Below are 57671 nucleotides of genomic sequence, written 5' to 3'. Positions count from 1 at the left end.
GGTGTGTTGGAAAAAACGAGGTTCGTACGGCTAGGGTGTTGATTGCATGGTTTCCAGATACAGACGGCGAAGCCCGCCAAGCAGAAGGTCGGGCTGCACATCATCGATTCGTTCACAATATGGGGCCAACTTTGCGGCAAAGCCGCCTGTTGCCGTTACAGTGACAGGGCTATCGAGCAATGCAGTAAGCCGCGTTGCTATCCCATCAACCATTGCGGCAAATCCGAACACAAGCCCCTGATTCAACGATTCGGACGTGCTCTTGCCGATCGTCAACTCGTCTGTCGAGGGCTCCAGGGTTATTTGAGGCAACTTGGCCGTCCTGGAAGACAGTGCCTGGGCCGAACTGAGCACTCCCGGACAAATGAGGCCGCCAAGATAATCATTTCCACGGACACATTCAAAAGTTGTGGCCGTACCGAAATCGATGACAATCAATCCCCCTTCCGGATGGATACGACGCGCGGCATAAGCCGTCACCAATCGGTCGGCACCAACTTCATAGGGCCGTTCGTAGCAATTATTGAGGGGAACGGGCAAGCTTTTGGGAACAAACAATGGAGCGCGCTGAAGAAATCGCCGGCAGGCGTTATCAATCAACGGGTCCATGGGGGGAACCACGCTGGAAACAAGCACGGCTTCAACATCTTCGGGACGCACATCAGCATGGCGCAAAATATTAAGAAGACGAAGCCCCCAATTATCAGCCGTGTCCAACGGATCAGTCGGGATGACATAGGCATCGATTTCACCACCAGCAGTGGTGATTCCCAGCTTAACATTGGTATTGCCGACATCGGCAAGGACAATTCTATTCATGAATACAACATACGCTTTGGCGGGTTGGCTGATTGAGGCTCACGTTTTGTAAGCCTTGTATGTTTTGAGCGCGGGAAGAATGCGGCCAAATGCGATAAATGGCAAGAGTAAGCATAGCATTTTCCCAATTTTTTCTTGAATTACGGAGTTTGATGTGTCGCGACACCTTGCTTCTCCAGAAACGTTTCCACCGTTGGGAGAATACGCTGAACGATACGCTGTACCCCTTCAGCATTCGGATGGAGCCCATCCGACAAGACAAGATCGGGATCCAGAGCAACACCTTCCAGGAAAAACGGGTAGAACGCCGCATTAAATTCTTCGGCAAGGCTAGAGAACGCCGCTTTGTACTGTTTGCCATACACTGGTCCCATATTTCGTGGAGCATACATGCCGACCAGTAACGTCGGAATATCATGTTTTTGCAGGGTTGAAAGAATTGTATGCAAATTATCCTTCATAAACGCGACATCAAAAGCACGTAATCCATCGTTGGCACCGAGTTCGAGAATGACACCATCCGGTTTTTGGGACAACACAGCTGAAAGACGTGAGACCCCACCAGCGGTCGTATCTCCAGAAATTCCGGCGTTGACGATTGTTACATCATACCCTTTATTACGTAACGTGTTTTCAAGCACCGCGGGAAATGCTTCATCCTGCGACAAGCCAAAACCAGCGGTCAGACTATCACCAAAAGCGACAATAGTAGCCGCCTGCACCGTATGTGGAAGCAAACACAGACACAATATGGCCAACCAAGCCCCAAGAGGGCTCATTGGAATCGAGAACCGATCATGGTAGACTCGCATACTCTCCTCATAGACCTCAAACAAGGTTGATCGAAAGTGACACCAATGATGAGCCTAAAAAACGTCCATCTTACATTATCCAGTCCAGCTGGAAGGGTCAATATTCTGCGCGGAGTGGACTTTCAGGTGGAACATGGTGACATTGTCGCTATTGCCGGCCCTTCCGGAGCCGGGAAAACGACATTGCTCATGCTGATGGCCGGCCTTGAAAAAGCAACATCCGGTGAAGTTGTTGCCGCTGGCATGCACCTGGACACCCTCAATGAAGATGCCTTGGCCACCTTCCGCCGTGATAATGTCGGCATCGTGTTTCAGTCGTTCCATTTGGCACCATCTATGACAGCGTTAGAAAACGTCGCATTGCCGTTGGAACTCGCCTATACAACCGATGCCTTTGAACAAGCCCAAAAGGCACTTGATGCGGTTGGACTCGGGTCACGCCTCACGCACTATCCAAGCCAGCTCTCGGGTGGTGAGCAACAACGTGTCGCCCTTGCTCGAGCCTTTGCCGGACAGCCGAAACTCATTCTCGCCGATGAACCCACTGGAAACCTCGATGCGGCAACGGGCGAGACCGTCATGAATCTGCTTTTCGACCTGGCACAACGTATAGCTGCAACACTTATTCTCATTACCCATGACAACACGTTGGCAAAACGCTGTCATCGTATCGTTCATATGCGTGATGGCCGACTTGAAGAACATTCTTCCAACCACCCCAGTGAATACATGGAGGCCTCCCTGACGTGAGAGTTTTTTTCAAAGTGGAAGGGAAATCCAACATTGAGCGAGTTCTGCGCGGATTCGGAGTCCTGTTTGTCATCATCGGTGTCGTGATGCTTTTCAGTTGGAACTTCAATAGAAAGTTCGACCAAATCAAATCGAAACTCGACATTGTTGACCTCGGCAATGTTCTGAGTAAAGATGAACGAGCACAACTTCGCGAGTATGCCAGCCGCTTCCAAACCACTTATGGCATTACCCTCAAGATCAAAGTCACAAACAAGCATCTGCAAATTCCTTCACTTGATCCGAAAACGCTTTTTATCGGTCTCAACACGACGGAAGGCTTTGCTGTTGTTGAATTTCCACCCTTGGTGGCTCGGGCTCTGGGCCCGGATTTTGTTTTGTATTTAAAAGAGAACCATTTCAACGATTACATCAAAACCGCACGATACGGCTTGGGCATAGAAGTAGCTTTGCAACTCCTCTGGGAAGAGCTCAATACCGGACTGCACGAACAAGGATCTTCATGACACAGGATACAGTAACCATTTACACAGATGGCGCCTGTCTGGGTAATCCCGGTCGAGGCGGATGGGCTGCCATTCTCGAATTCGGCGATACGCAAAAAGAACTCTGTGGCGGCTTTCGAAAAACAACCAACAATCGTATGGAACTTCTTGCCGTCATCGAAGCTCTGTCAGTTTTGACCAGACCATGTTCGGTGCAGATTGTGACGGATTCACGCTATGTCCATGACGCTATCGAGAAAAAATGGCTTGCCGGTTGGGTTCGCAAAGGTTGGGTGACCGCGTCGAAAACGCCCGTCAAAAACGTGGACCTCTGGAAACGCCTTATGCCCTTGTTGGAACAACATGATGTCCGCTTTTCATGGGTTCGAGGCCATACAGGGCATCCCCAAAATGAGCGCTGCGATGTGTTGGCTAAAGGTATGGCGGAAAAACCCGGTCAACCGGAAGACACGGCATATACCGGCTAAAACAACAATGTTACCTCTCACGCAAAAGCCAGTCACATGCTGGCTTTTGTGATGTCATACCTCACTTAGACGTCTTCTCCACAACAACCCGATTTCGACCGGAATGCTTGGCTGAATACAGCAAGTCATCGGCCTGTTTAATCATGGTCTCAAGCGACGCTTGCGGTGTGAAGCTCACACCAATGCTGATGGTAAAACGCAATAACATTTCCCCGACCGGTATATGATGGCAACCGACATGTTCACGTAATGCATCCAAGAGCTGGAATGCTTCTTCTCGGGAAACGTTGCGTAAAAAGATGGAGAATTCTTCGCCACCGAATCGCGCGACAAGATGATCTTGACCAAATCGATCAGCGAGAAGCTGGGCAAACCAATGAAGTGCCTTGTCTCCAACATCATGTCCAAATGAATCGTTGATCCCTTTGAAATCGTCGATGTCGATAATAACCATAGCGCACGGAAGCTGCGCGTCTTTATGGAGATCAAAGGCGTGTTGCGCTTGTTCAAAAAAATGGCGACGATTCGATATTCCCGTCAGATAGTCTTTATTCGCGTATTCTCGAATATTGTTAATGAGTTCAATCATCTCGACATTTTGTGAAACGCGACAATAAAATTCTTCATTAACAAATGGTTTATTCAAATAATCATTGGCCCCACTTTTAATAAAACGTGCTGAAATCGAGAGTCCGCCATGCGCTGAAATGCCTATTATTGACAAAACATCTTTGGAATAGCGCTTACGAATTTCACGAGTCAGCATAAACCCGTCCATGTGTGCCATGTTATAATCTGTGATGACGAGTTTGATGTCCGGATGCTTTGTCAATAAATCTAAACAGGCTTCACCATTCTCGACATCGTAGACGATATAACGATGAGCGCGGAGCAAGCTCGTCATCTGTCGTCTCGACAAACTGGAATCGTCAACTACTGCCACACCAATGCCAGCATTGGCGCGAATCCGAGCGACAAGTCTCACCACGTAATCCACAACCTCGATAGAGTCTTTGGTTACGTAGTCTATAATTTGTTTGGACCAATACAAATCACGCAAATCGTCACTGATTTCTCCTGTAAATACTGCGGCAGGGATCCCTTTGGACAACACCTCATCAACAACTTGACCATCCGGCGCATCAGGCAAATTAATATCCAACAATGCCATAAAAAATGTGTGGCCTTCACGAAGTATCAATTCCCGAGTTTCAGCCAACGACATGGTCCATGCGACATCGGTACCGAGATCAGCTTGAATACGTTGTGAGACAAAAGCACCAAACGTTCGACTGTCTTCGACAAGAAGCACCTTGGTTTGAACGCCATATGACGAATGCATTCGCTATCACCTTTCATGAGGTTATACGCATCATGTATACGACACACTATAACCCATACCCCTCAAAGAAAAAAACATTTTTTTCACAGGAAAACCTGACGCTATATCTATAAAAATATAAATCAGTCTCCTGTAAAGACGTCGATGGAATCACAGAAAAAATACAACATCACCCAACAACGTCTTCACAATGCCCTTTGGAAAAGCATAAATGAAGCAGCGATTGCGGCAACACCGATCAAAATAAAGACGGGAAACTCGAAAGGTAGCGATGATGACGTCAAAGAAAAATGAAAACGTTTCACGCTTTCGATGTCAGTCGACTACAGAACGAAAAACGCGCCCGGAAACAGAGCTTACGGGCGCGTTTAACACCAAGCATGCATGTTATTTCAGACCAAGATATTCTTTAATATAGGCAAAATCGATATTCGAACTCACAAGTTGAGCCCCTTGTCTGATTTTGATGACATCACGCAATTTATGACGTTCAAGAATGGCTTCCATCTTCTTGGCCACGGTAAATGTATCATCGCGAACAACAATAATGGGTATTTCAAGCACTTCTGAACGTGTTAAAATAATATCGTTCGGATAGAGGTTCCCTGTTAAAACGAGACACGGGCTATCACCTTCCAACGCGACAAGCTGAACATCCGAACGGTCTCCACCCACGATAACGGCCGAATTTTTATGCTTCCGGAAGTGGGTCATAAAGTTTTCCACTTGCATTGTTCCAATAAGGAAGCTTTCCACAATACGGTCGGATTTATGGTGTGCGGAAATCACCTTTCCGCCAAGTCGATCGGCCAAGTCCGCGACTTTGATCGCTCCCATAAGTGGATCGCGAGGAATCACGCCAAGCACCTTCACCCCATTTCGCTCAAGAAACGGTGCGATGAGTGTTTCCACTTCGTCGATAAGGTTCGGAGCGATATCATTTAAAATAACGCCGAGCAGATTCTCGCCAAGCGTATCTTTCAATACAACAAGATAGTCATAGTTCAGTTCTTTCTGGAACCGATCGATCACAATGGTTTTGACACCGAGTGTTTGCACAACTTGAATTCCGTCGACATTACAATATCGACCAGAATACATTGAGCCGGAACCAGCAACAATGGTAACATCTTTATCTTTGCTGATGGCATCGTAGCTCCGCAAAATATTGCCCATGAGATCACTGCACTTTCCGCTGAACGCTTTTACCTTGAAATCTTGGGTAACAACGACAGGAGTGACGAGTTCAGGATCTTCGTCCAATCCCAGGATATCCTGGACAAAAAAGGCATCTTCGTCTCCGAGCTTGCCATTGACTTCCTTGGGCAGAGCGCCAACAGGCTTCATGTAGGCAACGTCATATCCCTCTTTCTGCAATCGCAGCCCAAGTCCCATAACCACCATGTTTTTTCCGGAATATCCGGACGTTGATCCAACATATATTCCTGCCATATCGTCCCTCCGCGAACTCCCCATTACCTTCACACGAGCCAGTCGAGCCCAACCAGGCGGACATTCGCCTTCACAGCCCTCTGACGTTTCCGGAAATGAGGGTTGAAATCGGCTTCGTAAATTTCTGAACCTTCCATGACCATTCAAAACGGTCAACAGGACATCCTCTATCTCCTTGAAATGAACGGCCGGCTCCCCACACACCCCCCGTGCAGGAGCGGGTTACTCTGTACTTCCCGGATCATCTCGGAAGCGACGCTTGCGGTCAAGAGGCAGGTGAAAAAGAAATGCCTCTCAAGATATTATTCATAATATCACAAAGTTCAAAAGATCACACTGATAAAAAAAGACAATTCCATACAAAACAGCTACAGGTATTATTCTTCACGAACAAGCCAAGTCGAGCCATGAGAAATCCCCATGTTTTCCCCCTTTCCAGATTGTAACAAAGGAGATTTAGAACAACACTGAATGTCATACCATTGTTATTATGCCACGAAACACGGGTCTATAATTGGTTATATAAAATATTTATTGTAAAATCCTACAGATAAGCACCATATTCGTTGAATCCAGTACTCCTTTCAACGATCGTCATGATGACTACATACAGTTCAGCGCTTGTTCACTTAAAGACCATGCCATACCCGTTGAGAGGTATTTTTTTTGATGCTGTTCAGAGGGTTGTTAAGCGAGGCAAAGAAAGGCAAAACTATCTTGTTTGAGGACGACATGCTTTGCCTGTGGAAAATCCGCATGAGGTTAGACGAACTCGTCGGCTTTAGATATGGAAGCAATATAAGGCGAACACAGTACGGAAGCAACCTGTTCGACCTGAGGGGACGATATGACAAAGTTCATGTTGTAGGAACACGAACCCGTGCCCTCCGTAGTATCAGGATCACTGACATATAGACGGAATACAACTTCCTTCCCGTGCGGCACGGGCTCCGTCAATATCCAACATGAAAATGGCGTCGTTCGCCGGGCTTGGTTAAGAATTTTCGAACGTTTTTCTAATAGAATGACTTGCCCACGTTCAAAGACGCTCTGTTTTTATGCGGCTTGGTGTCATACAAAACTTGCATTGCGTCCGTTTTGGGTGTTGATATGTCCAAGCATGTTTAATTTGAACATGGTGAGATGGGGATTGCGAATATACTCTATACATTTCTTTGCACTATAATCGCTGCTTTTGCCATCATCTCAAAAACCTGTTGTAATAAGTTCAGTTGAATACTGTGCGAATCCGATGACTCTCACTAAGGTTGTGATGCCATCCCCCTCAGGAACATGAATCAATCCTTGTCTAATCGAACGAACACGGTATATCTTCATAGATATTAGAAGGAACAGAGGGAACCATTGTTCACGGTTAAAGATTATCGGAAGAATATTTCCGACTCCCTCTTCGTGATGAAGTTGGAGATGGCATGTTGCCAACTTTTCCCGGCTTTCCGGATGCGCCGACAACGGTGACTACGGAAGGGTTGAATAACGTATAAAGTCGGTTGCTATGTTTCATTGCACCGCAAATGGAGCTTAGGGTGAACGAGGATACATTGGAAACACTTCAACAATCAATTCATCATGCATTTTCACACATCAATCATTTACAAACGGCGCTTACTCACAGTTCTTATGCCAATGAAAATCATGGTGTTGCTGAACACAATGAACGCCTTGAATTTTTAGGGGATGCAGTCCTTGAGCTATGTGTCTCTCAAGAACTCTATGCTCGATTTCCCGATGCTCCCGAAGGAGCTCTAACCCGTATGCGCTCTAAACTCGTCAACGAGCGAAGCTTAGCCGAGCTTGCCAGACGACTTGACCTCAGCGAGTATGTCTATCTCGGCAAAGGAGAAGAGGTCCAAGGAGGACGAGAGCGACCGTCACTATTGAGTGATGTTGTAGAAGCAATATTTGGAGCCATATTTCTCGACGCCGGTTTCGACGCCGCTCGACACACCATCCTCATGCTGTTCAAGGACAAATGGCCTGTGACACTGGCTCCTCCCAAAGCAAAAGACTATAAAAGCCGCTTACAGGAATATACCCAAAGTCATTTCAAAGAACGTCCTCTATATGCCTTGGCACGAAGTTTTGGTCCCGAACATGCTAAAATGTTTGAAGTTGAACTTCGCCTTCCCGACGGAAACACCATGACAGCGACAGGGACAAGTGTCAAAAAAGCACAACAACTCGTAGCAAAACAAGCCCTTGCGAGATACGATCCAGAAAGAGCTTCATGAACCGCCAGGGAGGGACCCCACTGGTCCCATCTCCCTGGCCATTTCATGAAATCCATTCTGCGAATTAACCACCGATAAGCTGCATTGCCATCTTAGGCAGCGAGTTGGCCTGCGCCAACATGGCGACAGCAGACTGTGTCAAAATCTGGTTACGCACAAATTCCGTCATTTCGGTCGCGACATCCACATCCGAAATACGCGATTCTGCGGACTGCAAGTTCTCAGACTGAATCTGCAGATTGGAGATGGTGTTTTCCAGGCGGTTCTGAAGTGCACCAAGAGCAGCTCGGATCTTATCCTTGGAGATAATAGCCTGCTGGATAGCGTCCAAAGCATTCTGCGCAAGTTCCTGGGTCGAGATGCTGTTGCCGGCCGTATTGCCGCCCGCTGCGAGTCCCAGACCAAACGCCGATGCCGTGGCGTTCCCGATATTGACGTAGTAGTAGTCTTCGTTGCTATCGTTGCCGGTACCGAAGTGAACTTTCAACTGCCCAGTCGGATTCAACCCGGAACCGTCATGGTTTGTACTCGACAGGTTCCCGTTAAGCAAATGAATACCGTTGAAGTCAGTTGCCATCGCGATTCGGGTAATTTCCGAAGCCATGGCTTGATATTCCGAATCAATAATCAAACGTTGAGACGAGGTATACGTACCCGTTGCGGCTTGTTCAGCCAACTCTTTCATACGGATGAGCTTTTCATCGATGATCGAAAGCGCACCGTCGGCGGTTTGTATCATAGAAATCGCATCGTTAGCGTTGCGGATACCTTGGTTCAAGGTTGCAATGTCGGCCCGCATGAGCTCACGAATAGCCAGTCCGGCCGCGTCATCGGCCGCAGTGCCAATTCGAAGCCCGGACGACAGACGTCGGGTAGATACAGCCAGATCCCCGTAAGCACTCGACAAGTTTCTTGCGGCATTCATAGCCATCAAGTTGTGATTAATGACCAGGGACATCAGAACCTCCTTGTTTATCCTGACGGACAATCCTTGTTTTGCATTGAGTCAAGCACAAGCTATGCCAATTGAAATTTACTTTAAAAATACAGCCAATTAGAGACACAAATATCGACTGGGAAAACTTTGCATCCCTCTAAAGAGGTCATTTCTTCCCTATTATGCCGCATATTTGGCGCTCATGAGCGGCATCATTTGGCCGCGATCTCAGTTCCCGGCCAAATTTGCAGCATGACGGAGCAGAGAAAGCTGTCATAGCTTTGTCATTCTTCTTATCGATTCTCCCCAAACAGTAAGTTCCCCCATTGAGGGACCGGGTAGTGTACAACAATGTTCCAGCCTCTTTTTCAACGAAGAGACGGCATCTATTTCTGTGGGAGCACCGTGTTATGACGGAAAAAACATTGCTGAAAAGCATTGTGACGTATTCATCCCGGCGGGAGGTGATTTTTCATCAAACAGACAAAAAAATCGGCCCCAATCTCTGGTAAGATCAGGGCCGAGAGAACAAGACAAGAAGGAGGAATTAACGCTTCAGCTGGATAACTTCGCCAAGCATCGTATCGGTCGTCGTAATGACTTTACTGTTGGCCTGGAAGCCACGTTGAGTCAAAATCATGTCCGTCATTTCTGTGGCCATATCCACGTTGGACGCTTCGAGCGTATAAGACGCCATTGCTCCGAATTGGCCGCTGTTAGCCCGTCCTTCAAGCGCCTGGCCGGATTCAATCGTTTCGGAGTACAAGTTGCCGCCTTCACGACGCAATCCCCACGGACTGTTGAAGTCGACCAAGGTCAGTGCATACAGTTCTTGGACCTGCCCATTGGAATACCGCCCCGTCAACACACCATCCGTATCCACGGCCACGCCCTGAAGGATTCCCGGAGGATAACCGTCTTGTGACGTATAGAGCGTAGACGAAGAGATCCCATAGTTCGTCGTCGAATTTGCATTTCGAGTGAGGGTATCTTGATTAAAGCCAGGAATATTGGCCGCATCTGTCCCGACGTCGGCTGCACTCGTTACGCCAGCTGGAACCACAAAGCCGTTGACATCTTCCAAGCCGAGATTCAGTGAAATAGAGACACTGTTATCCCCATCCGTGGAACTGCCGTTGGTCACATCTCGGAAGTTCATGGTGAACTCGGGATATCCCGATGTCCCCACAGTAGCCGGAGTCCATTGATCCAATCCAAAGCTTGGCGGAGTACCGGCTGTTGAAGCTGCATCGCTCGCTAAAGTGAAGGCGCTCATATTCATGAGTTTGCCCGTATCGTCAAAAGCCAGCGTTCCCATCATCACCAGACCAGCTTGAGCCGTGGTAGACAATTCGACACCAGACCCATCATCAGGCAATACACGGCCGTCTTCTTCCGGGTCTCCGGCAACAGCAAATTGCCAGTATTCAGTGCCATCTTCTTCACTGACTTTGTCATAATAGACACTGACGTCGTGGGCTTCCCCTTTTTGGTCATACACCTTGATAGTCGTCTGATAAGAGAACGCCGTATCAGGCAACGGATCTTCATTCGGTTTTGTCGGGTCGTAATTATACTTCTCATAAAGAGAAAAATAAGGATTACCCGTTGTGCTCTCCGTCTGCCTCTCGGATGACGTATCAAGATTGGTAATGATACTTAAATTCCGCGTTGCTTCGGCTGGAATTTGATACAGATCAAGCTGGACATCTGTGCTCGTTCCGACGATGGGCACTTGATCGTACGTAATGCCAGCGACACGATCAGCACGTACCTTGTCCTGGTCTACAGCCCATCCCTGGACCTTGTAACCGTGCGTGTCAACAAGATAGCCATCGGCATCGAATGTGAAGTCGCCAGCGCGGGTGTAGTAATTCTGTCCTTCATCAGTCTGGACTTTGAAGAAACCGTCGCCGTTGATGGCAAGATCGGTGGCTTCGTTGGTCGACTCCAGCCCTCCAAGGCTGAAGTCCGTCAGCACATCGGCAATTCCGACGCCCATGCCTACTTGCGAGATGCCCGCGGAAGTACTGATATCATGACTCAACAAGTCTTCAAACTCCATCCGGGACGACTTATATCCGACAGTCGATACGTTGGCCAGGTTGTTGCCAATCACGCCCATCTTCTCTCCGTGCGCGACCATGCCGGTAACACCCGTCCACATTGCCGTGTTCAGTCCCATGATTTCCTCCTCTTCAATTCACAAGCGGCGCGTGGTCAACTAGCCGAAAATCGAGGCCACCGCGCTGGAAACACCGCTGACAAAATTGCTGACTGCATCAACCGCCGTTTCAGCGCCGTCAACGACACTCTTGGCCACGGATTCGGCCACGGTTTCACTTTCGGCTGCGGTTGTGTCGTCGTCGGAATCAGAACTGTCGTCATTAGAACTGTCGTCACCCGATTCCGTCTTTGTTGTGGTAGTATCGGCTTTCACCACTTCAACTATATTTGAAAATTCAATCAGACGACCATCATCCAATCTAAACTTATACCCAGAACCATCGTTTTCAAGCGCATCAATAGTACCAGTCACTTCCATGCCGACTAAGACAGCCTCACCAGCGCCATCTTCTGCCGCAATAGAAATTTCATAGGTTCCATCATCAGCTTTTTTACCATTCCAATCCAAGCCATCCCATTGATATTCAAATGTTCCGGCTCCAACGTTAGTCAATTCTTCAGTCCGAATAATATTTCCATTTTCATCAAAAACATTAATAACCATATTTGCAGCGGACTCATCAAGCGTATAAAAGACAGTGCTGATGTCATCGCCCGACTTTGTAACCGCATCACCTTCAGCGCGAACTTCTTTCCCGAGAAGGTTCAGAGAATTAACCACGCTTTGCTGCACTGTGGACGTTGTCAGCGTGTCAATGGAATTCGTCATATTCGTGAGCTGTTCAAGACTGGAGAATTGGGCCAACTGGCTCACGAATTCCGTATCATCCATAGGATTCAAGGGATCCTGGTACTGCAACTGAGTCACAAGCAACTCAAGAAAATCATTTTTGTCGAGCGAAGAAGTCGCTGTCGACTGCGAAGCGGTATATTCACTCAAGAGACTTGACGCTTCAGTGCTGCTAATACTCATGGCCGCAATTCTCCTTAGAGGTTAGGCAAAAAGATCAAGTCCGCTCTGGGAAACTTTTGCCATTTCACTCTCTCCTTGCATATTCTGGACCACACCTACATTCCCAGAAGCACCGAGCAATAATTTCCTTGATGTACGCAATCTGTCCATCAGCTCTCTTTGCTCTCGCGCTTGGTTATGCTGTTGGCTTCCCTGCCATGACGACGAGGTATCTTGCGGAAGCCCCGTCTGCACTTCAAGCTTGGCCACCTTCAGTCCCTGTTGTTCCAAAGTCTGCTTCAGGTGATGCAAATTCTCCGAAATGACCTTCGCAGCTTCAGGTGAATCAGCTCTGATGGTCGCTTGGACTTCTTTATTCTTCGCCTGCAGAACAATATTCAGGTTGCCATATTCTTCAGGCGATAAATTCACAGAAAGCTGCTTAACTCCCTGACTCAAGCTCTTGAGCATGCCGGTTTCAACCTGGCGCAACACACGAGCTTGCAACAAGGCATCTGATCGTCCAGCCTGCACACCATTCTTCAGAGAAGATGAAAAGTTAGACAGCGTTGTTCCATTCCCCAAGCCAGATATGTCCTGCGTTCGCACAGAACCATCAAGACGAATCTTGCTCATAAACTGGGAAAGAACCTCCCCGTCCGCGTTTTCGCTGCCTTCTTTTCCCTGCGCTGCGGCAAGTTGTGCATCCTGATTTTGTTTGAACAAGGAGTCACCATTCTTGTCTTTGCCATTGGGATGTTGGCCTTGTTCACCGTTTTTCTGTGTCTGTGCGACCTTGGAGGCATCAGTATTTTCTGTTGTCATGGCGCCAACCTTGTGATTGACCCCATCTTCACGATTATTGGAGTTGGCTTGGTTGGACTTGCGGGCCTTGGCGGCCTCCATGGCTTCGGCAATACGTTCTCCGAATTGACCGAGCGACTTGTCCAGCTCGATATTCTTGTCCTGCAATTCACCTTTGATGACGAGCAAAGCTTTTTGCATGCCTTCAGGGGTAACGTCCAAACCTGAAATTTCACGGAACAGGCTCGTTAAGCGTTTCATGGAATCACCGGACAACTCCAACGCTCGACCGAATGCTTCAGCTTCATCCGCACTGAACGTCATCGACAGGTCCGAAGGTAACGAACCGATCTTATCCGCTACAGCCATGAAGACGGCTTTATGTTCACCATTCTCCAACTTGGTTAAGAGCTTTTGTGCTTCGTCAGGAGTAAAGCCGAGCTTGTCGAACAAAGAAAGAATTTGGCGCTTATCTTCGTCGCTCAAGTTCGCCTTGTCCTTTCCTCCGCCAGCAGCTTCACGGACATCTTCAATCAATTCCTGCCATGTCATGCCCTCTTCGCTATTCACCTTTTCATCGAGGGCAACCAAAGCTTCTTCACTTAAACCGGCATCACGCAAGTCAGAGCGCAACCCGGCAAAATCTTCCTGCGTGACTCGTTCAGTCAATATGGAGGAGGTGGACACGTCTAATGCCGAAGGCGAACCCGAATCCGTACTCACCGTCGACCCCATCAACGAAAGAGCCATATCGTACGTTGCAGCCTGGAGTTCGTTCTCCAAAACACCGTCAAACAGCGCACTGCCTTGACGTGTATTGGTTGATACGGATTGTCCGATCATGGTGTCTCGGCGACCAGCATCAAACAAAGCGGGAAATAATTGCATGACCTTCCTCCTTGCCCCATACCAATACAAGAGCCGTTCCAGAATTAACCATCACTGTTTTGCCGGACTCCAAACATAAACGCGCCCGAAGAGAATCTCTTCGGGCGCGTTTATGATGTTTTTCTTTAAAAAGAGTCGAGTGATCTAACTCAGATTCTTCATCTGAGCATACCAACTGCTCGAATTTTCAAGCAAACTATTAATACGGCTGACCATCTTATGCGGATCGGACAAGTACCCTTCCATGAGGAGCGCCGATTCGTAGAGCTGTTCAACGGCTGTAGAGATAAACGGATCGGAGGGACTATTTTGGTGAATCCGAATCAGATTGCGGATCAGCGGATGATCTTTGTTGATCTCCAGCACCTTTTTCGGAACGGAAGTATCTTTCGTCACAAGGCGCATAATTTTCTGCATGTGCGACGTCACGTCTCCATCAGGGCTCACGAGACAAGAAGGACTCTTGGACAAACGCTCGGACAGTCGAACATCGGTGACCTTGTCGCCCAAAATCTGCCGGATTTCTCCGATCAGCGCATCAAGATCAGTCTTCCCTTTTTCATCCAATTCCTCAACCGGCTTCTCGTCTTCGGCAGCGTCGGCGAAGTCTTTGAGTGCGGCCGTGTCCACATGTTCTGCCGATTTGAGATCGAAATCCTTATACTTGCGGAGTGCATCCATAATGAATTCGTCAATGGGCTCAAACAGGTACAGCACCTCAATGCCTTTCTTTCGGAAGATCTCCATATGCGGAGTCAATTCCAAAGCGTCGCGGCTCGGACCGGAAAGGTAGTAGATTTCTGTCTGCCCTTCCTTCATACGTCCAACATAATCTTCAAACGAGACAAGCTCATCGCTCTTTTCCATGGACGAAGAATTAAAGCGAACAAGTTCCGCAAAATCGTCACGGTTGGCGTAATCGCTATATCCGAGCTTAAAGGTCTTTTCATGCGCTTTAAAAAACGTAGCGTATTTTTCCGCGTCGTCTTTCGCCAACTTTTTCAGACGATTCAATGCCTGTTTCGTAACGGTCGATGCAATTTTTCGCAGAACAACATTTTCCTGCAGGGTTTCACGCGAAATATTGAGTGGTAAATCTTCGGTATCGACCACCCCTTTGATGAAACCAAGGTATTCAGGCAACAGTTCTTCAGCCTGTCGCTGGATGAGAACACGACGGACATAAAGATCTAATCCGTAGTCCTTGTTGTACGCGCCAAACATGTCCATGCTATGTTCCGGAACAAACAGCAAAGACGTGAACTGCACGGGAGCATCGACCTGGATATGGATGGTCTCCATGGGCGCGTTGGAATCATACGTAAGAAATTTGTAGAATTCTTCGTATTGTTCTTTCGTAACCGATGTTTTGGGTTCACGCCATAACGCGGCAATGGTGTTGACTTTCTCGTCAGCCACGAGAATGGGGAAGGAAATGAAGCTCGAATGGGTCTTGATAATGCTCTTGATACGATCGACATCCGCAAATTCTTCGGTCGAAGACTTCAGATGAATCTCAATGGTTGTGCCACGCGCAATATCGCCCTGCGCTGGTTCCATGGAGAACGATCCCAACCCATCGGAAATCCATGCCATCGGTTGTGCATCGGGCTGAGCCGAACGTGTGGTCAAAACAACTTTGTCCGCGACCATGAACACAGAATAAAAGCCAACACCGAATTTCCCGATAATTCCACTGGCGTCGCCCTGCTGCTCTGTCACAGACTTCAAAAAGTCCGCCGATCCCGACTTGGCAATCGTTCCGATATGGTCGACAAGCTCACTTTCGGTCATCCCGATCCCCGTATCTTTGATCGTGATGACTTTTTTCTCAGTGTCGACAGATATGGCAATATTGAGTTCTGTGTCGGGCTCAATGACGTCCTGGCCGCTCTGCTGAAGAAACCGAACCTTGTCCAGGGCGTCCGAAGCGTTGGAAATGAGTTCGCGGAGAAAAATTTCGCGGTTGGTGTAGATGGAGTGCGTAATGATCTCGAGCAGTTGTTTAATTTCGGCTTTGAACTCGTACGTTTTGCTCGCTTGACTCTCGGACATGATTCTCCTCGTCTATGCTGTGTTTTGTAACTGATTGCCTCTTTGCAATCAGCCCGTTAACAAAATAACCGTCCTCAGACGATCACACGGAAATGAGGTCGGAAGTCCCCGTACTCACATGCGACGTCTTTTTTCGTTTCCTCACGAAACATACGAAGACGACACGCCCGGCAACGCCGGGCAAGCCTCAAGGCCGCACGATATGCGACCAAACATGAAAAATATGAAACCGAAACACTCTCCTCACGGCGTTCTCACATTGAGAAAAAGCGTCTTCGACGGTCTCATGCCGCTCAAAAGGAAATTTGACCGGCATTGAAATAAGTAATGGATCGATTTTGTCAAGGGCAGAGTCCAAAGAGTTGTATATATTACGACCTCGTACATGAGATTGTTTTCAATCTATGTTGCAAATCTACGAAAAAAACAGGTATGAATACTCATTCCAATGTCATTGCGAAGAGTAACGACTCTCATACCGATACAAGAAAGAAACCGTCTGATCAGGAAGTATTTTATGACCCCATTTATTACTGCATTTCGTCAAATCATGATGTCTTCTCTCATCTGTATTGCTGCCGTACTCAGTTATCCAACATTTGGGCTAGCACAAAGCTGTGGCCTTGCATCCGACGCATTGAAACTCTGGCCGATGTCCGACGGAGGCAATGGTCACTCGTACCAAGTTGCGATTGCGGTATTACCGCTCACATGGCCGGAAGCAGAACGAGCCGCTCGTCTGGCAGGAGGCTATTTGGCCACCATCGAATCAAGCCAAGAGAACGATTTCGTTTTTTCGCTTATTGATAACGCGCTCTCATGGACACTCGATGTCGGGCCGTTTTTGGGTGGTATCGGAACTCCAGATGGCACTCTTGCCTGGATCACAGGAGAACCGTTTACATACAGCAATTGGGGAAAAGGAGAGCCCGTAACCGTTTCGCCAGATGATATCATCGCGTATGCCCGCTCTGCGGAAAGTCGCTCAAACAGTTGGCAACTCGTATCGCAATCCACCCTGGCGAGAGCCTATGTTATCGAATTTGACGAGAACACTCCGCGGCTCGGTCGTCCCTACCTGCGGGTCATCAATGCCAGTGGCCAAAGTTTCGTTTTGCAGCCTGGTCCAGGTGCCAACGATGGCACCGATGACGGTTCGAGAGAAGCAGGCAAGGACGCGTGGACCGAATCCTGTCACCCCGATACCAATCATGGCTCTTCGGAATCTTTACTCGCATCAATGACAAGTGGCTGTGATTCGTGTGGCGGCACACAAAAAACATACATCCGCTTCAACTTGGACGGTTTGCCTACCCCAATGGACAATGCCCTTCTCGGCTTTTATTTCCTTGGCAAAGGCTCGTGTGATGAACATTGCAATATCAACTTCAGTATAGTCGGATTAACATCGGACTGGAATGAAATGACCATCACAGCAAACACTGCTCCCAGTGAAATGAGTGCTTCGCTGGATGATGTTGTCCCCATTTCAGCACCTTCAAACCCTGAATTCATTGAGATCCCCATCCCTCATCTTTATGAATATTGGAAAGAGAACCCCAATGCCAATTACGGCCTGGTTATTGAATCCACATATAGTGGCTGCAATACGACTGCGGCACGGTTTGCCGTGTCGTCGTCCGACCTTGTACCGGCTGTCACTTCGCTTTATCCCCTACCGAACGATAAATATGCCAGCATAAACAGCGTTATATCGGCGACCTTTGCAGTTGATCTCGCAACAACATCTGTTAACGCAACGACATTTATGGTATATGATGAATACAATATTCCTATTCCAGGAACCGCTATTTATGACACAGTGACGAGAACCGCAAGCTTTACTCCGAGTTATAGCCTTGTCGAAAATAAACAGTACACAGCTGTTCTCGATACCGCGATAGAAGATGCAGACAACAACTTTATATTATGCTCGGATATTGTCTGGAAATTTTTTACCAATGATATAACTGAGGCTCGAGCATATTACCCACTGAACGGAACGCTAAAAGACGCGGCCGGCAATTATGGTGACGCAGTGGTCGCCTCGGGGTCTTTGAAGTATGTGCCAGGCCAAATCGGTTTGGCTGCGCAATTCGACGGCGCCATGTATCTTCAAACGCCGGTCCCGATTCAAACTCCACCGTTAGCGTATGCGTTGTGGTTTCAGACAACGACCGTTCTCGGCTATCAAACGTTGCTCGACTCCAGTACGGACGCAGACACCGGATACGGACTCCATCTCAATCTCGACGATGGGGTCTTCGCTGTGTCTACTCCAGATGGATTTCGAAATACAACAGTGCCCGTCCCTATAGGCATGTGGACGCATGTCGCCATGTCGGTGGCCAACGAAGAAATCCGTATCTACCTCAACGGCGAGTTACGCGAAATGCTTCCCTTGACAACCTCGTCGATGTTGACGGGTATTCCAATGCAGATGGGGCACCACACAACAAGCGATCCCAAGTGGTTCTCCGGGAAAATGGACCAAGTTCGGGTTTATAACAGACAACTCCTTGGCTCAGACGTTCGAGAACTCTACCTGAGCGGAAGCAAGCTGGATATTTTACCGGTTATTATCAATTTGCTTACGGCCACTGAGACGGGGGGGGGCTTGTCGGGAACAACACGGTAACCGTGGTCCCTTCTCCTTCGGACGTGGTCATTTCGATGGACCCACCATGCGTCTCTGCAATGAGCTTGGCACCGTAAGTACCGAGGCCGGTGCCGTCTTGCTTGCCACATGTGGTATATTTCTCAAAAAACGTTTCCCGTACGGCGTCACTCACCACACCGGCATTGTGAACGCTGACGCTAGCCTGCGTCGCTCTGCTCAGACGAATAGTGACATCTTGACCTTCTTGAGAGGCTTCGACCGCATTTTTCACAAGGTTCGCCAGCATGGTGTAGCACAGGATTTCTTCTCCAAAAATGACAAACGTATCGTCAGGTTGACGAGAACGACCTCCGACAAGAACAACCATCTCAACTTCTAATGCGGAAAACAAACCAGATAAATCCGAGTGAATTTTATCCAAAACCGGGAGGAGATCCAAAGGTTCTGTCAAAAGAGGGTAGGATTTTTTTTCCATCTTATAGAGAGAAAGCGACAAGTTGATCATATCAAGCATGCGGTATCCCGCGTCTTGGATCAGTCCTAACATCTCTTGTTGACGTGGAGTGAAGTCATCAGATTGCAAAAGCAATTTGGGCAAGGTCAAAATGGCATTGAGCGGCGACTTGAGATCATGGCGTGTCATGCGCTCCATGTCTTCGCGCAGATCATCGGCTCGTTTTCTATCCGTAATGTCTACAAGAACACTTGTAAAAATCTCGCAAAAATGCTCGAGGAAATCCGTATCTTTGTCTTCACCGAAACGTTCGGGATTGCGACTGGCAAAGCCCAAAATGCCTATCACACGACAGGGATCGTATTTATCCACCATAGGATAGAGGAACAAAGAACCATCCAGGAGCCTTGGCTGTTCGCGCAAGATGCGTCCATCAAGAAATCGGGAAGGGTTGTCCACAACGTCGGCGCGAATCATGACGGACTCACGATCAATAAGCAATCGTTTCGCCACACCACGCTCAGGTCCGTCCGCCGGCAAGAGCACTGCCAATTCTGGTCTATCCATCCGATACTCAGGACTCAAAACAAGACTTATGGCATCAAGCTGAAACTCTCCACGTAATCGGCCAAGAACAGGAATAATTTCATCATGGATTTTAATTTGTTGTACCATACGAGAAGCATCACGGAACATGATAAAGACGTTCTGCACAGCCGCATATTGAGCTTTTCCCGCCTCAAAACCTCGAAACAACTTTTCTCGACTGATATCAGCCTGGGCTACCTGATCGCGAAGAACGGCGTTTTCCCGAACCAGGCCATCAACAATATGACCGAGACGATCCAACCGATACAAAAGGCGTTCGGTATCCCCCTGGCGAACAAGCGCTTTGAGTTCTTCTACCGGTGAACTCACAGGCATCTCGGCAGCTCTCTCGTATTCGTTGTGTTTCTTCATTTCTATCAGATCTTGAATTTTCCCAGTTGCTTCGTCAACATATGTTTGCTTTCCCCTAAGGCATACACAACACTCTTGTATCTTGTCATGGTTTTTTGAAGGCAATCCCTTTACAGGGATTTTGTTTTATCATATTGTTGCATCAATGCTTGGGACGGTCCGAAGCAGGTGTTCTGTACCGTAACGGAGGGTAGCTATCGTTAATCAGTATACTCATACCGGGCTACTGAGAGCCCCGATCTGATTCGCCCTTACGCGATGCAGGGCTTTGCCGAAATTTACTCCTTCAGGCAACCCTCACTGGTTGTCCAGCTATGCGTCCCCCGGGCGAATCTCTTTTTGCCCCTCTATTTTTTCCAGCCGAAATATGCCTGCCTTTCTCGTCTTCTCTCCTTCGTTTGGTTGCTGATTTTTTTTTGCAATCACGCCTTAAGTTTTTTTTTTTCTATCCGAAAAGAGTACTGAAGAGTACTTGAAAACGTCATGTTGGCTCCGTCAATAACGGGGTGTTCCGAGTACTGCGTAGCGTAACACATACGAATACAGGCACGAGGAGGTTTGGCATGGCCACCGTCATTTCCATTGACGCGTTCCGTCAGAAGACCAATCCAATGCAACCCGGTGCCCCGCCAGATCAGGCTGAGCGTCCGGTACTGCATGACAAGGACTTCTGGAGTCGAGACTACAGTAAGCTGGAGCACATTGTTTTTGGTGTTCTCAAAATTTCGGAACTGTTGAGCTACTACGTTCCGTACGATGATTCCTGGCATTTTTCCATGTTGTGCCTGCTTGATGCTGCCTATAGACGGGCGCTTGGGGAGGAGACAGCTTTGGCTGATGTGTCCCATTCGCTGAAAGGATATATTCTTGATGCCATGACGGCAGAGAATAAACGCGACTTAAGCGGGGCACTCCTTATTCTCGATTTGGTTGAAAAGTCGCCTTCTGAAAAGGAATCTTCCCAACATTGAAGAGACTTTCGTGCCTGAATCATTCGAAAAGCCGCCAATTTGGCGGCTTTTCGTTTTTTTTCTTTGCGTATGAAAAAATAATTTCACGTATTATTCCAAACAATTTCTTTTGTGATCACAAAAAACATCAGCAACAGTTTGTTTGGATTGACCTTTTCAAGGTTTTCAATCTTTGTTAAATTTTTCTTGAACATCGCCGTCAGTTCGATAGAATGAAAAGAATTTGTTCGTTCCCCAACAATCAAAAGTCCGAAGTCAAGGCCATTTGTAAGGCAACCTGCCGTAACGAGAATCGGCACGACCGAGGAGGAGATGGCAATGCAAAAAAGTACATGGATTTTAACAATGGTTTTATGTTTGCTCGTCATGGGAGCATTCGGTTGCGCCAAGAAACAAACTGCACCCGATACAACCCAGGATGCATCTTGGGAAGAGCAAGAACGTCAACGCCTGGCCCGTGAACGCGAACTCCAGGAACGCCTTGGAAGACTCTCGCAAGAACTCTCCCAAATGGTTTTCTTTGATTTCGATCGCTATGACCTCAAACCCGAAGCGCGTACTATCCTGACGCGCAAGGCTGAAATTTTGCAGTCCAACCCCGATGTCAAACTCATCATCGAAGGTAACTGCGACGAACGCGGCACTGCGGAATACAACCTTGCTTTGGGCGAACGTCGTGCGCGTGCTGCAGCCCAGTACCTGGTGAATCAGGGAGTCACCGCCACCCGGTTGTCGACCCTGAGCTATGGAAAAGAACGTCCCCTCAATCCGGCTCATAACGAAGCTGCCTGGGCGCAAAATCGTCGTGACGAATTCCGGGCAACCTATTAAACATCCCAATCAAAAACGCCGCGCCTTGGAAGGCGCGGCGTTTTTTATGTATGCCTATTTCTGCTCAAGACCGGGATTTCGCCCGGATCCTTTTTGACTATCACCGTCTGGATTGCTCACTTGCTCCGGCCGATTGCTTGATCGTCATGGGAAGTCACGATCTCCGTGTTGCGGATCGTGGCGCCGCATTACTTTCGGCACACATGGCCCCTTTCGCTGTCATCTCCGGCGGTTTCGGCAAACTGACACAAACGCAATTCCATACTACTGAAGCCCGACTCTTTGCCAATCGTATCCTTGAACACGGCATTGAACCGCAACGACTTTTTCTTGAAGAACACAGCACCAACACCGGGGAAAATGTCTGTTTTTCCATGGCATTGCTCAAAGAACGTGGCATACAGCCCAACTCGGTCATTCTTGTCCAAAAACCCTATCTTGAGCGGCGTGCTTTTGCGAGCTTCCGGTATCATTTCCCCGATGTGACCGTCATGACAACATCGCCTCAACTCGATTTTAATGACTATATCGACACCGGAGCCATTTCGGTTGAAGATGTTGTGCATCTCCTGGTTGGTGACACGGAAAGAGTCATGGCGTATCCCGACCTCGGCTTTCAGATTCCACAATACATGCCTGACAAGGTACGCAACGCCTACCTGCACCTGCGAACTCGATTTGCTCAATATCGACTTCGTCACGATCCTCTTTCGAAGTCTTAAAGGTTACGAAACAACCCATACCGTGCAATATTTCGCATCGTGAATAATTCTGCTGGAAACGCTTCCAAATAAAAATTCTTCTGCTTTGGATACGCCTCGACGGCCAACGACCACCGTGCCAATCCCCTCTTTTTCGACAACGTTCAGAATCTCTTTGGCAATGCTCGTTCCCAAACTACACCGATTTTGTTCTCCATCAAGTAACGGCGATGCACAGTCATAAAGATATTCCGTCTCGATATTCTCTCCGGAAATTCCTGTCGATACGATCAAATTCTTGGCCGTATCCATAAACTTCACGACATTTTTGCGAAGTTCATTGCATTCTTCTTTCCACTTCTGCTCGTCGGGGAAAAAATCACGATCCGGTAGGCGTTCAACATATAACAGCTTGATGCTGACCGCCCCGGCATGGGGAAGCATGTCGCTGACATAGCGAACTGCTCGTAAGGAATTCTCCGATCCATCGACAGCAATAAGTATTTTCTTGCATTCCATGACGCCCTCCCGCGGCACAATGCACCGCCGTTATTTCAAAAGGTCAAGGCATGGACGCAGGTCGTCCAAAAATTCCTCTACCGTATCATAAAAGATGTTGGCTCCGGCAGAAAAGTGAAGCAGGACGTTGGAAAGGCGATCAGGAATGTAGTCGAAAATTTTCTTGAGATTCGCCAATCTATGCATGAACATAATGGAAAAATCGTCCGACGTGAGTTTTTTTTCACGCCAAATATCACCATGTTCTTGTGCCAGAGTCACCGCAGAATGCTCTCCCTTGCCTACAATAAAAAGGAGGATATTTCCAAGACCAAACAAGTCGAGTCCAAACGGATTTTCGTGAAAATCAAAAGTATAATCAAAATCAATCCAACGATAAATACCCGTCCCGTATTCAACCCAAAGATGGTCTCTCCGAATGTCACCATGCTTTTCCCGGTGTACATGGAGAAAACGAATAGCTTCGACGGCTTCAATGAATTTTTCTAAAATACCGGGGAGGGACTCATGAAAATACGTCTCATGGTCGATCGCCATATCTTCAATAATAGCATCAAGCTGTTTGCCGTGCACTACGTCAAGGACACGAACCGGATTCCTTTTGCTATCAAGAACAGTCACGCCTTGCATGAAACGAGCGTCTCCGTGAACGAGTTCCAAAATGCGTGCTTCTTTTTGAGGACTTCGAAAACACTGAATACTAAACATTCCGATTTTCATGTCGAATGTTTCATGAAAGACAAGCTTGAGAATCTTGCGTTCCCCCGTCTCAAGCTCCCGACATCGCTTCACCCAGAACTTAGGGTCCTCAATGCCAAATCGACGCTCTGCCTCGTCTCGTAGAACCAGGTAGTGTTTGTCCCCAAGCACAATAACATCACCATAGGAGATGTTACAAAAGTCTGTGGTATCTTCAAGGAGTCTTCCACAGTGTCGAAGGGGGAAATCCGGAACATATTGGGTTAGGATACATCTTGCGCTCTGGTTCATCGTCCGACCTCCCTCTGTGGTCGCCGTAATCCACAATAACGATCATCACCATGCGAAAAACAAATCTCTCTTGCATTGTATATCGTATGGAATCATATGCAAGACATTCTTCTGAGGGACGTCTCATTGTTCGCCTGAGGATCTTTCAATATACCGGACACCAGAACGATATATTGTTATGTCAATTCATGTTCTGCTTTTTTCTTCATTCGAAGTGAATGGCGTGTCTCTTTTTGAACAACATAATGTCGCATAGCCTGGCCAGCTCGAATATAATTTACAACACCTCCACCGAAAAAAAGCATACTGCCAACAATATACTCCCAAGCGACATAGGTAAAAAGCTGATATTTATATGGTGACTCCGGAATCGTCCACAAATATGGAACAGAAGCCACAAGAAAGAGCACAGAACCAGCGATAAAACTAATTGCCGTAGCATTGAGCAATTGTAAGGTGAGAAGAGAGCCGGCAAGCACGATCTGAAGTACATTGATGCAGGCTCCGACAAGAAACAAACCACTTCCAATAATAAAACACAAAGAACCGGCGAGAATAGACTCGTATGAGGGCATAAACAGCACACTTCCAATGAGGAACAAAACGGTACCAATGCAGTAGGTCACTGCTGCAAGAAGTTCAACCATATATTTGAGGTGGTGTATACGTCGTCGCAAATAGACAACCGACTCGACAAGATCATGCACGGATACAATAAGATAGAGTATAGACCCACCGAAAAACAGCTCCGCTCCAATAACTTCATATGCATCGAACGACGGAAGAAAAAAAATACTCCCAACGACGAACGTCACTCCACCGACCAAATAGAGAATCGCATTAATGGACTCCCAAAGGAACTGACGAGGAGAAAGCGTGTCTGTCAGAGCAAAAACACGGCGTCGATTCGTAAATAAATGGGCCACCCCTCCTCCTTTCCTGAAAGCTGAAGTGTAAATGTTTCTTTGCCAGCACCCTACAAAAAAACCGTCGGACTGCGCAATGCAGCCCGACGACTCGCGTTTGGCATGAAACAACTCTCTATGAATTTTTCAATCGTCGATCAAAGTCATATTCTTTGGAGGTCACAAAGTCTTCCACCCGCCGGATACGTTTATCGAGTCGGTCATACTTATCTTTGATTTTCTCCACCGTACGGGTTTTGGAGTGCACATACCCGTCGTACACTTCTTGTTCCCGTTCATCTTTTGGTGGAATAACCGGCTCAGGCTTCAACACAAAGCCGGCGACGATATATGCAATGATAGCTGGCACAAGATGCGATGCAATGACCACAATCACGGCCAAGATACGAACGGCGAAAACCGGAACATCAAGGTAACGGGCCAAACCTTTGCAGACCCCCATGATCATACCGTTTCTGGCCCGGTAGATACGCCGTCGCCGAAGTTCTTCCAGCGATCTCATCGGTCTCTCCTTGTTTTTTCCAGGTCCAAAAGGAGCGTTTCCAGAGCTTCGACTCGGTCATCAAGCCGTGCCAGTCCTTGGTGAATTTCCTGGATGCGCTGTGTATCTTGGCGTTCTCGCTCCAGAATTTCCGGGTCGCGGCCGGACTTGGCGATCTTAATGCCGATAAGGACAATGAGACCAACCAATATGATCCCAATAACGCTCGCTCCGGCAAAGATAACGGAAAAGAAGCCGTGCATGTCTTTTATTCCTTGTCAGTAGATTCTGACGATCCAGCAGGAGAACCGGCCATATTCTTCTTTAACGAAGCCAATTCCCGTTCAATCTCGTCATCGTGCTCAAGCATGCTGAATTTTTCTTCCAAGGTCAAAGGCTCTCCATTGGCCGGACTCCGGCGATTGGGATATTCCCCGGCTAATTCCGCTTCGGCTTCAAGGCGTTCAATCCGATTTTCAAATTGTTCAAAACGGATCAATGTGTCGGTCGAAGACGCGCGACGCATTTCTTGCTTGGCACGCATCTTCCCACGAGCACGCATATGCCGCTGCACCAATGCGCGTTGGCGATCTTTGGCGGATTGAAGTTTTTCTTCCAGTAAGCCGATGTCGGTTCGGTAGCTTTCCACCATTCCTTGGCATTCGGCAACTTCATTGGACAGAGCTTCAGCATCATCTTCATATCGACGCTTTTCCACTAAAGCTTCGCGTGCCAAATCTTCCCGACCCTTTTCCACGGCCAAGCGTGCCTTTTCCAACCATAAATTGGCTTTTTCCGTCGCTCTATCGAGCCCACGTTGGGTTTTGGCTGTTTGCGCCATGGTCTTGGCACAAGCTGCCTTGAGTTCAACCAGCGTGTCTTCCATTTCTTGAATCATAAGCCGAATCATCTTTTCCGGATCTTCGGCCTTATCCAACATAGCGTTAATATTGGAACTGACGATGTCGCTGAATCGAGAGAAAATACCCATAAGGACCTCCTTGATGGTCTTCATTGCATGAAATTAATACGAAACAAAAAGCACAGTTTATGCCACTTTTATTTTTCCTGTTATTCCAAGCGACTAACCACCCAACCTCCACCTCTCATACGGCAATTAAAACCATTTTTTGGTTTAATACACCGATAATAAAGCTCCCTATGCGGCCCCGTGCAATTTCTCTTGCTGGACGCAGACCGGCTCGTCGAGCTACAAGTGCTCCATGAGTGAATACATTGACAGCATATCCGACAATACAGCGAATCCCGTTGTGACCAAACGAGAATTCTCGTTTGCGTCCAAGGAACACCCTTTTCAGCTTGAATCTGGAGCCAGCCTCCCCTCTGTCACATTGGCCTATGAAACCATGGGAGAGCTCTCACCCCAAAAAGACAACGCGATTCTCATTGCACACGCTTTAACCGGAGATTCCCACGTCGCGGGGGTTTATGCCGAAGACGATCTCAAACCGGGTTGGTGGGATATTATGGTCGGCCCAGGGAAACCCATCGACACCGACACCTTTTTTGTCGTGTGTATCAATGTTCTCGGTGGGTGCATGGGATCAACCGGTCCGACAAGTATCAACCCGGAAACCGGAGCACCGTATGGACTGGACTTTCCCGTCGTTACCATCGGTGACATGGTGCGGGCGCAAAAAGAGCTCATCACCCATTTCGGAATACAAAAGCTCCACTGCGTTATCGGTGGTTCCATGGGAGGCATGCAGGTTCTTGAGTGGGCCGTGCGGTATCCGGAAATGGTCGGTTCAGCCATCCCCTTAGCCACCACCGACCGCCACTCCGCACTCAATATCGCGTTTCACGAAGTGGCTCGACAAGCGATTATGTCTGATCCTAATTGGAAACGCGGGTCATACTATGACGGTCCGAAGCCGGCCCACGGTTTAGCTGTTGCTCGTATGATCGGACATATAACGTATTTATCCGATGACTCCATGCGTCACAAATTCGGACGCGCTCTTCAGGATAAAAGTGTCTTTTCATTTCATTTTGGCGTGGATTTCCAGATAGAAAGCTATCTTCGTTACCAAGGCCAAAAATTCGTCGATCGATTTGATGCCAATTCGTTCTTATATATCACAAAAGCCGCCGACTACTTCGATCTCGGACAAACACATGGAGAAGGCTCACTCGTCAAAGCGTTCTCACGGGTCCATTGTCCATTTCTTGTTATTTCATTCACATCAGACTGGCTTTATCCCACATCCATGGCGCGTGGCATGGTGCAAGCCATGAAAAAGAACGGTCTTGATGTGAGCTTTCTCGAAATCGATGCCAAATGGGGACATGATGCCTTCTTGCTGCCCAATGAAAAACTTTCATGTATTATCAAAGGCTTTCTTACGCGACACAACACCCTCTCCTTCCCGGGAGGATGCTAATGCGATTTGATTTGCAAGTTATTGCCTCCTGGATCAGACCCGGCTCACGAGTACTCGACCTTGGCTGTGGAAAAGGCGATCTCCTCAAATATCTTGAGGATCATAAACAGGTCCGGGCAACAGGTATTGAATATGACGAAAGCAAGGTCACAAAAGCGCTCGCTCGAGGACTGGCCGTTCTCCAAGGAGATATCAATCAAGAATTGCAGGATTATGCCGATCTTGCCTTTGACTACGTTATCCTGAGTCAGACGTTGCAGCAGGTTTATAACCCTGCACCGCTTCTCTCGGAAATGCTTCGTATTGCCAGTCAGGGAATTGTCAGCTTCCCCAATTTTGCACATTGGCGATGTCGCTCACAATTATTTTTCGAAGGGTATGCTCCCCGAACCAAAGAGTTGCCGTATGAATGGCACGACACACCGAACATTCGTGTCATCACCCTCAAAGACTTTCGCCGTTTTTGTCGGCAATTTGGATTCGATATCCTTGAGGAAGCAGCCATCAAGACCGACTACCGAGAAGAAACAGGCCAAATCATTTCTCACCTGAGTGGACTCCGGGCGAAATACGGAGTGTTTCTTCTGGGATGTAAAACACACAGACCTGAACAGAAATCTTCACTCGACAGCCCATCTTCCATATAAAAAACGGCTGGGGAATCTTCTCCCCCAGCCGTTATACCGCTGTTATTTCAACCACCGGAGTATACGCTCCGTGGACGAATGGCACTATTCGTCGTCTTTGGCGTCTTTTCTGTTGCAGACAAGTGGCCAAATTTCATCGATCAGTTCAACAGGTTGAATTTTGATTTTTCGACGCAGATCGGCCGGGATATCTTCAATATCCTTTTTGTTCTGCATAGGAATCAAAACACGATCCATACCGGCAGCCACTGCAGCTAGGATTTTTTCCTTGATACCACCAACGGGCAGCACCCGTCCACGCAATGTAATTTCTCCGGTCATCGCAACATCATTGCAGATAGGCACTCCGGTCAACGCAGAAATCAGTGCCGTCACAAGCGTCACCCCGGCCGACGGACCATCTTTTGGCGTCGCACCGGCAGGCACGTGAATATGGACATCAAGTTTTTCGGAAAATTCCGGATCAATGCCCAGTTTCTTCGCTCGCGCCCGTGCAAATGACATCGCGGCCTGAGCGCTTTCTTTCATCACATCGCCCAGTTTACCGGTCAAAATCAACTTGCCCTTGCCCGGCATCGTCGTGACTTCGATATGCAAAATTTCACCACCAACCGGAGTCCAAGCGAGTCCCAAAGCCACACCGGGAGGCAAATCCCGTTCCCGTTCATCCTTCAGGAATTTCGGAATACCGAGCAACTTATGCAGACTCTTAGTCGTCACCGTAAACGGCGGTTTCTCGTCTTCGGCTTTGCGTCGGGCGAGCTTGCGGCAAACAGAACCAATTTCACGTTCCAAATTCCGCAAGCCGGCTTCACGCGTGTACTCTCGGGCAATGGTGGCAATAACCTTATCAGACATGACGACGTCTTCAGGGACAAGACCATTTTCTTCAAGCTGACGGGGCAAGAGATAGCGCATGGCGATTTTCACTTTCTCCTGCTCTGTATAGCCGGGCAATCGAATGATTTCCATACGGTCGAGCAATGCCGCCGGAATGGTGTCGAGCATATTGGCTGTACAAATAAACATGACTTTCGACAAATCGAACGGCACATTCAAATAATGATCGCTGAACGTGTTGTTCTGTTCCGGGTCGAGGACTTCGAGGAGTGCGCTCGATGGATCTCCGCGAAAATCCGAACCGACCTTGTCGATTTCATCAAGCATGATGACCGGGTTTCGCGTTCCGGCCTGCTTGATGCTTTGAATGATACGACCGGGCATAGACCCAATATATGTCCGTCGGTGCCCACGAATTTCTGCTTCGTCGCGCATCCCCCCGAGAGACATACGCACGAATTTCCGGCCAAGTGCCCGTGCAATAGAGCGCCCGAGTGAGGTTTTCCCAACCCCCGGAGGACCGACAAAACACAGAATAGGCCCTTTCATCTTCGGATTGAGCTTCCGTACGCTCAGATACTCCAGGATCCGTTCCTTGACTTTCTCCAGATCAAAGTGATCTTCGTCCAAAATATCTTTGGCCTTGATAATATCAAGCCGGTCCTTGGACATTTTTTTCCAGGGAAGTTCAACAAGCCAATCAAGGTACGACCGGATAACCGTCGACTCCGAGGAGTCTGGATGCATGGACGAAAGACGTTTGAGCTGTTTGTCAGCTTCTTTCTTTACATCTTTGGGTAAACCGGCTTTGTCGAGGGCTTCACGCAACTGATCAAGCTCATCCGAATCCTCAGCCATCTCACCGAGTTCCTTGCGGATCGCTTTGAGTTGCTCACGGAGGAAGAAGTCCTTCTGGGCTTTGTCCATCCCTTCTTTGGCCATTCCTTGAATTTTGGCCTGCATGGACGCCACTTCCACTTCATTGACAAGCTGGGCATTCACAAGGTTGAGCCGCTCCATGGGATCCTCACATTCGAGAATGGCCTGGGCTTCATCCACACGAATACGCAAATTCGATGCAATCAGGTCAGCCAACCGTCCGGGCTCGTTGACACTATTTAATACCGCCATGATATCGGAAGGCGAAATCCCGCGCAGCGACAAAATTTTCTCGCTCTGTTCACGGGCATGACGCATCATCGCTTCTTGCTCAACGCTGATATCGTCAACATCACGCTCTTCAATCACTTCAATATTGGCCATATGGTAAGGATCAGTCTGCTCGAAGCTGAGAGCGCGGGCTCTCGTCAAGCCTTGGACGAGCACCTTGAGCCGACCGTCAGGCATTTTGAGCATGCGCATAATCATGCCGACCGTCCCCACCTTGTACAGATCGTCCGGATCGGGATCGTCGACTTTTTCGTCTTTCTGCGTCAGGATCAAAATGTAGCGGTTGCCATTCAGAGCAGCATCCACAGCCTGGACAGATTTGTCACGGCCAACGAATAGCGGCAAAATCATATAATTAAAGACAACGATATCTCGCACAGGCAACACGGGAAGCTGATCGGGAATTTCCAGGCGCGGTTTATCGGCCTTATCTTCGGATTCCTCTGCATTCAGCTTTTCGGTGGCCTCTTCATCAATAACGAAGAGATTTTTCGGATCGTTGGAATCCACTGGCATAATCATTTCTCCTTTATCCACAGTCCGCACACGGACCAATGGGCATGTGCTATCGCCGGATCTCGAAGGCGAGAGGGACATCGTCGCTGACATGGTCCTGACAATCAACTCTGTCTACCTGAGCCAGCGGAGGACCATGTTCAAGCGTTTTCAAAAATTGGACAAGACGGCTTGCTTCTGCCTGAGCCACGAGTTCAACTCTTCCGTCAGTCATGTTTCTCACCCAGCCGGCAACGCCATATCGACGTGCTTGCTCGCGAGTAAAATATCGGAAAGAGACACCTTGAACCAAACCGGACACCCGGCATTTCATGCACTTGACCATATCGTGTTCCTAAAGCAGTCCCTTGTTTTTGAAACTGAAAAACTCATTATCGGTCACGATCAAATGATCCAGAATGCGAATGCCAATCTCATGTGCGGCCAGTTTAATACGTCGCGTCAGTTCTTTATCTTGCCGTGAAGGCTGAGGATCGCCCCCAGGATGATTGTGAACAAGAACAATACCGCTTGCCTTACTCACCAGTGCAGTACTCAACACTTCCCGAGGGTACACCGCAGCTTGATCAACGGTGCCGCGACTGAGCTGCTCCCAGCCGATGAGACGGTTCTGATTGTCCACCAGGGCAAGCCAAAATTCTTCCGAATCAGCCGGGCCCAACCTTGCTTTGGCCAATTCTGCAACATCTTTTGGGTTATTCACCACGGCCCGTTCAGCAACAGCCTGTTCATTCACCCTGGCCCAAAACTCTCTCCACAATAACCAGAACTGCTCAAATCCTTCGCCGAAGCCGTCAACATCCTTCAGTTGCGCCGGCCTGGCCATAAATACCCCTCGCACCGTTTGAAATTGCTCCATAAGCGCCTTGGCCAACGGCTTATTATCACGCCGTGGGTTGGCATAACTTAAAAGCAATTCCAAGACTTCGTAGTCCGCAAGTCCTCGTGGATTTTCGCGTAAGCGGTCTTTCAATCGCTGGCGATGACCATAGTAATGAGGACGTTCCTTCTTTTTAAGCATGTTTGATCACTTGGGCAAGCATTTCTGGAAAAATAGGGTTTCTTCCCGGTAAAAGCCCATTACACAACGGGTTCTTCCATATATTTTACTGATACAGCCGGTCAAAGGGGTCTTCTTCCCGCAAAGAGCGAAAAGAGTTGGGCTGAAAGTTGCTCCATCGCTTGTTCTGCATGAATTTGACCCGTTTTGACCCCCATTTCGGCCTCCATGGCCAGATCAAACATACGAACAAGCGCAGGTGACCCTAATCGTTTCGCCATGGTTTGCTTTTGTTCCTTCACAAATTGCGGAAGCCGAATAGTTTCATCATCTCCGGTCGCCAACTGCCACATTTGTCTGGCTTCCATGGCAAGCAGTCCGAGAAATTGAAAAATGAGAGAATCATTCCCTGCCAATTGCTCTTTAAAAATCTTTCGCCAGATGTCCGCTGTCGATTGCGGATCCGCAAAAGACCGCAGAAACGTAAACATATCGATTTCCTGGCTATAGCTGACAATCGCAAGGTCGCTCACCTCGATTGTTGTACGCTCTTCAAGCACAAGTTCGATTTTTTCAAGTTCTCGGGCTGCTGCGGCCATGTCTTCAGGTAAAAGCGTGGCCAACGTATCTAACGCGCCACGACCGAACCCAAGCCCACGAGCCGATGCCCAGTCTCGAATGAGTGACGGTAACGTCTTGCGCGTCACTCCCGGTGACTGCCAAACCCATTTCCGTTTTTCAGCAACCTTGTAATACGGTCTGTCGGCAATGGTTTTGGGGACAGACCAATTACGTTTGTCCGGTGTCGGTTCAAGACAGACAAAAAGCCAAATATGGGAATTGAACCCCCGAAGCACAGGAGCAAGTTTCTTCCAAAAGTCAACTTTGAGGTCCTGCGCGCGCCGCAAAACAATGGCTTTATGCTCGGCCAATAATGACGACACCGTCAACGTTTCCCAAAATACATCGGGAATCGAGTCTTCATCGCCAAAGAAGACGATTTTCTTCCACTGCCCTCCTTGTGTTGCCTGTCCCCCATGGCTCTCAAGCATGGAGGCAATGCGAGTCTGAACCATTTCCGGGTCCGGACATACAAGGAAGGAAAAGCCGGGTCTATCCATCGGTGTTCTTCCGTTCACGTTTCATGCGCTGTGCAACAATCTCTTCGCAGGGTTACAGCACCTGCTCCGCCGCATCCAGCCAAACATTGAGACTGGAAGGAGAAAAGATGACCATACCGGCCTGTTTGACCATGCCGGCTTGCAAGCCCTTTTTCAACTCTGTCAATGCAATTCGTGCGGCCTGATCCAAAGGATAGCCGTATACACCGCAGCTCACGGCTGGAAATGCAACAGATTGAACAGCATTTTCTTGTGCGCGCAGCAAACTTTCCCGATAAGCCGACGTGAGCTTTTCCGGTTCGGACTGATTGCCGCCGTGCCAAACAGGACCAACCGTATGAATGATGTATTTGGCGGGCATGTTGAATCCGGGTGTAATCACCGCCTGTCCTGCGGGAAGCCGGCCAATACGGTCAATGATCTCTCGACACGCACCTGGCAGTTGCGGACCTGCCGCCCGATGGATGGCACCATCCACTCCTCCACCGCCAGCGAGGGCCAAATTTGCCGCGTTCACGACGGCGTCTCCTGTAAACCCCGTAATGTCACCCGTTGCGAGAAACAGGGTCGATCCATCAAAATCCCACGTTTTGTGCGTTGTGATACTCATGGAGTCCCTCCTGTTGTGAAATTGGCCAGTTTGTCGTCAATGCGCGGTCCAAGAACGCACAGGCTGGCATTGTCCACAGTAAAGGCAGCAGCAGCCTGCCTGATGTCCTCCAGGCTGACGTGTTCCAAATGTGCCGCGGTTTCCGCATATGAAATATAGGTGTTGAACAGAATTCGATTTCTGGCAAGACGCATCATGCGTTCTTCGGTAGATTCAGTGGATAAAAACAGCAAACCAAGCAAATGTTCCCGCGCGTGGATCAGCTCGTCTTCCGTCACATCACCGGAAGCAATGCGATCAATCTCGTCACGCACCAGCCCGGCGACTTGTAATGTTTTTCCCGGGTCAACAGCCGCGTAAATTTGAAACACACCGCAATCGCGCAAATTATCGACAAACGAGGTTATCGTATAGGCCAATCCACGTTTTTCTCGCACTTCCTGAAACAGGCGTGACGACATGGTGCCCCCCAAAATAGCGCTTAAGAGCGAATGCGTGAAGCGTCGATTATCAGTGGAACCATAACTCGGAAATGCCATGATAAGATGGTTCTGTTCGACCTTACGTTGCACCGGAAGAAACACGGTATTCATACCAGGGACCGGTTCGGAAGCCGGCGCTGGTGATGCAGTCATGCCGCCAAATACCTGGTCACTCATGGTCACAATGGCTTCGTGGTCAATTTGTCCGGTAGCACAAACGAGAATGCGCGACGGTGTATGCATCATTTGCCGATGCTGCTGCAGTGTTTCACGCGTGAAAGAAGAAACACTTTTGGACGACCCTAAAATAGCATGCCCGGCTTTACGATTATCCCACAACGCTTCCCAAAACAGTTCGTGTACCACATCGTCCGGGGTTTCTTCGACCATACGGATTTCCTGCAAAACAACATCGCGTTCCGAGGCAATATCGTCATCGGTCGGGTCGGGATTTTGAACGATATCGCTTAATACCTCGAAGGCATCGGGGAGGTGTTTATCGACAACACGAGTATAATAACAGGTATTTTCCCGCGTGGTAAAGGCATTCGCTAATCCTCCCATGAGGTCGAGCCGTTTTGCTATATCGAGGGCGGATAATGATGTCGTTCCTTTAAAAGAGAGATGCTCCCAAAAGTGAGCCATCCCCTCCTGGTCTGCCTGTTCATGACGGGAACCGGACATTACCCAAATACCAAGACAGGAAGAGCGGACATGAGGAAGACGTTCTGTCGCCACGGCAACGCCATTGTCGAGCCGTGTGAAGCAGGCGGAAGAGGGATCGGTCATAGTGATTTAAATTGCCTTTACGAAGGAAGAGTTGAACAACACCAAGAAAGAATTATTCCCGAAAAAAAGGAATGCCGAGACGTTGGGGGGCAAAAGCCGACTTATGGACGCGTTCGCGCCATGTCGCAAACGCCAAAATAATAATAGTTAGTAAATACGGTAAAATACGCAATAAAGAGAGAGGAATGATTTCGACGCCGATTGCCTGAAAAAAAAACTGCAATGCGGTCAATCCACCAAACAACAAGGCTCCGGCAAACGCACGGACCGGTTTCCACCCCGAAAAGATGACCATGGCCACGGCAATCCATCCTTGACCGCCGGTCATCGATTCTTTGAAACCTGGTGTATACGCCAAAGACAAATAGGATCCACCAAGCCCGGCCAGAAGACCTCCAAAAACAACAGCTCCAAAGCGCATTCGATCAACACCGACACCGCCAGCATCAGCAGCAGCCGGAGATTCTCCACACGCACGCAGCGCTAACCCCGGACGTGTGCGGTACAAGAAAAACCACACTGCCAGACACAATACGGCCGCGGCGTATACCAACACGTTTTGATTGAAAAAAATCGGTCCTACGACAGGGATTGAAGACAATCCCGGCAGCGCGATGTCTCCAAGACGCAGCCCGAGTTTGCCCGTGTATGGCCGCCCCAGAAAATTGGCCAGTCCGACGCCGAACAGCGTTATGGCGATACCGGATAATATCTGATTAACTTTAAAGATAACGGCAAAAACAGCATGAACACAGGCCAGGCAGGCTCCGGCAAGCATGGCCGCGCCACAAGCCAATATCGAATTTTGTGTTGCCATACCGACAACGAATCCAGCCAACGCTCCGAAAAGCATCATGCCTTCCAATCCAAGATTGACGACACCGGCACGCTCGGCCACAATTTCACCTAAACTGGCGAGAAATACGGCAATACTCGACTTCACAGTCAATGCGGCGATAAAAATGAGATCGTTCATGCGACCTCCCGTTTCGCGGCCGACTCGACAGCAAGACGGTTCACGTAATCACCGGCGAGTAAGCTGAGGAGCACAGCAGCTTCCAACACAAGACTGATTGAAGACGGCAAATGAAGTCGGGTCTGCAGATAATCACCACCAACAATAAGAACACCCAATAAAAGTGCGGCAGGTGGAATAGCCAAAGGATGAAACCGGGCAAGACAGGCTGCAATAATGCCGTCATAGCCGTACCCTGCTGCAACACCTTGTTGGAGTCGGTAGTGGATGCCACAAACTTCGAACATGCCGGCGGCTCCAGCGAGAGCCCCGCTAATAAGCAATACGGAAACGATACGCGTGGCAACGGGCATTCCAGCGTAAGCCGCCGCTTTCGGCGACAACCCGACAACACGAATTTCAAATCCCCATTTCGTTAATTTGAGGACAAGATACAGACTCAGTGCTGCAACAAGGCACACCAGTAACCCGATGTGAATACGAGACCCCAAATACCGATCAAGGCGAAACGCTTCGGCAAACATCGCCGTACCGGGAAAACCAAAGCCTTTTGGATCTCGCCAAGGACCATAAAAAAGATGTTCCATCAGTGCGATAGCCACATAATTCAGCAACAATGTCGTAATGATTTCATTGACGCCGATTTTTGCCCTCAGCAATGCCGGACCAAGAGCCCATGCCATTCCTCCCACGGCACCGGCAACAAATATAACCGGGAGACCCAGTGCATCAGGAAGAACAGGCGCAATAAAGAGTGCCGACGCCGAAGCAAAAACGGCTCCCATGACAAGCTGTCCTTCAGCGCCGATATTCCAGAGGTTCATACGGGCAGGGATAGCCACCGCCAGTCCGGTAAAAACCAGTGGCGACGCCTTGATGAGAGTTTCTGAAAGCCGATTCCATGATCCAAAAGCGCCTTCAATCATGACTTCGAAAGCTTGAACAGGATTGGCTCCTAGAGCGGTAAACAGCACTGCTCCCAGTGCAAGCGGCAAACACACCGCCAAACCGGAAGAAAGAAAGGTACGTCGTAACATCATAGCGTAAAAATATGGGCATGGGTGCATCGCCATATCAAGCGCTCTGCACTGTGGCCGTCTCCGTTACCCCCGCCAAAAGCGGGCTGATTCGTTGTATATCTTGAGGATCGTCGGCATTAAGCACAGCCAAAATACGGCCGCGAAACATGATCGCAATGCGGTCGGCGAGCGTCATGGTTTCGCGCATATCTTGTGAAACAAGTAAGACTCCACTTGTTTTTCTCGCGTCGAGTAATGCCTTCCACACGTCTTCCGATGCTCCTACATCCAATCCTTGCGTAGGCTGATGCACAAGCAATACCTCGGGCTTTGCCAAAATTTCCCGGGCCAAAATGAGTTTTTGCAGATTCCCCCCCGAGAGTCGGCCTGCGAGCGTTTGCCATCCGGCTGCACGCACATCGAAATCGACCATGGCGTGTTTCACATCGCCCATGGCCGCGGAAAGACGCATGAACGGCCCGTCGAATCGACGGCGATAACCCGTTAATACGATATTCTCGAGGAGGTTCATCTCGGCGACGGAACCGACATCATGTCGGTCCTCCGGTACATATCCAAAGCCTGCCTTATCAGCCGCGCTCCATCCGCTCGGGTCATAGTGGCGACCGAGAAATCCGATGGTCCCTGTCGAAAAGCGGTTCAACCCAGCCAACGCCTGAGTCAACTCCGCTTGTCCATTGCCGGCCACTCCCATAATGGCCACAATCTCTCCACGTCGAACGGAAAGATCGATGTCGGCAAATGCAGTTCGCCCACGATGATCAAGGCCCGAAGCACCGGACACGGAAAAGACGACATCTCCCGGTGTTACTGTTGGCTTATCTATCTGGAAAATGACTTCTCGCCCCACCATGAGCCGGGCTAAGTTCCGTTTTCCATGTACGGCTTCCGGAGTGGTGCGGGCAACAAGCTTTCCACGGCGTAAAATGCTGATGCGGTCGGCTAAACGTAAGGCTTCGTCAAGTTTATGAGTAATAAAGACAACGGCCCGATTTTCCTGTTTCAGTCGGGCGACAATGTCACAAAATTGCTCGATTTCGGGTTCGGATAAAATGGATGTTGGTTCATCAAAAATAAGGAAGGCCGCGTCACGGTAGAGTAATTTGAGAATCTCAACCTGTTGGCGCTCCCCCATGGAGAGCTCGAAGATCTTGCGATGAGGAGAAATTTCGAATCCAAGACGAGTGGCCAGTGAGGTCACTTTTGCAAGAGCTTGCCGACGACGCGGGAAAAAACCGGTCTCTCCGCCTGCGAGAATAATATTATCAAGAACAGTCAGGTTCTCCACCAACATAAATTGCTGATAGACCATCCCGATGCCCTGAGCCAATGCATCAGCGGGAGAAGTGAACGCCACATCGTTTCCGTCAATGGCAATGCTCCCGGCATCCGGTCGATACTTGCCGGCCAAAATGGACATCAATGTACTTTTGCCGGCACCGTTTTCTCCAAGAAGTGCCAAGACTTCTCCGCGGGCAACCTCCAAGTCAATACGATCATTGGCCGTGACTGGCCCAAAACGTTTGGTAATACCTTTGAGTTCAAGCATGAAAAACACCCTTTGCCATCATACAACATCGTCGCACACGTCGCGTACAACAGAGCTCACCGTCAACGTGACGACAGCGTACTCCCAGAACCAGACTCGTCCCCTCTGACAAGGTGCGACGCGCCCAGGGGAAATGACATGAAAATGAACACAGGACAAGGCAAAGAGCCTGCCCACCCGAGAAGACTACCCCCGGACGGGAGCGGGAAGCGCAGCCAGACTGACAAGCGGTTCAAAAGGGGGAACCGGGCCTTCAGTGGCAACACAAGCCGTCGCCAAAATAGGAGGAACTTCAATATTTTTGAACCGGGCAGCCTCCTCTACCAATTGCGTCAGGGCATCAATAGTGCCTCCAGTGGAAACAACATCATCAAGCAAGATAATGCCGTCCGTCGCATCGGCTAAAATATTGAGGGAACGTTCATACAGGGCCAGAAATTTCCCACCGCTGGTAATGGAATCGGCACCCACCTGAATGACGGGCCGGCGTGAAGGCTCCATATGGGGTTTTATTTTGTTATGCGCAATCGCGATCACATCGAATTCTAATTCTTCGGCGACAACTTGAGCGAGCTGCAATGCTTTTTCCACAGCCGTCAATATGGCGATATTGCGCCCTGGACCGACGGGGAGGAGCGGTCGCAATGCATTCGCCAACAGACGACCAAGATCGCGATTAAGCCGAATTTGTCCCATGAGATCAAGGGACGCAATACGTATTTCACCGTCATCGGCCGGAATGAGGACATAGGGCAATTCCACCGCATAGCCCAAATCAGGCACGATAAAACGATACTTCTCGCCGCTTTCACGGCTTTGCATGATATCCATGACGCTACTCCCCGGGCCGGTCAGATGACCGGCCCGGTCAATACATTGCGTTATTGAGGAAGTGTTCCCTTCACACCTTGAGCTAACCACTGCATCGTCATTAACTCAGGAACGTTCGGTCGTGATCCTTCAGGAATCATGACTTTACCGGACTGGTCTGCGATGGGGCCTTCAAGACTCATGTCATCGCCTTGCTGTATCATCTCAAGCTTCTTCATGACCTTGTCCTGTACCGCTGCCGGGACGGCTTCGCTGAAGGGGGACAGTTGAATCATGTTTTTATTGAACCCTTCGTAATATTCACGGGGTTTCCATTTTCCGTCAATCACCTGCTGAATTGTATCAACATAATACGGTCCCCAATTCCACATGGTGGAGACCAAAGCGCATTTGGCACCAAAGGCAGTTGCATTCGTTCCGTATCCAATAGCAGGAACATTGTTGTTGCATGCGGCAATACTCGAATCCGGTGTATCGGCCATTTGGCGGATAAGATCATGACCGCGCTTGCTCAGCGTATCGGACAACGTCGTTTCATTAATAGGATCGCGCCATGCCTTGAGCCAGACAACAGTATTGACGTCTTCACCGTGCTCGACTCCGGCTTCTTGCAGGCCGGTCAACAATCCGTGGGTAAAGGCATTGATGCCGCGGATGGGTTCAGGAATGGGGTTTGTGGCAACAGTTCCAACATTTTTATAGCCCATAAGCCCAGCCATGTAACCGGCCAAATATTCTCCCTGAACCATACGAGCAAAGTAATTGCCCATATTCGGCCCAGTTTTGTATCCCGAACAATGCTCAAACGCGACCTTGGGGAAATCCTTGGCAACCAACAACATCGGATCCATGTACTCAAACGTCGTTCCGAAAATCAGCTGATAGCCTTGCGACGCATAGTCACGAATGACACGTTCCGCGTCCGGAGCTTTGATGTTTTCTGTATAGCTGACTTCGATTTTGTCTCCGAGTTTTTCCTGGGCATATTTCATGCCGTCGTAATGCGCTTGGGTCCATCCCATGTCATTGATCGTCGACAGAAAAATAAAAGCGACCTTCAATTTTTCAGCACACGCCGGACCAGCAGCCAAGCCCAGCAGCACCAAAGCCAAAACCGTATAGCGGATCAATCGTGGCATAGTGATCTCCTTCGTATTGCACCATAACGCGTGCGTGTTTGTTCCAGAATCAGTGCCGGATTTTGCAGAAGTTGTAAATCAACTGACAAGCTTCCGTGTTGGAAACAAATGTATTATTATGGTTTATTTCCATAACAGAGCCCTTTCACTATCGCTTCCCCGGCCGGCGACTTATAATTCACTGTTTCCCTCTCAATCTCCGCCGGAGGGAACGTTCTTGCTGCGATGCTTACGAAAAAGGGAACGAAACTGATCGTACCGTAAGCCGAGTAACTCGGCCGCTTGTCGTTGTTTGTGCTCGGCTTGAGCCAGCGCGGCTTCGAGATAATGAACTTCGGTGCGCTCTAAGATTGCCTTGAGGTCACACGGAAGTTCTCTCTCAACGGGAACCAGCCCGGAGACGTGTTCATCTGGTAACATTTCAAAGGGACAAGTAAAGGGATCAAAAACGACCGATTCGATACGTTGCCCCTGACTTCTTGCTACGGCTCGCTCCACCACGTTTTTCAACTCACGCACATTTCCCGGCCAGGTATACTTTTCCAAAGCCTGCCGAGCCGATGAAGAAAAGTCGGGTGGCGTATCCATTCCCAATTCAACGGCCATGCGCCCACCGAAATGATCGGTCAAAAGACTGATATCACCATATCGTAAACGCAACGGGGGGACATGCAACACTTCAAAAGCAAGTCGATCGAGAAGATCACGCTTAAAGCTTCCTTTTCGGGCCAATTCACGTAAATTCGCATTGGTTGCGCCAATTATTCGAACATCCACTTTGATGGACTTCGATCCGCCAACCCGTTCAAACATGCCATATTCAACAACACGCAATATTTTGGTCTGAATCGGCAACGAGATGCTGCCGGTTTCGTCCAAAAACAATGTCCCTTGGTCAGCCGATTCAAAACGCCCCAGTCGTTTGCCTCGAGCCCCGGTAAAGGCGCCCTCCTCGTGACCAAACAGTTCGGATTCAAGGAGCGATTCGGTCAATGCAGCACAGTTGACCGTCACCATCGGGCCATCCCAACGTTTTGAAAGATAGTGCAGTTTGATTGCGGCCAATTCCTTACCGGTACCTCGCTCTCCAACAATAAGAACAGGTCGATCGACACGAGACACACGAGAGAGTTCTTCTTGAAACTTCAAGAACGCATCGGATTGCCCCAAAGGCTCCGTTGGAGGTGCCGGGTATGCCATCACAGATCTCCATCGATGCAATCACCACAGATAAGGGAAGAATGTTCCCATGCTATTTCGTACAATGTTTCACGCCCCCCTTGCAAGGACAATACAAACGTCAAGCACCTCTTTTCTGCAGGAACGGACACAACAAGCAGGGCATGAAAGAACGTCTCTCATGCCCTGCTTAATCACCATTGCAATACACGGTGTTGCAATGGTGCTATGTTCTATCGAATGAAACCATTTCACTCAGACATGGTTCAGTCGATAGTACTCCAATATTTGGGTAATGATGTCGGCAGCTCGCTCCCGGTGTGCCCGGTGACTCCGCCCCGCTCGCTCACTATCCCCTCGTCGCATCGCTTCAACGACTTCACGATGTTCGCGGTTGGAGCGTTCAGGTTTAGGCCGAAGACGCAGTGTTAACAATCGAGCGCGATGCGCCTTATCCGTCAAACTGGCGCCGATAGCCGTCAGCACGGAATTTCCAGATAATGACAAAAGCATCTGGTGAAACCGAGCATCAGCTTCAGCCCAGGTATCAAGATCATCATTATCCAAAGCGTCTTCCATTTCCTTCAACAACGCCTCAAGTGCGGATGAAGCCTCATCTTCCAGGCCCACCTTGGCGGCTTTTTCCACAGCCGTGACTTCCAGGCTCGTGAGAACTTCAGAAATCTCAGACATATCTGCTGCCGAGAGTGGAACAACGCGCACTCCACGACGAGGAACAATCTCGACAAGGCCTTCATCACTGAGCCGAATTAGTGCTTCACGAACCGGTGTTCGGCTCATGCCCAAATCATCGGCCAATTGTGCCTCAAGCACCTGATATCCAGGAGGATACCGGACACTCAAAATGTTTTCTTTGATAATAGCATATGCTTTATCAACAAAAGTAACTCGACCGTTTTTTTTGGTATTGCCATCCCAGGCCATACAAGCACTCGCAAAGAAATATGTGAACACGCCAATACATGACGTGATTATTGACCAGCTCTCCCTCCGCAACCCTTTGCGTTTGATCCACCTATACGCACTGCAAAGGGAATAAAGTCTTCAGGTGGTACAACCGGTCAGCCATAAAGAAACGTCGTTGCTCCCATAGGCCAGAAGGCACTATACTGCAAGACTTCATATTGTAACACGCTACGCCAATTATCGAAACACTTTCCTTTCCAGTATTATTCCGAATTAAGAAAAACTCACCTCAGATCTATCAGGAAATTCTTTTCATTTTTTTTTTGCAATCCACGTCAACCTTTCCTGAGCTCTTTCGTTTGAGAATGTAACCACCTGAAAGACTCCGGAGACATCAGGGAAAAGAACAAGGAGTATTCTCATGAATAATTGTCATCAGCTCCAGCTCGGCGCATCAGGTCTGGCTTTCGACCCTCTGACCGGTGATTCTTTCACCTTGAATGAAACCGGCGTCAGCCTCCTGCAAAGCATTATGACTCACAACGGCTGCGTCGAAAACGCCGCCAGTCTGTTAGCGGAAGAATTCGGTATTTCTCCACAGTCCGCTCATAACGATACGGTCGACTTTGTTTCTCGCTTGCATGCCTTCGGAATTCTGTAAGGAAAAACATTATGAAACGCATCACTGTCGGCGTCACCGGAATCAATGCCACGGACAATCCCGGATCGGGAATCGGCGTTGCCCGTAGCCTGCTCGAAACATCGGAACTCGATATTCAACTTGTTGGTCTGTGCTACGACGCCATGGAAACCGGTGCATACATGGATTGGATTATTCCCAGGTCGTACCTTTTACCATACCCGGGAACGAATGGGCGGGAATATGTCAATCGCTTGCTTTCCATATGCACTTCAGCCGGTATCGACATCCTCATCCCAAATCTTGATGCCGAACTTCCTGTGATTATCCGGTATCGAGATGAAATTGAGCGTGCTGGCGTTCGGCTGTTGTTGCCGGATATGACTCGGTTTCAACTGCGCGGAAAAGATCGACTGACGGAAATTGCTACATCCATTGGTCTTGATTTGCCAACAACCAGGCTGGTGTCTTCCCGACAGGAACTTGTTCAAGCGGTAGAAGACATCGACAGTCCTGTCATGGTCAAAGGAATATTCCATAAAGCCTTGCGTGCGACATCAACAGAGGAAGCCCTCTCAGCCTTTGACGACATTGCATCCACCTGGGGATTTCCCGTTATCGTTCAAAAACTCGTCCCCGGCCAAGAACTCAATGTTATTGGTCTGGGGGACGGCAAGGGCTCGCACCTTGGCTTACTGGCTGTCAAAAAAATCAACACGACCAGCCTCGGAAAAATCTGGACCGGTGTTACCGTCCGACATGATGCCATGCTTAAAGCGGCGGCGGAATTCGTTGCTCGATACCGTTGGCCAGGACCATTCGAACTCGAATGTCTCGTTAACGGCGACAATGTTTCCCTTATTGAAATCAATCCTCGGTTTCCTGCCTGGGTCTATTTCGCGACGGGCTCAGGAGTCAATCTCCCGGCTCGACTTGTTCGATTGCTTATGAACATGGAGCAAACAGAACACGAAGATTATCAGGCTGGTAAAATGCTGATTCGCTACACGACGGACCTCGTTACCGATATGACACCGTGGCAAAACTTTCTGATGTCTGGAGAACTGTCATGACGAAAATGTATGTGAAACCGGCGATTGAAAAACTTTCGGCCGGCTTTATGAACACCTATGGACTGATGGCTGACACCGCAATCGCTGTTCGACGCGATATTGATGGGGTGTCCATTGACGACCTGTGCCAACAATTCGGGTCTCCACTGTTTGTTTACTCCGAAAACCGGTTGCGTCATGCCATACGGAACATGAAAAACACGTTTGCCAACCATTACCCCAACGTGGTTACCGCATGGTCGTACAAAACGAATTATCTTCAGGGTATCTGTGGAGTCTTTCATGAGGAAGGCGCTCTGGCCGAAGTCGTTTCAGCCATGGAATATGACCGAGCCCGTGCATTGGGAATTCCCGGTGAAAACATTATTTTCAATGGCCCGGTCAAACCTCTCGACGCCTTGGAACGTGCCGCCAAGGATGGCGCACTGATTCACATTGATCATATGGATGAAATCGACGACCTTGAATCTGTGGCCCAGGCACACAACTTAACCATCAAAGTGGGAATCCGCATCAATCTTGATGCCGGTATTTATCCGCAATGGTCTCGTTTCGGTTTCAATCTCGAGTCGGATCAAGCGCTGGAAGCCGTTCGCCGCATTCATGTTGGAGGCCGCCTGCAACTGAGCAGCCTGCATTGTCATATCGGAACGTATATCCTCGATCCGGCAGCGTACGGCCGGCAGACCGAAAAAATGGTCCGCTTCGCCAAGCATATCGAATCTACCTTTGGCTTTCTTATTGAAACGATCGATATCGGTGGCGGTTTTCCATCGTCGGCCCGCTTAAAGAACAGTTATTTGCCGCCGGATGTCTCCGTTCCTGCCATGGACGAATATGCTTCTGCCATCAGCACATCGCTGTTGGAAGGATTTCCTGCGGGTCGTTTTCCACGACTCGTTCTCGAAGCCGGTCGCGCCCTTGTTGACGACGCCGGTTTTCTCATTACCACCATTGCCGCATCCAGGCGACTGATGGACGGTTCTCGCGCCTACGTGGTCGACGCAGGACTCCATGTGCTCTTTACGTCATTCTGGTACAAGCACGGTCTTGAAATCGACAGGCCCATCACTGGAATTACGGAAAAAAGCGCGATTTACGGATCATTATGTATGAATATCGATGTTCTTGAAGAATCGGTCATGCTGCCTCCGTTGCCTCGTGGAGCCAGATTTATCATGTCACCGGTTGGCGCGTACAACCAAACGCAATCCATGCAGTTCATCCACTACCGACCGGCCGCAGTGATGATTACCCAAGCTGGAGAGCCTAAACTTATCTGCAGAAAAGAAACACTGGAAGATCATCTGATCCGAGAAGCATTATAACAGACGCACAACCGTGCCTTCGATGTCCGAGGAAGTGAATGAGAGGGAACCGTCGCTAACGGTTTCCCCTCTCTCTTCCCCCCTATTCCTCAAACTATTTCGAGGATGTATTATGACACACGTTTCCAGCACAACATGGGGTCATACGTTTAAGACCTTAAGACGTACAAAGGTGTTTTCCATCGTTCGACGCCTTGGATCAGGTATCGGCTCTATTTTCTTCATCCCTTCAGCGCGATTCGGCTTGCTGGCCATTGGGCTTGCATTTATTGCACCCGTTGTTGCCGCATTTGGGATGCTGGGGCTCATTGCCGGACAAATGGGTTTGAAACTGCTCGGAGCCAACACCAAAACGGCCATGTCCGAAGTTCATATTGCCAATGCATTTCTGATTGGCTGCTATATGGGCATACGATATGTACCTACTTTGGAATCCATTGCGCTTGTTGCCATTGCAGCAATTTTCACTGCCGTGATGACTGTGGTTCTCGCTTACCTTTTGGATACCTGGTTGGGTTTGCCTGCCTTGAGCCTTCCGTTTGCTCTCGTCGGTATCAGCATCGCGCTGGCGTCGCCGAACTGGCCGATGCCACAAGACGTTTTTATTCAATGGTTCAATCCGACAATGCCTCCACTGCTTGCCGGGTATTTCCGGGCATTGGGTTCTATTCTCTTTATGCCCTCGGTGTTGGCTGGACTCGTTCTTTCTCTTTGCCTTCTTGCCTCGTCACGGATTCTATTTGTCCTTTCCTTTATAGGATTTGGCGTTGGAGTCGGAACACGAATTCTTCTTCTCAACGATTTCAGCACAGCGGCAACCCACAGTCTCGCGTTCAACGACATCCTCACAGCGATGGCTATCGGCGGAGCATTGTGTGTTCCCACAGGAAAGCACTATCTTTTGGCTGCTGGTGCCACAGTCTGGTGTGCCTTAATTGGTTGTGCACTGAACTCTTTGGGAGTCGCAGTGGGAGCGCCGGTTTTAACGTTACCGTTTGTCCTCTCCACCTTGCCTGTCTTTTTTGCTGCACGTCTGCTTGGTGCTCCCAGTCGGGCAGCCTTTTATGCACGCAGTCCAGAATTGGCCGTCATTGATCATGCTGTATGGAAAGAACGTGCGCGTATTCCCTTACGACTTCTCTATTTGCCTTTTTCCGGACCATGGACCGTATGGCAGGGCGTTGATGGCCCATGGACACATAAAGGCGTGTGGCGCAATGCGTATGATTTCATCATTACGAACGATGACGGACTGGATTTTGTCCATGACGGCTCACTGCTGACGGACTTTTTCGCCTTTGGTAAACCCGTCGTTGCTCCCTGTCGCGGACGCATCGTGTCCGTCATGAATGATCTCCCCGACAATCCTATCGGCATGGTGGATACGGCCAATTCTTGGGGAAATGCTGTTGTTATTGAGCATCCGGACGGCTATTGGGTTGAATTGTCACATTTCCGTCAGGGATCAATCCGCGTTGAACCTGGTCAATGGATAGAAGCAGGAACACTGCTCGGAGCTTGTGGGAATTCTGGAAACTCGCCACGACCACATATCCATATCCAAGTACAGACTCGTGCAGACCTCGGAGCTCCCACACTTCCCTTCGGATTTTCGCATTATGTCGTGGATGATGTCTATGTTGCGGGCAACCAACCGCAAACCGACGACAAACTCGCACCGCTTCCCATTGATATGCAACGCCACGCTGGATGGGAGCTTGCGCTTGATACATCGATGACGTTCTGTCTCAACAGTGAGACGGCATCAACAGCTGTCACAATGACCGTAGGGATGGCCGATGACGGATCACGATTTCTGGAAACAGAAAATGGACGGCTGTACTATGCCAACACACCAGGAAGCTTGCTCTTTCTTCGACATGAAGGCAACGACCCGTCTCTGGCTCTGATATTTGCTGCCATGCCTCGCTTACCATTCGGCGGAGAGCCGGGGATTACGTGGACGGAACCCGTCCCGGCGACCCTTCCTTGTTTTGGATGGAGACGTTTCTTGGCCCCGCTTTTGGCCTCATTTCATCATAGGTTGGGGGTGAATACGGCTATTGTACGTTTAACCGCTCGCAACACCCTTCAGACCGAATTGCGCTGTCCAATCACGCGGCAAAGAATGCACGCGACGATTCAACTCCATGAACACACCGGGCATATCAGTGCTCTCAAGCTTGGGAGTCACACGTTGAAAGCACATGTGCAACCCCAAGAATCGATAATGTGGCTGGCGGCGTAATTGACATTGCTCGCACAAAAGAAAAGCGTTTTTGACGTCTTCAAATTGCGATGTCTGTTGAACTGGTCTATGGCATAAGATACATCCGTTGTTGAACCAACCATGAAAGGGGATGTTCATGCACGTTAAGATTATCGCCACCCTTGGGCCAGCTTCAATGCACCCCGACACCATGTGGGAGTTGGTGGACGCTGGAGTACGAATTTTTCGTTTTAACTTCTCCCACTCTCACGCGGCGGCATTTGCTCCACACATTGCGACCGTACGGAAGTTGGAGAAAGAATTCGGCTTCCCCATCACAGCGATGGGTGACTTATGTGGTCCTAAAATACGTATCGGTGAGGTGAAAGATTCTCCCCGGCAAGTATTCAAGGACGAAACCCTGTTCCTTGGTGCTCCGGGAGAAGACGCGCCATTTGTCGACCGACCATTCATCAGTCTGGATATTCCAGAACTGCTTGCCGGTCTGAGTGTCGGCATGCCGGTAAATCTGAGTGACGGGCTGTTACAATTCAAAGTCAGCGAAGTTTTAAAGAAAGATCGCCTCTACGCTTTGCATGCGCAAAACGCCGGGATGCTGACTTCGAATAAGGGAATTTGTTTTCCTGGAAAATATCACCCTCTTCCTGCACTGACGGAAAAAGATATTCGCGATGTCCACGAAGGTATTGATGTTGGCATCGACGCCTTCGCGATTTCCTTTGTGCAAAGTCCTGATGACGTTTTGCTTTTACGTAAGGAAATGCAAAAACACGGAAAAGACCTCCCCATTGTCGCTAAACTCGAACGGCGCAATGCGGTGGACCGACTGGACGATATCCTTGAAGTCGCCGATGCCATCATGGTGGCGCGTGGTGATCTGGGGCTGGAATGCCCGTTGGAAGAACTCCCGGTAATTCAGAAAAAAATTATTCGGGCATGCCGGCACGCACAAAAACCGTCCATCGTCGCAACGCAAATGTTGCTTTCCATGGTGGACAACCCTATCCCGACGCGCGCCGAAGCCACGGACGTTGCCAACGCCATTATGGATGGTGCTGATTGTGTTATGCTGTCCGAAGAAACCGCGGTTGGTCGTCACCCTGTTGGTACGGTTAAAGTCATGCACAATATCGCCGACCACGCGATTGGATATTATTTACAACGTATTCCCACACCCTATCCACCGGGGGAAGGTCAAAACGTTCCGAAATATCTTGCTTATGCCGCCTGCCTCCTTGCTCAAAATATGAAAAGTCCGGCCATGGTCTGTCATAGTACGAGCGGGCTCACGGCCCGTTTTATGTCTTCACGACGTCCCAAGGAACCTGTTCACGCACTTACAACAGACGAGGAGGTTTTGCGGGGGCTCAATTTCAGTTGGGGCGTGACCCCTCACCTCATTGAGCATGACAATCGTGGACATATGAAACGAGTGGAAGACTTTGTTGAAGACACCCCTGATTTCGAACGCAATCAGGCGATCATTCTCACGGCGGGTCAACCGACACCAGGTCAGCCGCATCCAGGAACAAACAATATTAAAATCTACTACAAATAGACTTCACATTCGACTGTCGTAGAAATACCAAAGCGCCCTGTTGGACGCTTTGGTATTTCTGTATATTGAAATGGAAAAACTACTCGTGGTGTTCGCCTTCGGCCATTGCATTCATGGCACGGTTGGGATCGGCTTCGACCTCTTTGAGAATACTATCGACCTTCCCTTCCGGGAGCCACCGTACCTTGCCTGTCGCCACATCATAAATTGCGCCAACAACTTTGGATTTGCCTTCGGCATGATATATCCGAGCTGTGGGACTTTGCATGAACAAATCACGAATGCTCTGCCAGACATTCTGTTCGATTGCAGCAGGGATCACGCTCATGCCTTTCATATCGGGATGATCGTGCATAGCTTTTTTGACGGCAGGAACAATGGGGGCAACCAACGGAGGAATGTTTCGCTCAAGCTCATGGCCTTCACCAAGAGCCGCTTGCGTGACAGCTTTCACAGCGCCGCATTGCGTATGCCCCAAAACAACCATGACGGGGGTATGAACATGCGCAATGCCATACTCAATGGAGCCGGCTTCATCGGTTTGAACAACATTCCCGGCGACGCGGATGACAAAAATATCCATCACCCCGGCATCAAACAAAATTTCAACAGGCACCCGAGAATCGGAACACGTCAATACGGTGGCAATGGCATGGTCCCCCTGATCTTCGCTCCCAGCAAGCGCTAACCGTTCAGCGTCTGCATGGGGACGTTGAGATGTTCCGGAAACAAATCGTTCGTTGCCAACCTTCAGAATATCAATGACTTCTTTTGGGCTTGGTTTGGTGGCCGAAGCCGAATCAGGCATACTCGCGTGCAACAGCAGCAGACTGATACCGACAACAGCGATAACTATGATCCCATGCAGAAATTTTGAGGTCACAGCACCAGATTGAGAATGAAATCTCTTCATCGGTTTCTCCTTGTCTTTCATGTCCAAATTATACAGAGATGCAATAGCAATAGCACTCATACCAAGGAACGACAAAGAGAAAAACGATTTTTTACACACAAACAATGGAAGCGGTGATTCCCTCGTCACTCAAATCAATCAACGCGAATGTTCCGCTATATTGTCGCAGTGTTCCAGGATTAATAATAGTGGTCGTCCCTTTGCGTACAATTTCTGGCATATGCGTATGACCATACAAGATAAGGTCATAGTCTTCACCAAACGCTGCCGCGACAGAAAACCCTAAACTACTGCGTTCCCCATAGCCGAATCCATGAGCAACACCGACCTTTTTATCGGACAATGTCAACGTTAGTGTTGCTGGAAGCTCACTCCCAATACCGAAGGCATCCATATTGCCTGCCACAGCATAAAATTGCCGATGATTCTGCAGGTAATTATAGATTCCACTTCCGGTAATATCTCCACAATGAATCAGGGCATCGACCGGTTCGAGGTGATTTGTATAAAACTGATCAAACCATGCATCGGGATCGGCCATATGCGTGTCGGAAATCACAGCGATGCGCATGTGTCTACTCGCTTTTGTCGTGTCCGTTTTTCTTTTCCCACCAAGATCGTTCGCGGGCCAAAAACCACCAGTCCGTATGATCAACAACAGAGATTTGTTGCGCTAACTGCTGAGCGACATCTGTTTTGAGACGCTTCAGTGCGCAATCAATCCATTTCTCTGCATAGCGGTTGCCCAAATCGAGCTCTTCTTTAAGATTAGCAATAAGATCGATTTGATCGGCGTCCTGAGCTAGTTTGGCTTCAAAGGTCTCAGCGTCTTCCAACTCTTTCCAGGAGTCCAGCACAGGCTCTTCCAACCCGGTCCCCGCCAAAGCATCGGCAAGAGCAGCTCCTTCACGACAGGAATTGTACTGCTTCGCAACATAGTTGAAATCACCAGTACGAGCTTCGTGCAAATCATGAAACAGACAAAGTTCCATCGTACGGAGCCGATCGGCTCCGGCCATGTCAGCCAGTATATATCCAATAACCGCAGTCCGAAAACTGTGCTCGGCAACGTTTTCCGCACCCGAACCAAGAAACTGATATCCGGTTCGCGGAGTTTTGCGCAGCATCCCGGCTTCAAAAATAAAATCGGCCAAACGAGTCAGCCGATCACGTGCTTGAAACTGATCGGGAGCAGTGCATTGATGCTCATTTTTCATTCCATTATCCCGAAACATTGACCACGCCAAGAATAGACGCCAGGCGTGGCCAATGCCTGAAGTTCATCGTATATAAAACGACGTCAACTGCGATAATCCGCATTGATGCGGATATAGTCATGCGTCAGATCTGAGGCCAACAGCATATAACGTCCAGAACCTTGCCCGATGACACAATCGATTTTGATTTCCTGACGACGCATATGCGGAGCCAAAAGACTGTCGAGATCGACATCGACGGGGGTTCCGTTTTCAAAAACAGGAATACCGCCAATTTTCACACTGACTTCGGACGGATCAAAATCGGCTCCACAACGGCCAAGGGCAGCCACAATCCGTCCCCAGTTGGGATCGGCTCCAAAGATGGCCGTCTTCACCAGTGGAGAATTGCCAATGGTTCGCGCGGCCTTTTCGGCATCGCGGTTGGAGGTTGCACCTTCCACGCGCACGCGAATGATTTTGGTTCCTCCTTCGGCATCTTCCACAATCATATAGGCCAGCGCCTGGCAAACTTCTTTGACTGCGGCATACAACGCTTCCTGACCAGCAGGATCGGTAAAGCGAATACCTGACGCGCCGTTCGCCAACGCAACCAACGTATCGTTCGTGCTGGTGTCCCCGTCTACCGTAACACAATTGAAACTCTTGTCCGCACATGCCGAGATGGTCTTTTGCCACCAATCTGGATCAACTTCAGCATCGCAAATCACGGTTGCCAACATCGTTGCCATGTTCGGGCTGATCATACCGGCACCTTTGGCCATGCCCAGGATGCGGACAACATGTCCGTCCTCGTCCATGACCTCGGCCCATGCGAGTTTCGGAAAAGAATCCGTCGTCATAATAGCTTTGGCCACATCGACCGGGCCCATGTCACCTACACGGATTCCCAGTCTCGAGAGCCCTTCTCGCCAAACATTCATGTCAAATTGCGGACCGATGACGCCGGTCGACATGGGAAAAACCTCTTCAGCCGCAAGTCCGAAAACATCCGCCGCAATACGCATGGACTCTCGACAATTGGCAATCCCGAGGTCGCCAGTACAGGCATTGGCATATCCAGCATTGACCATGACGGCACGAAGCGGCTTTCCGCTATCAATCAATTCGCGGCCGACCAATACAGGAGCGGCCTGAAAACGGTTGGTCGTAAACACGGCGGCGGCGACTGCGTCAGTGTCACTGACAATCACGCCGAGATCATGCCGGTTCTTGTATTTAAAGCCGGCGGCCACACTGGCGAACCGGTATCCTTGGGGAACGGCCATAACCGAATCGTCTTTGTTTCCCATGATGCTGCCTCTATCCGTTCGCATTCAAAAAGGTTGTCCCAAAAGACGGGGAATTATTTACATTGCCAAACCCAACTTCATATCGTCAATACGAGCTGTTCAAACGGCAACGTTCACATCGACGGACAAGTTACGCTCCGCAGCATTTCTTGAATTTTTTCCCGCTACCACATGGACACGGATCATTGCGGCCGACTTTCGGTGCTTCGCGCTTCACTGGCTTTTTCTTGGCATCATCTGCAGCATCGGCGGAATAATTAAGGTTTTCCGTCGTGTCTTTATGCGTAAATTCTTCTTCTTTGACCTCGTTTTTGATCCGCACACGAGACAGCGCTTTGACCGACGACTCTTTGATGGTTTCCAATAGCCCTTGGAACAACGCGAACCCTTCACGCTTGTATTCCTGTTTTGGGTCTTTCTGACCATATCCCCGCAGACCGATACCATCACGCAAATGGTCCATATTAAGCAGATGTTCCTTCCAATGCCGGTCGAGACTTTCCATGAAGAAGAAACGAATGATTTCGTTTACGTGGCCATCTGCACTCGCCTCCAATTCGCTGAATCGGTTCTGAACAAATTGTCGCAAGTCTTCGAGTGGTGGCACTCCATCCGTTTCCACATTGATACGAATGGCAAAAGCATCCTCGATCTGTACAGCAAAAACATCCATCACTTCTGGTGACGGCGGATTCTTGGGATCAGATACGGGAGCATAAATATCATCAAGTAAATCCTCGATAAAGACATCAAGAGTCTCTTTCAGGTCTTCGGCTTCCATGAATTCCCGACGCTGCGTATAGATGACTTCGCGCTGTTGATTCATGGTATCATCGAAATCGAGAAGTTGTTTGCGTATCTCGAAGTTGTGGCCTTCCACGCGCTTTTGAGCATTTTCAATGGCTTTGGAGACCATCTTGTTTTCAATCGGTTCCCCGTCTTCCATGCCCAATCGATCCATAATGCCGGCAATGCGGTCGGAACCGAAAAGTCGCATGAGATCGTCATCAAGCGCGAGGTAGAACCGTGAGCTGCCCGGATCGCCTTGACGACCCGAACGACCGCGCAACTGGTTGTCGATACGGCGAGATTCATGGCGCTCCGTACCAAGAATATGCAGACCTCCCACCTCTCGAACCCCTTCGCCCAAGACAATGTCGGTACCACGACCAGCCATGTTAGTCGCAATGGTGACCTTTTTGGTCTGACCGGCTTCGGCAACAATCTGCGCTTCACGTTCATGCTGCTTGGCGTTCAAGATTTCATGGGGAACGCCATTCTTCTTGAGCAGGCCGGCGAGTTTCTCCGATTTTTCAATGGAGACGGTCCCGACAAGAACAGGCTGACCGATCTTGTACAGTTCTTTCACATCAGCAGCGATAGCGTTGAACTTTGCGTCTTGGTTCTTGTAGATAACGTCGGGAAAATCCTTACGGATCATGGGCTTGTTTGTCGGAATGGAAATGACTTCAAGATCATAAATCTGTTTGAATTCAACAGCTTCGGTATCGGCTGTCCCGGTCATGCCACCAAGCTTGTCGTACATACGAAAGTAGTTCTGGAACGTAATGGAAGCCAATGTCTGGTTTTCAGCTTCGACTTTCACATGCTCTTTGGCTTCCAATGCTTGGTGTAACCCGTCACTATAACGCCGCCCCGGCATAAGGCGACCGGTGAATTCATCGACGATAACAACCTGCCCTTCTTTGACGATATAATCGACGTCACACTGAAAAAGACGATGGGCTTTCAATGCTTGCAAAACATGGTGCTGCAAGCTGATATTGGCCGGGTCGTACAGGTTTTCGATCTGCAAAATTTCTTCACACCGAGCAACCCCCTCCTCGGTCAGGATGACGGTCTTTGCTTTTTCATCCACGGAGAAATGCTCTTCATTCTTGAGCATGGGGATGATGGTGTCGATGCGGCCATAGAGCGTCGTCGAATCTTCGGACGGACCGGAAATGATGAGAGGTGTTCGGGCTTCGTCAATAAGAATGGAGTCAACTTCGTCGACGATGGCAAAGTGCAGATCGCGCTGAACCAATTGTTCCTTATAGAACTTCATATTGTCGCGCAGATAGTCAAAGCCGAACTCATTGTTGGTCCCATAGGTGATATCACTACCATACGCAATTTGCCGTTCGGCATCCGTCAAGCCGTGAACAATAGTATCAACACGCAACCCAAGGAAATTATAGAGTTGTCCCATCCATTCGGCGTCACGCTTGGCCAGGTAATCGTTGACTGTAACAAGGTGCGCCCCCTTCCCCGTCAAAGCGTTCAGCACAACGGGCAGCGTTGCCACAAGGGTTTTCCCTTCACCGGTCTTCATTTCCGCAATCTTGCCTTGGTGCAACACAATGCCCCCGACAAGCTGGACATCATAATGGCGCATGCCGAGAACACGTTTGGACGCTTCCCGGACCAGCGCAAATGTCTCAGGTAAAATCGCATCCAGGGTCTGGCCATTGGCCACAGTTTGACGCAATTCGGCAATACGTTCGGCAATGCCGTTATCAGACAAAGACTGGACCTGTTCTTCCATCGCATTGATGGCATCGACCATCGGGCGCAAGCTCTTCAAATAACGATCGTTGCGGGATCCGATGACTTTATTGACAATGGTCTTCAGCATGATTTCTCCTTGAAAAACGCCGCTACATTCTATTCCTCTTGCATTTCCAGGCAAACAAACCATGGAGAATGGGTCGAAAAATTTGCAAGCGGCAAACGGGGCCGGAAACGGTCCGGCCACAAAAAAACATTTCGGATATTATCCGATGATCTCCAGCCAGTGGCCGGCGACACTTCCTTTGGGGGCTGTGGATTTAAGTTGGACCACGCATCCGCTACACCCGGTCAATAATTGTTCTCCCGGACCCGGATCATGAAATTGCCAGCAGGCTTCAGCCACTTGATTGGACAAGGACGAGGCACTCAACTTAAACATTCCGCCAAATCCACAGCACAGGGATTTCTTGTCTTTATGGACAAGTCGCTCACCAAGAACGGCTCGCAACAATGCAAGATCGTCATTTCCGCCGGTCCCATGGCAAGGCTTGTGGTAAAGCACACGGTGTGGCGCGTTGTCCAGCACTTCGAAACGAATTCCTTGAAGCTCTTGTGCAAGGGATGTCATCTTTGAAAGCCACAGTTCCCGTTCACCATCCTGCCAGCCTAAATCGAATCCCGTATATCCCCGCAATCCACTCCCACAGGTGGCACAAAACGTTGTGAGACGGGGACGGCCAGCTCGACGCCAAGCTTCAAGATTCTGGAGCTGCATGCCGTGCTGTGCATCTTTAAGGCCAGCATGACCAAGCGTATTAGCGCAACAGGTGAAGTCAGAAATGGGTAATGCCGTTACCCCGATATGTGCAAGTAGACGCCGGGCTGTATCCAGCCAATCCGTATGTGCATGCGATGCGACACACCCCGGAAACAGAGCCACAGGCTCTTTTGACCGGAGTGACATATCACCGACCAGGCGCAGCCATGGTTCAATCCGATTTTGCTTGTTCAATGCCTTGAGGTCAGACATGACATTGGTCAACCGACCAAGCATGCCTTGTGTGGCCAGCGAAGGGAGATTCGGAGCAAGGCGACTGATGGAACTCATGACCGGCCAGAGGTAGCGCGCTTTTTCTACCCACGTTTTCCAAATAAAATGCTCAAAACCGGGGTGACGACTTCGGACTTCACTCAAAAGATCGGGCACGCATAAGCCACGAGGACAAGCCTTCGCGCATTTCCCGCAAGAAAGACATAAACCCGCCAATTCCACGGCCGGCTTTTCCCGCAAGAGATTCTCTTCGTCCAAAAGCTTCTGCAAAAGAAACTTGGCTTTCGGGGAAAACTCTTCTCGGTCTGTCGCGTTAAACAGCGGACAGACCTCAAGGCACTTCCCACAGAGGATACAGTCCTTGCGGATAGCTTTCTCTGCGACATTGTGCTGCAAGGTCGATCCGTTTTGAGATTTCATTCAAATTCCTTTGCCGGGATTCAAAATACCTTTCGGGTCGAACGCCGCTTTGATGCGACGCATAAGTTTTCGCTCCGTCGCCCCAAGCTGCAACGAAAGATATGGCAACTTGGTCAACCCGACTCCGTGTTCTCCGGAGAGAACCCCCTGGAGTTCAATCACAGCAGTAAGGACCAATTCTTTGGCTTCAAGCGCTCGTTTACGTTCATCAGGATTCGTCGCGTGATGCATGATGTTAACGTGCAAGTTCCCGTCACCCAAATGACCGAAAACAAGAATCGGGAGTCGCTTTTCCCGTGCAATGGCTTTGATGCGTCCCACGGCTTTCGGCACTTTTCCCCGTGGCACAGTGACATCATCCGATATCTTATCCGGTGCAATATTGTATGATGCCTGGTTAATAAGCCGGCGTACTTCCCACAATTTTTCTTCTTCAGCGGGTGTGTCGGCCCGTTCCACAAAAACGGCGCTGGATCGACGCAAAATATCAGCAAGACGGAGAGCAATGGCAGGCAAAATATCGGTAAAACCATCAACTTTGAGCAACAACAAGGCGCGGACCTCGTCAGACCACGGCATGGGACCGACTCTCTTGAGC

The 57671-nt window shown here is 49.3% G+C and carries 51 protein-coding genes (1 of these 51 cut by a window edge); 15 read left to right on the top strand and 36 right to left on the bottom strand.

The features are described from left to right. Positions 1-30: 30 nt before the first annotated feature. Both G451_RS0121950 and G451_RS0121945 read right to left on the bottom strand, forming a co-directional pair. Positions 31-819: a type III pantothenate kinase gene (locus G451_RS0121950; protein ID WP_027185935.1), complete on the bottom strand. Its 789-nt coding sequence runs from the start codon at positions 817-819 to the stop codon at positions 31-33. 140 nt (positions 820-959) lie between these two features. After that, entirely contained in the window at positions 960-1631 is a 672-nt protein-coding gene (locus G451_RS0121945; RefSeq protein ID WP_245587861.1) for an arylesterase, read from the bottom strand. A 45-nt stretch (positions 1632-1676) separates the two neighbouring features. Between G451_RS0121945 and G451_RS0121940 the strand changes: the two genes are divergently transcribed. The 3 genes from G451_RS0121940 to rnhA are packed head-to-tail and all read left to right on the top strand — an operon-like array spanning position 1677 to position 3354. Continuing rightward, the gene (locus tag G451_RS0121940) at positions 1677-2381 is read left to right on the top strand and encodes an ABC transporter ATP-binding protein (protein WP_027185933.1); all 705 of its coding nucleotides are present in this window, start codon (positions 1677-1679) and stop codon (positions 2379-2381) included. Then, positions 2378-2887 (top strand): hypothetical protein, encoded by a 510-nt coding sequence (locus G451_RS0121935; protein ID WP_027185932.1) that lies wholly within the window; start codon positions 2378-2380, stop codon positions 2885-2887. The genes G451_RS0121940 and G451_RS0121935 overlap by 4 nt, the downstream gene beginning before the upstream one ends. Continuing rightward, entirely contained in the window at positions 2884-3354 is a 471-nt protein-coding gene (gene rnhA, locus G451_RS0121930) for a ribonuclease HI (RefSeq protein ID WP_027185931.1), read from the top strand. Before G451_RS0121935 ends, rnhA begins: the two co-directional genes overlap by 4 nt. Positions 3355-3415: 61 nt before the next feature. On the opposite strand, the gene G451_RS0121925 is transcribed toward rnhA, so the two are convergent. Together G451_RS0121925 and G451_RS0121915 are read right to left on the bottom strand one after the other, a co-directional pair. Next, positions 3416-4696, bottom strand: coding sequence for a diguanylate cyclase (locus G451_RS0121925; RefSeq protein WP_027185930.1), 1281 nt, complete (start codon positions 4694-4696; stop codon positions 3416-3418). A 387-nt stretch (positions 4697-5083) separates the two neighbouring features. Next, positions 5084-6148 (bottom strand): phosphotransacetylase family protein, encoded by a 1065-nt coding sequence (locus tag G451_RS0121915; RefSeq protein WP_027185929.1) that lies wholly within the window; start codon positions 6146-6148, stop codon positions 5084-5086. Between the two features lie 1535 nt (positions 6149-7683). Between G451_RS0121915 and rnc the strand changes: the two genes are divergently transcribed. Next, positions 7684-8400 carry a ribonuclease III gene (rnc, locus tag G451_RS0121900; RefSeq protein ID WP_034643390.1) on the top strand — a complete coding sequence of 239 codons (717 nt, stop codon included), beginning with the start codon at positions 7684-7686 and terminating at the stop codon, positions 8398-8400. Positions 8401-8464: 64 nt separating this feature from the next. Here the strand turns inward: rnc and G451_RS0121895 are convergent, their stop codons facing one another. The 5 genes from G451_RS0121895 to htpG form a co-directional block, all read right to left on the bottom strand. Then, entirely contained in the window at positions 8465-9358 is an 894-nt protein-coding gene (locus G451_RS0121895; RefSeq protein WP_027185926.1) for a flagellin N-terminal helical domain-containing protein, read from the bottom strand. Positions 9359-9884: 526 nt separating this feature from the next. Beyond that, positions 9885-11522, bottom strand: a complete 1638-nt coding sequence (locus G451_RS0121885; protein ID WP_027185925.1) for a flagellar hook protein FlgE — start codon at positions 11520-11522, stop codon at positions 9885-9887. A 39-nt stretch (positions 11523-11561) separates the two neighbouring features. Next, positions 11562-12437, bottom strand: coding sequence for a flagellar hook assembly protein FlgD (locus G451_RS31000; RefSeq protein WP_051261762.1), 876 nt, complete (start codon positions 12435-12437; stop codon positions 11562-11564). Positions 12438-12458: 21 nt separating this feature from the next. Then, entirely contained in the window at positions 12459-14108 is a 1650-nt protein-coding gene (locus G451_RS33250; RefSeq protein ID WP_027185924.1) for a flagellar hook-length control protein FliK, read from the bottom strand. Between the two features lie 144 nt (positions 14109-14252). Beyond that, positions 14253-16163: a molecular chaperone HtpG gene (gene htpG / locus G451_RS0121870; RefSeq protein WP_027185923.1), complete on the bottom strand. Its 1911-nt coding sequence runs from the start codon at positions 16161-16163 to the stop codon at positions 14253-14255. A 517-nt stretch (positions 16164-16680) separates the two neighbouring features. On the opposite strand from htpG, the gene G451_RS0121860 reads away from it, so the two are divergent. Continuing rightward, a complete protein-coding gene (locus G451_RS0121860; RefSeq protein WP_027185921.1) occupies positions 16681-18801 on the top strand; it encodes a LamG-like jellyroll fold domain-containing protein in 2121 nt (706 codons plus the stop codon). Here the strand turns inward: G451_RS0121860 and G451_RS30990 are convergent. Next, entirely contained in the window at positions 18755-20197 is a 1443-nt protein-coding gene (locus G451_RS30990) for a sensor histidine kinase (protein ID WP_051261761.1), read from the bottom strand. The genes G451_RS0121860 and G451_RS30990 overlap by 47 nt on opposite strands. Before the next feature lie 563 nt (positions 20198-20760). On the opposite strand from G451_RS30990, the gene G451_RS0121850 reads away from it, so the two are divergent. From G451_RS0121850 to G451_RS0121835, 3 genes are all read left to right on the top strand, one after another. After that, positions 20761-21168 carry a hypothetical protein gene (locus tag G451_RS0121850; protein ID WP_027185920.1) on the top strand — a complete coding sequence of 136 codons (408 nt, stop codon included), beginning with the start codon at positions 20761-20763 and terminating at the stop codon, positions 21166-21168. A gap of 318 nt (positions 21169-21486) precedes the next feature. After that, positions 21487-21999: a peptidoglycan-associated lipoprotein Pal gene (gene pal, locus G451_RS0121840; RefSeq protein WP_051261760.1), complete on the top strand. Its 513-nt coding sequence runs from the start codon at positions 21487-21489 to the stop codon at positions 21997-21999. Between the two features lie 50 nt (positions 22000-22049). Beyond that, positions 22050-22721 (top strand): YdcF family protein, encoded by a 672-nt coding sequence (locus G451_RS0121835; RefSeq protein WP_034643388.1) that lies wholly within the window; start codon positions 22050-22052, stop codon positions 22719-22721. A 3-nt stretch (positions 22722-22724) separates the two neighbouring features. Here the strand turns inward: G451_RS0121835 and G451_RS0121830 are convergent, their stop codons facing one another. The 6 genes from G451_RS0121830 to pspA form a co-directional block, all read right to left on the bottom strand. Continuing rightward, positions 22725-23219: a universal stress protein gene (locus G451_RS0121830; RefSeq protein WP_027185916.1), complete on the bottom strand. Its 495-nt coding sequence runs from the start codon at positions 23217-23219 to the stop codon at positions 22725-22727. Positions 23220-23249: 30 nt separating this feature from the next. Then, positions 23250-24209, bottom strand: a complete 960-nt coding sequence (locus G451_RS0121825) for a protein kinase family protein (RefSeq protein ID WP_027185915.1) — start codon at positions 24207-24209, stop codon at positions 23250-23252. A gap of 176 nt (positions 24210-24385) precedes the next feature. After that, positions 24386-25135 (bottom strand): YrhK family protein, encoded by a 750-nt coding sequence (locus G451_RS0121820; RefSeq protein ID WP_027185914.1) that lies wholly within the window; start codon positions 25133-25135, stop codon positions 24386-24388. Between the two features lie 115 nt (positions 25136-25250). Then, a complete protein-coding gene (gene pspC / locus G451_RS0121815) occupies positions 25251-25637 on the bottom strand; it encodes an envelope stress response membrane protein PspC (protein ID WP_027185913.1) in 387 nt (128 codons plus the stop codon). Then, positions 25634-25879 carry a hypothetical protein gene (locus G451_RS0121810; protein ID WP_027185912.1) on the bottom strand — a complete coding sequence of 82 codons (246 nt, stop codon included), beginning with the start codon at positions 25877-25879 and terminating at the stop codon, positions 25634-25636. Before G451_RS0121810 ends, pspC begins: the two co-directional genes overlap by 4 nt. A gap of 5 nt (positions 25880-25884) precedes the next feature. Further along, on the bottom strand, positions 25885-26607 hold the full coding sequence (pspA, locus tag G451_RS0121805; RefSeq protein ID WP_027185911.1) for a phage shock protein PspA: 723 nt from the start codon (positions 26605-26607) through the stop codon (positions 25885-25887). A gap of 232 nt (positions 26608-26839) precedes the next feature. Between pspA and metX the strand changes: the two genes are divergently transcribed. Beyond that, entirely contained in the window at positions 26840-28021 is a 1182-nt protein-coding gene (metX, locus tag G451_RS0121800) for a homoserine O-acetyltransferase MetX (RefSeq protein ID WP_027185910.1), read from the top strand. Beyond that, complete coding sequence (metW, locus tag G451_RS0121795) at positions 28021-28668, top strand: methionine biosynthesis protein MetW (RefSeq protein WP_027185909.1); 648 nt, start codon at positions 28021-28023, stop codon at positions 28666-28668. Before metX ends, metW begins: the two co-directional genes overlap by 1 nt. 84 nt (positions 28669-28752) lie before the next feature. Here the strand turns inward: metW and lon are convergent, their stop codons facing one another. The 13 genes from lon to G451_RS0121730 form a co-directional block, all read right to left on the bottom strand. Beyond that, a complete protein-coding gene (gene lon / locus G451_RS30985; RefSeq protein ID WP_051261759.1) occupies positions 28753-31194 on the bottom strand; it encodes an endopeptidase La in 2442 nt (813 codons plus the stop codon). A gap of 49 nt (positions 31195-31243) precedes the next feature. Then, positions 31244-31519, bottom strand: coding sequence for an acylphosphatase (locus G451_RS0121785; protein ID WP_027185908.1), 276 nt, complete (start codon positions 31517-31519; stop codon positions 31244-31246). A gap of 9 nt (positions 31520-31528) precedes the next feature. Further along, on the bottom strand, positions 31529-32215 hold the full coding sequence (gene radC, locus G451_RS0121780; protein WP_027185907.1) for a RadC family protein: 687 nt from the start codon (positions 32213-32215) through the stop codon (positions 31529-31531). Positions 32216-32316: 101 nt separating this feature from the next. Further along, positions 32317-33315, bottom strand: a complete 999-nt coding sequence (holA, locus tag G451_RS0121775) for a DNA polymerase III subunit delta (RefSeq protein ID WP_027185906.1) — start codon at positions 33313-33315, stop codon at positions 32317-32319. 52 nt (positions 33316-33367) lie between these two features. Further along, positions 33368-33925, bottom strand: coding sequence for a macro domain-containing protein (locus G451_RS0121770; protein ID WP_027185905.1), 558 nt, complete (start codon positions 33923-33925; stop codon positions 33368-33370). Continuing rightward, positions 33922-35196 carry a M16 family metallopeptidase gene (locus G451_RS0121765; protein WP_034643387.1) on the bottom strand — a complete coding sequence of 425 codons (1275 nt, stop codon included), beginning with the start codon at positions 35194-35196 and terminating at the stop codon, positions 33922-33924. The genes G451_RS0121770 and G451_RS0121765 overlap by 4 nt, the downstream gene beginning before the upstream one ends. A gap of 52 nt (positions 35197-35248) precedes the next feature. Continuing rightward, positions 35249-36172, bottom strand: coding sequence for an ABC transporter permease (locus G451_RS0121760; protein ID WP_027185903.1), 924 nt, complete (start codon positions 36170-36172; stop codon positions 35249-35251). Beyond that, a complete protein-coding gene (locus G451_RS30980; protein WP_245587859.1) occupies positions 36169-37245 on the bottom strand; it encodes an ABC transporter permease in 1077 nt (358 codons plus the stop codon). Before G451_RS30980 ends, G451_RS0121760 begins: the two co-directional genes overlap by 4 nt. A gap of 1 nt (position 37246) precedes the next feature. Beyond that, entirely contained in the window at positions 37247-38761 is a 1515-nt protein-coding gene (locus tag G451_RS30975) for an ABC transporter ATP-binding protein (protein ID WP_034643386.1), read from the bottom strand. A gap of 186 nt (positions 38762-38947) precedes the next feature. Beyond that, on the bottom strand, positions 38948-39592 hold the full coding sequence (locus tag G451_RS0121745; RefSeq protein ID WP_027185902.1) for a type I phosphoribosyltransferase: 645 nt from the start codon (positions 39590-39592) through the stop codon (positions 38948-38950). A 50-nt stretch (positions 39593-39642) separates the two neighbouring features. Next, positions 39643-40731, bottom strand: coding sequence for a BMP family ABC transporter substrate-binding protein (locus tag G451_RS0121740; protein ID WP_027185901.1), 1089 nt, complete (start codon positions 40729-40731; stop codon positions 39643-39645). A 192-nt stretch (positions 40732-40923) separates the two neighbouring features. Continuing rightward, positions 40924-41931: a sigma 54-interacting transcriptional regulator gene (locus tag G451_RS0121735; protein WP_027185900.1), complete on the bottom strand. Its 1008-nt coding sequence runs from the start codon at positions 41929-41931 to the stop codon at positions 40924-40926. A 234-nt stretch (positions 41932-42165) separates the two neighbouring features. Then, the gene (locus tag G451_RS0121730) at positions 42166-42855 is read right to left on the bottom strand and encodes a GntR family transcriptional regulator (RefSeq protein WP_027185899.1); all 690 of its coding nucleotides are present in this window, start codon (positions 42853-42855) and stop codon (positions 42166-42168) included. 403 nt (positions 42856-43258) lie between these two features. On the opposite strand from G451_RS0121730, the gene G451_RS0121725 reads away from it, so the two are divergent. From G451_RS0121725 to pyk, 5 genes are all read left to right on the top strand, one after another. After that, complete coding sequence (locus tag G451_RS0121725) at positions 43259-43498, top strand: PqqD family protein (protein ID WP_027185898.1); 240 nt, start codon at positions 43259-43261, stop codon at positions 43496-43498. Positions 43499-43509: 11 nt separating this feature from the next. Next, on the top strand, positions 43510-44550 hold the full coding sequence (locus tag G451_RS0121720; RefSeq protein WP_034643385.1) for an ATP-grasp domain-containing protein: 1041 nt from the start codon (positions 43510-43512) through the stop codon (positions 44548-44550). Further along, positions 44547-45878 (top strand): alanine racemase, encoded by a 1332-nt coding sequence (locus tag G451_RS0121715; RefSeq protein WP_027185896.1) that lies wholly within the window; start codon positions 44547-44549, stop codon positions 45876-45878. The genes G451_RS0121720 and G451_RS0121715 overlap by 4 nt, the downstream gene beginning before the upstream one ends. 112 nt (positions 45879-45990) lie before the next feature. Then, positions 45991-48126: an urea transporter gene (locus tag G451_RS0121710; RefSeq protein ID WP_027185895.1), complete on the top strand. Its 2136-nt coding sequence runs from the start codon at positions 45991-45993 to the stop codon at positions 48124-48126. 118 nt (positions 48127-48244) lie between these two features. After that, entirely contained in the window at positions 48245-49666 is a 1422-nt protein-coding gene (gene pyk, locus G451_RS0121705) for a pyruvate kinase (RefSeq protein ID WP_027185894.1), read from the top strand. Between the two features lie 79 nt (positions 49667-49745). Here pyk and G451_RS0121700 read toward each other — a convergent pair whose 3' ends face one another. From G451_RS0121700 to G451_RS0121670, 7 genes are all read right to left on the bottom strand, one after another. Next, on the bottom strand, positions 49746-50579 hold the full coding sequence (locus tag G451_RS0121700; protein WP_084448713.1) for a carbonic anhydrase: 834 nt from the start codon (positions 50577-50579) through the stop codon (positions 49746-49748). Between the two features lie 91 nt (positions 50580-50670). Then, on the bottom strand, positions 50671-51150 hold the full coding sequence (locus G451_RS0121695) for a metallophosphoesterase family protein (RefSeq protein ID WP_027185892.1): 480 nt from the start codon (positions 51148-51150) through the stop codon (positions 50671-50673). Between the two features lie 4 nt (positions 51151-51154). Continuing rightward, positions 51155-51796 carry an HD domain-containing protein gene (locus G451_RS30970; protein ID WP_051261758.1) on the bottom strand — a complete coding sequence of 214 codons (642 nt, stop codon included), beginning with the start codon at positions 51794-51796 and terminating at the stop codon, positions 51155-51157. Positions 51797-51879: 83 nt separating this feature from the next. Continuing rightward, the gene (gene argJ / locus G451_RS0121685; RefSeq protein ID WP_034643383.1) at positions 51880-53088 is read right to left on the bottom strand and encodes a bifunctional glutamate N-acetyltransferase/amino-acid acetyltransferase ArgJ; all 1209 of its coding nucleotides are present in this window, start codon (positions 53086-53088) and stop codon (positions 51880-51882) included. A 130-nt stretch (positions 53089-53218) separates the two neighbouring features. Further along, on the bottom strand, positions 53219-55726 hold the full coding sequence (gene secA, locus G451_RS0121680) for a preprotein translocase subunit SecA (protein ID WP_027185890.1): 2508 nt from the start codon (positions 55724-55726) through the stop codon (positions 53219-53221). Between the two features lie 138 nt (positions 55727-55864). Next, on the bottom strand, positions 55865-57073 hold the full coding sequence (locus G451_RS0121675) for a (Fe-S)-binding protein (RefSeq protein WP_034643381.1): 1209 nt from the start codon (positions 57071-57073) through the stop codon (positions 55865-55867). Next, positions 57074-57671: the 3' portion of an FAD-binding oxidoreductase gene (locus G451_RS0121670; protein ID WP_027185888.1), read on the bottom strand. It continues 794 nt past the right edge of the window; the window shows 598 of its 1392 coding nt (coding positions 795-1392); the start codon falls outside the window, past its right edge — the gene reads right to left on this strand; it ends in the stop codon at positions 57074-57076.

The sequence above is a fragment of the Desulfovibrio inopinatus DSM 10711 genome, from assembly GCF_000429305.1.
GTDB lineage: Bacteria > Desulfobacterota > Desulfovibrionia > Desulfovibrionales > Desulfovibrionaceae > Alteridesulfovibrio > Alteridesulfovibrio inopinatus.
The sequence above is the reverse complement of the archived record's forward strand: the minus strand, read 5'-3'. Positions and strand labels throughout refer to the sequence as shown.

Excerpts from the sequence above, each read along its gene's own strand:
- G451_RS0121950 (WP_027185935.1), bottom strand. The coding sequence starts at position 819 with ATGAATAGAATTGTCCTTGCCGATGTCGGCAATACCAATGTTAAGCTG.
- G451_RS0121945 (WP_245587861.1), bottom strand. The coding sequence starts at position 1,631 with ATGCGAGTCTACCATGATCGGTTCTCGATTCCAATGAGCCCTCTTGGG.
- G451_RS0121940 (WP_027185933.1), top strand. The coding sequence starts at position 1,677 with ATGATGAGCCTAAAAAACGTCCATCTTACATTATCCAGTCCAGCTGGA.
- rnhA (WP_027185931.1), top strand. The coding sequence starts at position 2,884 with ATGACACAGGATACAGTAACCATTTACACAGATGGCGCCTGTCTGGGT.
- G451_RS0121925 (WP_027185930.1), bottom strand. The coding sequence starts at position 4,696 with ATGCATTCGTCATATGGCGTTCAAACCAAGGTGCTTCTTGTCGAAGAC.
- G451_RS0121915 (WP_027185929.1), bottom strand. The coding sequence starts at position 6,148 with ATGGCAGGAATATATGTTGGATCAACGTCCGGATATTCCGGAAAAAAC.
- rnc (WP_034643390.1), top strand. The coding sequence starts at position 7,684 with ATGGAGCTTAGGGTGAACGAGGATACATTGGAAACACTTCAACAATCA.
- G451_RS0121895 (WP_027185926.1), bottom strand. The coding sequence starts at position 9,358 with ATGTCCCTGGTCATTAATCACAACTTGATGGCTATGAATGCCGCAAGA.
- G451_RS0121885 (WP_027185925.1), bottom strand. The coding sequence starts at position 11,522 with ATGGGACTGAACACGGCAATGTGGACGGGTGTTACCGGCATGGTCGCG.
- G451_RS31000 (WP_051261762.1), bottom strand. The coding sequence starts at position 12,437 with ATGAGTATTAGCAGCACTGAAGCGTCAAGTCTCTTGAGTGAATATACC.
- G451_RS33250 (WP_027185924.1), bottom strand. The coding sequence starts at position 14,108 with ATGCAATTATTTCCCGCTTTGTTTGATGCTGGTCGCCGAGACACCATG.
- htpG (WP_027185923.1), bottom strand. The coding sequence starts at position 16,163 with ATGTCCGAGAGTCAAGCGAGCAAAACGTACGAGTTCAAAGCCGAAATT.
- G451_RS0121860 (WP_027185921.1), top strand. The coding sequence starts at position 16,681 with ATGACCCCATTTATTACTGCATTTCGTCAAATCATGATGTCTTCTCTC.
- G451_RS30990 (WP_051261761.1), bottom strand. The coding sequence starts at position 20,197 with ATGAAGAAACACAACGAATACGAGAGAGCTGCCGAGATGCCTGTGAGT.
- G451_RS0121850 (WP_027185920.1), top strand. The coding sequence starts at position 20,761 with ATGGCCACCGTCATTTCCATTGACGCGTTCCGTCAGAAGACCAATCCA.
- pal (WP_051261760.1), top strand. The coding sequence starts at position 21,487 with ATGCAAAAAAGTACATGGATTTTAACAATGGTTTTATGTTTGCTCGTC.
- G451_RS0121835 (WP_034643388.1), top strand. The coding sequence starts at position 22,050 with ATGCCTATTTCTGCTCAAGACCGGGATTTCGCCCGGATCCTTTTTGAC.
- G451_RS0121830 (WP_027185916.1), bottom strand. The coding sequence starts at position 23,219 with ATGGAATGCAAGAAAATACTTATTGCTGTCGATGGATCGGAGAATTCC.
- G451_RS0121825 (WP_027185915.1), bottom strand. The coding sequence starts at position 24,209 with ATGAACCAGAGCGCAAGATGTATCCTAACCCAATATGTTCCGGATTTC.
- pspC (WP_027185913.1), bottom strand. The coding sequence starts at position 25,637 with ATGAGATCGCTGGAAGAACTTCGGCGACGGCGTATCTACCGGGCCAGA.
- G451_RS0121810 (WP_027185912.1), bottom strand. The coding sequence starts at position 25,879 with ATGCACGGCTTCTTTTCCGTTATCTTTGCCGGAGCGAGCGTTATTGGG.
- pspA (WP_027185911.1), bottom strand. The coding sequence starts at position 26,607 with ATGGGTATTTTCTCTCGATTCAGCGACATCGTCAGTTCCAATATTAAC.
- metX (WP_027185910.1), top strand. The coding sequence starts at position 26,840 with ATGAGTGAATACATTGACAGCATATCCGACAATACAGCGAATCCCGTT.
- metW (WP_027185909.1), top strand. The coding sequence starts at position 28,021 with ATGCGATTTGATTTGCAAGTTATTGCCTCCTGGATCAGACCCGGCTCA.
- lon (WP_051261759.1), bottom strand. The coding sequence starts at position 31,194 with ATGCCAGTGGATTCCAACGATCCGAAAAATCTCTTCGTTATTGATGAA.
- G451_RS0121785 (WP_027185908.1), bottom strand. The coding sequence starts at position 31,519 with ATGGTCAAGTGCATGAAATGCCGGGTGTCCGGTTTGGTTCAAGGTGTC.
- radC (WP_027185907.1), bottom strand. The coding sequence starts at position 32,215 with ATGCTTAAAAAGAAGGAACGTCCTCATTACTATGGTCATCGCCAGCGA.
- holA (WP_027185906.1), bottom strand. The coding sequence starts at position 33,315 with ATGGATAGACCCGGCTTTTCCTTCCTTGTATGTCCGGACCCGGAAATG.
- G451_RS0121770 (WP_027185905.1), bottom strand. The coding sequence starts at position 33,925 with ATGAGTATCACAACGCACAAAACGTGGGATTTTGATGGATCGACCCTG.
- G451_RS0121765 (WP_034643387.1), bottom strand. The coding sequence starts at position 35,196 with ATGACCGATCCCTCTTCCGCCTGCTTCACACGGCTCGACAATGGCGTT.
- G451_RS0121760 (WP_027185903.1), bottom strand. The coding sequence starts at position 36,172 with ATGAACGATCTCATTTTTATCGCCGCATTGACTGTGAAGTCGAGTATT.
- G451_RS30980 (WP_245587859.1), bottom strand. The coding sequence starts at position 37,245 with ATGGCGATGCACCCATGCCCATATTTTTACGCTATGATGTTACGACGT.
- G451_RS30975 (WP_034643386.1), bottom strand. The coding sequence starts at position 38,761 with ATGCTTGAACTCAAAGGTATTACCAAACGTTTTGGGCCAGTCACGGCC.
- G451_RS0121745 (WP_027185902.1), bottom strand. The coding sequence starts at position 39,592 with ATGGATATCATGCAAAGCCGTGAAAGCGGCGAGAAGTATCGTTTTATC.
- G451_RS0121740 (WP_027185901.1), bottom strand. The coding sequence starts at position 40,731 with ATGCCACGATTGATCCGCTATACGGTTTTGGCTTTGGTGCTGCTGGGC.
- G451_RS0121735 (WP_027185900.1), bottom strand. The coding sequence starts at position 41,931 with ATGGCATACCCGGCACCTCCAACGGAGCCTTTGGGGCAATCCGATGCG.
- G451_RS0121730 (WP_027185899.1), bottom strand. The coding sequence starts at position 42,855 with ATGGCCTGGGATGGCAATACCAAAAAAAACGGTCGAGTTACTTTTGTT.
- G451_RS0121725 (WP_027185898.1), top strand. The coding sequence starts at position 43,259 with ATGAATAATTGTCATCAGCTCCAGCTCGGCGCATCAGGTCTGGCTTTC.
- G451_RS0121720 (WP_034643385.1), top strand. The coding sequence starts at position 43,510 with ATGAAACGCATCACTGTCGGCGTCACCGGAATCAATGCCACGGACAAT.
- G451_RS0121715 (WP_027185896.1), top strand. The coding sequence starts at position 44,547 with ATGACGAAAATGTATGTGAAACCGGCGATTGAAAAACTTTCGGCCGGC.
- G451_RS0121710 (WP_027185895.1), top strand. The coding sequence starts at position 45,991 with ATGACACACGTTTCCAGCACAACATGGGGTCATACGTTTAAGACCTTA.
- pyk (WP_027185894.1), top strand. The coding sequence starts at position 48,245 with ATGCACGTTAAGATTATCGCCACCCTTGGGCCAGCTTCAATGCACCCC.
- G451_RS0121700 (WP_084448713.1), bottom strand. The coding sequence starts at position 50,579 with ATGAAGAGATTTCATTCTCAATCTGGTGCTGTGACCTCAAAATTTCTG.
- G451_RS0121695 (WP_027185892.1), bottom strand. The coding sequence starts at position 51,150 with ATGCGCATCGCTGTGATTTCCGACACGCATATGGCCGATCCCGATGCA.
- G451_RS30970 (WP_051261758.1), bottom strand. The coding sequence starts at position 51,796 with ATGAAAAATGAGCATCAATGCACTGCTCCCGATCAGTTTCAAGCACGT.
- argJ (WP_034643383.1), bottom strand. The coding sequence starts at position 53,088 with ATGGGAAACAAAGACGATTCGGTTATGGCCGTTCCCCAAGGATACCGG.
- secA (WP_027185890.1), bottom strand. The coding sequence starts at position 55,726 with ATGCTGAAGACCATTGTCAATAAAGTCATCGGATCCCGCAACGATCGT.
- G451_RS0121675 (WP_034643381.1), bottom strand. The coding sequence starts at position 57,073 with ATGAAATCTCAAAACGGATCGACCTTGCAGCACAATGTCGCAGAGAAA.